Annotated in this window: 57 protein-coding genes and 4 pseudogenes; 26 read left to right on the forward strand and 35 right to left on the reverse strand. The window is 62.7% G+C overall.

Features of this window, described 5'->3' with window-relative positions; genetic code table 11:
• A partial coding sequence (locus GCN75_RS29680) for a hypothetical protein (RefSeq protein WP_226941555.1) occupies positions 1-216 on the forward strand: 216 nt, incomplete at its 5' end.
• On the opposite strand, the gene GCN75_RS24765 is transcribed toward GCN75_RS29680, so the two are convergent.
• Positions 182-1,297 carry a RelA/SpoT domain-containing protein gene (locus GCN75_RS24765; RefSeq protein ID WP_152284756.1) on the reverse strand — a complete coding sequence of 372 codons (1,116 nt, stop codon included), beginning with the start codon at positions 1,295-1,297 and terminating at the stop codon, positions 182-184. The two genes, GCN75_RS29680 and GCN75_RS24765, sit on opposite strands and share 35 nt — an antisense overlap.
• A 225-nt stretch (positions 1,298-1,522) precedes the next feature.
• Here GCN75_RS24765 and GCN75_RS24770 point away from each other — a divergent pair, with 225 nt between their 5' ends.
• Both GCN75_RS24770 and GCN75_RS24775 read left to right on the forward strand, forming a co-directional pair.
• A complete protein-coding gene (locus tag GCN75_RS24770; RefSeq protein WP_152284757.1) occupies positions 1,523-1,984 on the forward strand; it encodes a hypothetical protein in 462 nt (153 codons plus the stop codon).
• A 320-nt stretch (positions 1,985-2,304) separates the two neighbouring features.
• Entirely contained in the window at positions 2,305-2,664 is a 360-nt protein-coding gene (locus GCN75_RS24775) for a helix-turn-helix domain-containing protein (protein WP_152284758.1), read from the forward strand.
• 461 nt (positions 2,665-3,125) lie between these two features.
• Here the strand turns inward: GCN75_RS24775 and GCN75_RS24780 are convergent, their stop codons facing one another.
• From GCN75_RS24780 to GCN75_RS24790, 3 genes are read right to left on the reverse strand one after another with little or no spacing between them, the layout of a single operon-like run.
• Positions 3,126-3,341: a hypothetical protein gene (locus tag GCN75_RS24780; protein WP_152284759.1), complete on the reverse strand. Its 216-nt coding sequence runs from the start codon at positions 3,339-3,341 to the stop codon at positions 3,126-3,128.
• Entirely contained in the window at positions 3,338-4,393 is a 1,056-nt protein-coding gene (locus GCN75_RS24785; RefSeq protein WP_226941556.1) for a phage portal protein, read from the reverse strand. The genes GCN75_RS24780 and GCN75_RS24785 overlap by 4 nt, the downstream gene beginning before the upstream one ends.
• The gene (locus tag GCN75_RS24790; protein WP_152284761.1) at positions 4,390-6,201 is read right to left on the reverse strand and encodes a terminase ATPase subunit family protein; all 1,812 of its coding nucleotides are present in this window, start codon (positions 6,199-6,201) and stop codon (positions 4,390-4,392) included. Before GCN75_RS24790 ends, GCN75_RS24785 begins: the two co-directional genes overlap by 4 nt.
• Before the next feature lie 136 nt (positions 6,202-6,337).
• Here GCN75_RS24790 and GCN75_RS29685 point away from each other — a divergent pair.
• Positions 6,338-6,559: pseudogene (locus tag GCN75_RS29685) on the forward strand (GPO family capsid scaffolding protein); the annotation flags it as partial.
• 27 nt (positions 6,560-6,586) lie between these two features.
• Here the strand turns inward: GCN75_RS29685 and GCN75_RS29935 are convergent.
• From GCN75_RS29935 to GCN75_RS30020, 5 genes and pseudogenes are all read right to left on the reverse strand, one after another.
• A pseudogene (locus GCN75_RS29935) lies at positions 6,587-7,255 on the reverse strand (phage baseplate assembly protein V); the annotation flags it as partial.
• A gap of 162 nt (positions 7,256-7,417) precedes the next feature.
• Complete coding sequence (locus GCN75_RS24800; RefSeq protein WP_152284763.1) at positions 7,418-7,993, reverse strand: hypothetical protein; 576 nt, start codon at positions 7,991-7,993, stop codon at positions 7,418-7,420.
• A gap of 170 nt (positions 7,994-8,163) precedes the next feature.
• Complete coding sequence (locus tag GCN75_RS24805) at positions 8,164-8,619, reverse strand: phage virion morphogenesis protein (protein ID WP_152284764.1); 456 nt, start codon at positions 8,617-8,619, stop codon at positions 8,164-8,166.
• Positions 8,616-9,104: a phage tail protein gene (locus GCN75_RS24810; protein WP_152284765.1), complete on the reverse strand. Its 489-nt coding sequence runs from the start codon at positions 9,102-9,104 to the stop codon at positions 8,616-8,618. Before GCN75_RS24810 ends, GCN75_RS24805 begins: the two co-directional genes overlap by 4 nt.
• On the reverse strand, positions 9,088-10,134 hold the full coding sequence (locus GCN75_RS30020) for a lysis system i-spanin subunit Rz (protein WP_264372566.1): 1,047 nt from the start codon (positions 10,132-10,134) through the stop codon (positions 9,088-9,090). The genes GCN75_RS24810 and GCN75_RS30020 overlap by 17 nt, the downstream gene beginning before the upstream one ends.
• A gap of 39 nt (positions 10,135-10,173) precedes the next feature.
• On the opposite strand from GCN75_RS30020, the pseudogene GCN75_RS30025 reads away from it, so the two are divergent.
• The 5 genes and pseudogenes from GCN75_RS30025 to GCN75_RS24840 form a co-directional block, all read left to right on the forward strand.
• Positions 10,174-10,383, forward strand: a pseudogene (locus GCN75_RS30025) (site-specific integrase); the annotation flags it as partial.
• Positions 10,384-10,688: 305 nt separating this feature from the next.
• Positions 10,689-11,291, forward strand: a complete 603-nt coding sequence (locus GCN75_RS24830) for a hypothetical protein (RefSeq protein WP_152284767.1) — start codon at positions 10,689-10,691, stop codon at positions 11,289-11,291.
• Entirely contained in the window at positions 11,288-11,422 is a 135-nt protein-coding gene (locus GCN75_RS29875; protein ID WP_264372567.1) for a hypothetical protein, read from the forward strand. The genes GCN75_RS24830 and GCN75_RS29875 overlap by 4 nt, the downstream gene beginning before the upstream one ends.
• Positions 11,423-11,534: 112 nt before the next feature.
• Entirely contained in the window at positions 11,535-11,747 is a 213-nt protein-coding gene (locus GCN75_RS24835; RefSeq protein WP_152284768.1) for a hypothetical protein, read from the forward strand.
• A 286-nt stretch (positions 11,748-12,033) separates the two neighbouring features.
• Positions 12,034-12,336, forward strand: coding sequence for an HNH endonuclease (locus tag GCN75_RS24840; protein ID WP_152284769.1), 303 nt, complete (start codon positions 12,034-12,036; stop codon positions 12,334-12,336).
• A 263-nt stretch (positions 12,337-12,599) separates the two neighbouring features.
• Here the strand turns inward: GCN75_RS24840 and GCN75_RS24845 are convergent, their stop codons facing one another.
• Positions 12,600-12,842 (reverse strand): hypothetical protein, encoded by a 243-nt coding sequence (locus GCN75_RS24845; protein WP_152284770.1) that lies wholly within the window; start codon positions 12,840-12,842, stop codon positions 12,600-12,602.
• A gap of 305 nt (positions 12,843-13,147) precedes the next feature.
• Here GCN75_RS24845 and GCN75_RS24850 point away from each other — a divergent pair, with 305 nt between their 5' ends.
• Both GCN75_RS24850 and GCN75_RS24855 read left to right on the forward strand, forming a co-directional pair.
• Positions 13,148-13,906, forward strand: coding sequence for a hypothetical protein (locus GCN75_RS24850; protein WP_152284771.1), 759 nt, complete (start codon positions 13,148-13,150; stop codon positions 13,904-13,906).
• Complete coding sequence (locus GCN75_RS24855; protein ID WP_152284772.1) at positions 13,903-14,145, forward strand: Imm32 family immunity protein; 243 nt, start codon at positions 13,903-13,905, stop codon at positions 14,143-14,145. The genes GCN75_RS24850 and GCN75_RS24855 overlap by 4 nt, the downstream gene beginning before the upstream one ends.
• Before the next feature lie 6 nt (positions 14,146-14,151).
• On the opposite strand, the gene GCN75_RS24860 is transcribed toward GCN75_RS24855, so the two are convergent.
• On the reverse strand, positions 14,152-14,610 hold the full coding sequence (locus tag GCN75_RS24860; protein WP_152284773.1) for a GNAT family N-acetyltransferase: 459 nt from the start codon (positions 14,608-14,610) through the stop codon (positions 14,152-14,154).
• Positions 14,611-14,707: 97 nt separating this feature from the next.
• Here GCN75_RS24860 and GCN75_RS24865 point away from each other — a divergent pair, with 97 nt between their 5' ends.
• Positions 14,708-15,703, forward strand: a complete 996-nt coding sequence (locus GCN75_RS24865; protein ID WP_226941558.1) for an SMP-30/gluconolactonase/LRE family protein — start codon at positions 14,708-14,710, stop codon at positions 15,701-15,703.
• Here the strand turns inward: GCN75_RS24865 and GCN75_RS24870 are convergent.
• Positions 15,690-16,757: an SDR family oxidoreductase gene (locus GCN75_RS24870; RefSeq protein WP_152284774.1), complete on the reverse strand. Its 1,068-nt coding sequence runs from the start codon at positions 16,755-16,757 to the stop codon at positions 15,690-15,692. The genes GCN75_RS24865 and GCN75_RS24870 overlap by 14 nt on opposite strands.
• Before the next feature lie 98 nt (positions 16,758-16,855).
• Between GCN75_RS24870 and GCN75_RS24875 the strand changes: the two genes are divergently transcribed.
• The 3 genes from GCN75_RS24875 (at position 16,856) to GCN75_RS24885 (ending at position 20,030) form a co-directional block, all read left to right on the forward strand.
• A complete protein-coding gene (locus GCN75_RS24875; protein ID WP_152284775.1) occupies positions 16,856-17,770 on the forward strand; it encodes a LysR family transcriptional regulator in 915 nt (304 codons plus the stop codon).
• Between the two features lie 78 nt (positions 17,771-17,848).
• Positions 17,849-18,883 carry a MerR family transcriptional regulator gene (locus GCN75_RS24880; RefSeq protein WP_152284776.1) on the forward strand — a complete coding sequence of 345 codons (1,035 nt, stop codon included), beginning with the start codon at positions 17,849-17,851 and terminating at the stop codon, positions 18,881-18,883.
• Positions 18,884-18,950: 67 nt separating this feature from the next.
• Positions 18,951-20,030, forward strand: a complete 1,080-nt coding sequence (locus GCN75_RS24885) for a hypothetical protein (RefSeq protein ID WP_152284777.1) — start codon at positions 18,951-18,953, stop codon at positions 20,028-20,030.
• A gap of 8 nt (positions 20,031-20,038) precedes the next feature.
• Here GCN75_RS24885 and GCN75_RS24890 read toward each other — a convergent pair whose 3' ends face one another.
• The 4 genes from GCN75_RS24890 to GCN75_RS24905 all read right to left on the reverse strand — a co-directional run bounded on the left by GCN75_RS24890 (position 20,039) and on the right by GCN75_RS24905 (position 23,503).
• Positions 20,039-20,728: a M24 family metallopeptidase gene (locus GCN75_RS24890; protein ID WP_152284778.1), complete on the reverse strand. Its 690-nt coding sequence runs from the start codon at positions 20,726-20,728 to the stop codon at positions 20,039-20,041.
• Positions 20,729-20,861: 133 nt separating this feature from the next.
• Positions 20,862-21,839 carry a GlxA family transcriptional regulator gene (locus GCN75_RS24895; protein ID WP_152284779.1) on the reverse strand — a complete coding sequence of 326 codons (978 nt, stop codon included), beginning with the start codon at positions 21,837-21,839 and terminating at the stop codon, positions 20,862-20,864.
• Positions 21,840-21,842: 3 nt separating this feature from the next.
• Positions 21,843-23,054, reverse strand: a complete 1,212-nt coding sequence (locus GCN75_RS24900; RefSeq protein WP_152284780.1) for a D-amino acid dehydrogenase — start codon at positions 23,052-23,054, stop codon at positions 21,843-21,845.
• A complete protein-coding gene (locus GCN75_RS24905) occupies positions 23,051-23,503 on the reverse strand; it encodes a winged helix-turn-helix transcriptional regulator (RefSeq protein WP_152284781.1) in 453 nt (150 codons plus the stop codon). The genes GCN75_RS24900 and GCN75_RS24905 overlap by 4 nt, the downstream gene beginning before the upstream one ends.
• Positions 23,504-23,590: 87 nt before the next feature.
• On the opposite strand from GCN75_RS24905, the gene GCN75_RS24910 reads away from it, so the two are divergent.
• Positions 23,591-24,784 carry an MFS transporter gene (locus GCN75_RS24910; RefSeq protein WP_152284782.1) on the forward strand — a complete coding sequence of 398 codons (1,194 nt, stop codon included), beginning with the start codon at positions 23,591-23,593 and terminating at the stop codon, positions 24,782-24,784.
• Here the strand turns inward: GCN75_RS24910 and GCN75_RS24915 are convergent.
• The 4 genes from GCN75_RS24915 to GCN75_RS24930 form a co-directional block, all read right to left on the reverse strand.
• On the reverse strand, positions 24,781-25,476 hold the full coding sequence (locus GCN75_RS24915; RefSeq protein ID WP_034759676.1) for a Crp/Fnr family transcriptional regulator: 696 nt from the start codon (positions 25,474-25,476) through the stop codon (positions 24,781-24,783). The genes GCN75_RS24910 and GCN75_RS24915 overlap by 4 nt on opposite strands.
• Before the next feature lie 166 nt (positions 25,477-25,642).
• Positions 25,643-26,290, reverse strand: a complete 648-nt coding sequence (locus GCN75_RS24920; protein WP_152258090.1) for a response regulator — start codon at positions 26,288-26,290, stop codon at positions 25,643-25,645.
• 37 nt (positions 26,291-26,327) lie between these two features.
• On the reverse strand, positions 26,328-27,560 hold the full coding sequence (locus tag GCN75_RS24925; protein ID WP_152284783.1) for a GAF domain-containing sensor histidine kinase: 1,233 nt from the start codon (positions 27,558-27,560) through the stop codon (positions 26,328-26,330).
• 64 nt (positions 27,561-27,624) lie between these two features.
• Positions 27,625-28,206, reverse strand: coding sequence for a DJ-1/PfpI family protein (locus GCN75_RS24930; RefSeq protein ID WP_071324937.1), 582 nt, complete (start codon positions 28,204-28,206; stop codon positions 27,625-27,627).
• A 195-nt stretch (positions 28,207-28,401) separates the two neighbouring features.
• On the opposite strand from GCN75_RS24930, the gene GCN75_RS24935 reads away from it, so the two are divergent.
• On the forward strand, positions 28,402-28,731 hold the full coding sequence (locus GCN75_RS24935) for a hypothetical protein (protein ID WP_152284784.1): 330 nt from the start codon (positions 28,402-28,404) through the stop codon (positions 28,729-28,731).
• Positions 28,732-28,799: 68 nt separating this feature from the next.
• Positions 28,800-29,099 (forward strand): antibiotic biosynthesis monooxygenase family protein, encoded by a 300-nt coding sequence (locus GCN75_RS24940; RefSeq protein WP_152284785.1) that lies wholly within the window; start codon positions 28,800-28,802, stop codon positions 29,097-29,099.
• 136 nt (positions 29,100-29,235) lie between these two features.
• Here the strand turns inward: GCN75_RS24940 and pncB are convergent, their stop codons facing one another.
• The 3 genes from pncB to GCN75_RS24955 form a co-directional block, all read right to left on the reverse strand.
• Positions 29,236-30,438, reverse strand: a complete 1,203-nt coding sequence (gene pncB, locus GCN75_RS24945; RefSeq protein WP_152284786.1) for a nicotinate phosphoribosyltransferase — start codon at positions 30,436-30,438, stop codon at positions 29,236-29,238.
• A gap of 77 nt (positions 30,439-30,515) precedes the next feature.
• Positions 30,516-31,379 carry a cysteine hydrolase family protein gene (locus GCN75_RS24950; protein ID WP_152284787.1) on the reverse strand — a complete coding sequence of 288 codons (864 nt, stop codon included), beginning with the start codon at positions 31,377-31,379 and terminating at the stop codon, positions 30,516-30,518.
• Positions 31,380-31,502: 123 nt separating this feature from the next.
• Entirely contained in the window at positions 31,503-31,757 is a 255-nt protein-coding gene (locus GCN75_RS24955) for a hypothetical protein (protein WP_152284788.1), read from the reverse strand.
• 141 nt (positions 31,758-31,898) lie between these two features.
• Here GCN75_RS24955 and GCN75_RS24960 point away from each other — a divergent pair, with 141 nt between their 5' ends.
• A complete protein-coding gene (locus tag GCN75_RS24960) occupies positions 31,899-32,198 on the forward strand; it encodes a YciI family protein (protein WP_152284789.1) in 300 nt (99 codons plus the stop codon).
• 17 nt (positions 32,199-32,215) lie between these two features.
• Here the strand turns inward: GCN75_RS24960 and GCN75_RS24965 are convergent, their stop codons facing one another.
• Positions 32,216-32,761: a nuclear transport factor 2 family protein gene (locus tag GCN75_RS24965; RefSeq protein ID WP_152284790.1), complete on the reverse strand. Its 546-nt coding sequence runs from the start codon at positions 32,759-32,761 to the stop codon at positions 32,216-32,218.
• A 114-nt stretch (positions 32,762-32,875) separates the two neighbouring features.
• Positions 32,876-33,481, reverse strand: a complete 606-nt coding sequence (locus tag GCN75_RS24970; RefSeq protein ID WP_152284791.1) for an FMN-dependent NADH-azoreductase — start codon at positions 33,479-33,481, stop codon at positions 32,876-32,878.
• 134 nt (positions 33,482-33,615) lie between these two features.
• Between GCN75_RS24970 and GCN75_RS24975 the strand changes: the two genes are divergently transcribed.
• Entirely contained in the window at positions 33,616-34,530 is a 915-nt protein-coding gene (locus tag GCN75_RS24975; RefSeq protein ID WP_152284792.1) for a LysR family transcriptional regulator, read from the forward strand.
• Between the two features lie 148 nt (positions 34,531-34,678).
• The gene (locus tag GCN75_RS24980; protein ID WP_086146325.1) at positions 34,679-34,906 is read left to right on the forward strand and encodes a hypothetical protein; all 228 of its coding nucleotides are present in this window, start codon (positions 34,679-34,681) and stop codon (positions 34,904-34,906) included.
• 3 nt (positions 34,907-34,909) lie between these two features.
• Here the strand turns inward: GCN75_RS24980 and GCN75_RS24985 are convergent, their stop codons facing one another.
• The 6 genes from GCN75_RS24985 to GCN75_RS25010 form a co-directional block, all read right to left on the reverse strand.
• A complete protein-coding gene (locus GCN75_RS24985; protein ID WP_099665182.1) occupies positions 34,910-35,221 on the reverse strand; it encodes a MerR family transcriptional regulator in 312 nt (103 codons plus the stop codon).
• 3 nt (positions 35,222-35,224) lie between these two features.
• Positions 35,225-36,145 (reverse strand): DnaJ C-terminal domain-containing protein, encoded by a 921-nt coding sequence (locus GCN75_RS24990; protein ID WP_152284793.1) that lies wholly within the window; start codon positions 36,143-36,145, stop codon positions 35,225-35,227.
• Between the two features lie 132 nt (positions 36,146-36,277).
• Positions 36,278-36,958, reverse strand: a complete 681-nt coding sequence (locus GCN75_RS24995; RefSeq protein ID WP_152258076.1) for a beta/gamma crystallin-related protein — start codon at positions 36,956-36,958, stop codon at positions 36,278-36,280.
• Positions 36,959-37,118: 160 nt separating this feature from the next.
• Positions 37,119-38,084, reverse strand: a complete 966-nt coding sequence (locus tag GCN75_RS25000; RefSeq protein WP_193317648.1) for a beta/gamma crystallin-related protein — start codon at positions 38,082-38,084, stop codon at positions 37,119-37,121.
• A gap of 102 nt (positions 38,085-38,186) precedes the next feature.
• Entirely contained in the window at positions 38,187-39,053 is an 867-nt protein-coding gene (locus GCN75_RS25005; protein WP_152284795.1) for a beta/gamma crystallin-related protein, read from the reverse strand.
• Positions 39,054-39,232: 179 nt separating this feature from the next.
• The gene (locus tag GCN75_RS25010) at positions 39,233-39,922 is read right to left on the reverse strand and encodes a beta/gamma crystallin-related protein (protein ID WP_152284796.1); all 690 of its coding nucleotides are present in this window, start codon (positions 39,920-39,922) and stop codon (positions 39,233-39,235) included.
• A gap of 189 nt (positions 39,923-40,111) precedes the next feature.
• Between GCN75_RS25010 and GCN75_RS25015 the strand changes: the two genes are divergently transcribed.
• The 3 genes from GCN75_RS25015 (at position 40,112) to GCN75_RS25025 (ending at position 44,774) form a co-directional block, all read left to right on the forward strand.
• Positions 40,112-41,503 (forward strand): MATE family efflux transporter, encoded by a 1,392-nt coding sequence (locus GCN75_RS25015; protein WP_152284797.1) that lies wholly within the window; start codon positions 40,112-40,114, stop codon positions 41,501-41,503.
• A gap of 32 nt (positions 41,504-41,535) precedes the next feature.
• On the forward strand, positions 41,536-42,375 hold the full coding sequence (locus tag GCN75_RS25020) for a PhzF family phenazine biosynthesis protein (RefSeq protein WP_152284798.1): 840 nt from the start codon (positions 41,536-41,538) through the stop codon (positions 42,373-42,375).
• 191 nt (positions 42,376-42,566) lie between these two features.
• On the forward strand, positions 42,567-44,774 hold the full coding sequence (locus tag GCN75_RS25025) for a S9 family peptidase (RefSeq protein ID WP_152284799.1): 2,208 nt from the start codon (positions 42,567-42,569) through the stop codon (positions 44,772-44,774).
• 69 nt (positions 44,775-44,843) lie between these two features.
• On the opposite strand, the gene GCN75_RS25030 is transcribed toward GCN75_RS25025, so the two are convergent.
• The 3 genes from GCN75_RS25030 to GCN75_RS25040 form a co-directional block, all read right to left on the reverse strand.
• Complete coding sequence (locus GCN75_RS25030) at positions 44,844-45,029, reverse strand: CsbD family protein (RefSeq protein WP_035825486.1); 186 nt, start codon at positions 45,027-45,029, stop codon at positions 44,844-44,846.
• Positions 45,030-45,203: 174 nt separating this feature from the next.
• Entirely contained in the window at positions 45,204-45,839 is a 636-nt protein-coding gene (locus GCN75_RS25035; protein WP_152284800.1) for a class I SAM-dependent methyltransferase, read from the reverse strand.
• A 67-nt stretch (positions 45,840-45,906) separates the two neighbouring features.
• A complete protein-coding gene (locus tag GCN75_RS25040; RefSeq protein WP_226941559.1) occupies positions 45,907-47,970 on the reverse strand; it encodes a M13 family metallopeptidase in 2,064 nt (687 codons plus the stop codon).
• 172 nt (positions 47,971-48,142) lie between these two features.
• On the opposite strand from GCN75_RS25040, the gene GCN75_RS25045 reads away from it, so the two are divergent.
• Positions 48,143-48,970, forward strand: a complete 828-nt coding sequence (locus GCN75_RS25045) for an HDOD domain-containing protein (RefSeq protein WP_152284802.1) — start codon at positions 48,143-48,145, stop codon at positions 48,968-48,970.
• 179 nt (positions 48,971-49,149) lie between these two features.
• Complete coding sequence (locus tag GCN75_RS25050) at positions 49,150-49,446, forward strand: flagellar protein FliT (protein ID WP_152284803.1); 297 nt, start codon at positions 49,150-49,152, stop codon at positions 49,444-49,446.
• Between the two features lie 423 nt (positions 49,447-49,869).
• Here GCN75_RS25050 and GCN75_RS29350 read toward each other — a convergent pair.
• Positions 49,870-50,407 (reverse strand): annotated as a pseudogene (locus tag GCN75_RS29350) (hypothetical protein); the annotation flags it as partial.

Raw genomic sequence — 50,407 nt, forward strand, 5'->3', positions numbered from 1 at the left:
CAGCACCAGGCATGCTGCCTGCTGTTTGAACTCAGGGGAAAACGTGCGTCTTTGCTTGCTCATCAAACACCTCTCCATGGCGAGCATTCTCGCCTAAATCAGTGTCCGGGTACATTAAACCACTACAGAGGGCAGGTCGATCTGGCCCAGTCAATCCTGCCAGCAAACGAACAAACCAAGTCTAATCACCAAACAGCGAAAATTGCTGAAGCTTAACATCAGCGACTTTGATACCGCGCGTCTTTCCGCTAAGTGACTGCCTAAGTAGCGACAGGAACACACGGGTGTCGGCAAAGTAGTTCGGATACGCCTTCGCCAGAGACCCCACAGACTCAACCGAGACAAGCACAGCGTCGTTTCCAGGCTTAGTTTTGCCTCGCTCCTCAGCTTCCATATAAGCCACGGACGCAGCATCTTTCTGCTTCTCAGCGTAACCAGTGACCATCAAGGTCCCACGCTCTGGATCGAGCTGAAGTAAATAATAAAAGGCATTAATATCATCACCGTTCGACATTGCATGCACCGCTCGATTGAACTCAGTAAGGCGACTTTCCACCTGCAAATGACCAGCAAGGTAAGATAACTCAGCAATCAACTCAGTCCGGTCAGCGGGTGTACCTGGAACAATTTGCCCACCCTCACGAAGTGCAATCGCGGACCCCATCAGCGAAAAAAAACGCTGCCACTCGGCACTTCCAAGACTTGACTTCAGCGCCTGCCCCGAGAACATTCCGACAGTCTCAACAGCGGTTGCCCAAGCATGCTGATAACGAGAACGAACCTGTAGTTCGATCTTCATCCCGTTGTAGTCCTCATTCTTATCGGAATAGTAACGATAGATCAAATGAATACCACGGTAACCCGATGCCTTTGGGCACAAAATATAGTCATCGTGCGACGCCAGAGAGTGCTTAATGCCACTTGTGCTCAAGTAGTAATCCTCAATGCGCTTAACAGTTGCTATGTTATGAACAATCGCCCTACAGCCACCGAGGTCCTGCATCTGCGACAGCTTCATCGTCGACCTGACGACAAGCTTTTGACTGATGGAAGCCATACGCTTGATCCGCTGTGCTATTAGCGCATCCCCACCAAACCGGCGGGCCACCGAACGGAGATTGATCTGCAACGTATTGAGCGGAAAAGCATGTGACGCCCTAAAGTTATTAATAGCCTCCAACGCCTCCAAATACTCGTCAATATGATTGTGAAAGTAGTCATCTTCTTCACATAGAACCAGCATTTTGCCAGCCGCATTGACCTGCTGGACAGTGTATTTTGGAGTTATCCAGGCCATATTCACTTTCTAGCAAAAAACACAACTATACACCACTAAGATGCTTACTTGGTCAGAAGGAGGGAGATTGCGAAAGCTTTCTTGCGAGGCGCGAGGGTCAGGTCTGCCATTCGGACACGGGCTGATGCATTGGGAACCCGCTGATCGATTCCGGCAGAAGGAGGTGTGTGATAATCCCAATATTGCAAGAAACCCATTTCTAACTGAAATACTTTACGATCACATATGTCAAAAACACCGCTGAAACGCATCGCATACGTCCGACTCTCCCAAAACGGAAAACCGTATCCAATGCTTTGCCCAAGAGAGGACCTCGGCGCGAACGACCAGGTCGAAGTGCTGCTGCACGCCGATAGCCTTAATGCCACCTACATAGACGGCGTTATCACTGAAGTGACATGGCAGCGCTGGAAATGCCGCTCGAAGGTTCTAAATTGTCTGAGCGAGGTCACCTACACCATCGATGACACTGACGGTCTTAAATGGGTCCGTCATGTCGATCTAACGCGGCGCGCAGGCAAGACCGCAGAGCTGTCGGAGCCGAAAATAGCACCATATTTGAAGCAGTCGAAACGCGATGAGATGCTCCATATATACGAAGCAACTGCTGGTGAGGACGGCGAGGACGCCTATCTCTGCGACGGAGTGTGGATCAGCCGTGATGGTTTGGTGAAGAGCAGCAACTGAGGTCCGACGCTCAATTGCTCCTCAGCCATACGGCTGCCCGGCCAATGCTGGACCGTGTCGTGAAGGACGAGGCATCCTTAACTGCACACAAACCATTAACTGCACTTCGCCCCCCTCAGGGCTGGCTATCCACTTATTCTTTCCAGTGTGCCCAAGGCTGGATAAGGTATAGGGCGACTACCTGCTTCCCATGCAGCCAAAAGTGCGCGGCGATATGGGGATGCCGCCGTTCGCATGGTTTAGTAGAAAATTTTTTTTGCGCGGCAACCAATTTACATAGAAAACGATGTAAACTGAGTTTTCACATCAAAGGAAAACTCATGCCAAACGATAATGTTGTTCAAAAGACTCCTTCACCAATTCAGGCGCTGTTCATGAACCTTGGTGTCCAAAAGGTTAAGCGTTACGATAAATTTAGCATCGAATACGCGGAAGGTTTTTTGATCGTGACGATCAATCGCGGGAACGGTAGTGGTACCGTGGAAGTCATTAGAAAGCGACTAGACGGCGGATTCATTGAGATGACCGCATTCGATCCGAACACGATGGATAGGGCTGAACGGGACACCCTGATAAAAAAATTGAAGCAGGATGGATTTTCTCAGTCCGAGATTGCTCGCAGAATTGGATTTACACAAGCAACAGTTAGCAATGCTTTACGAAAAATTTCAAGGGAATGACCGGCTGGTGTAAAGCGGAAGCAGACCCTCAGAAACTTAAAGTCTGTTGAAAACTTAGTGACGAACCGCAATCACTTAATCGCTGATCGCGAGCCAGGAAAAGCCAGTAGCAGCGCTTTAAACTCCCCTTCCTAGCCTAGGAAGACATTGATAAGAAAACGACTCAAAAGTGCGTCAAAACGCGTCAAAATTGATACGGCTTTTTTACCACATAGCATCAGTCCTTATGCAACTGCGGCCATGATGCAAATTTGAGTCAAAAGACCCCTATATAGCGGGCAGGTGTGGAGGGGGGACAACTGCGCGCGCCGGGCCGAAATGGGCTTTTTCCTTGCTTCTAGAGCAACATCAATCGTCGGGACGTGAAAAAGCCGCCTCGTGGGCGGCCTGTGGGGGGCCTGGGGCGCGTTGGCGCGGCTGGGCCGTCACGGCCCGGCTCTGCCGGCTAGCGCGGCGTCCGGTCATCCTGGGCGGCCGGCGCGAGCCTTCGCCGCTTGCTCCTTCTCGTAATCGTCGCGGCAGTCCACGTTGCAGAACGGCAGGCCGGGCGCCAGCGGCTCGTCACAGTAGTGGCAGGCGCCGTGCGCCACCAGGGCGGGCCGTCCGCGGACAGCGGCCAGGCCGCGCGCCACTTCGGCGAAGATGATTTTGTCCGTGTTGTCGACGTGATCGCTCATTGCGCGCCCTCCGCCTTGGCCAGCTCATACGGGGCGAACTTCACCACTTCCACGCCCGCCCACTCGTTGATCGCCATGAACTGCGACTGCAGCGGCACCAGCTCGTTGCGGGCGAAGACGCGCGCGGCCGGTTCCACGGCGCCGAAGCCGCCGGCATTATTCGGCAGGATGCCCATCAACTGGGGCGGCACGCGGTGGGCAGCCAGCTGGTCGTCGCGCGTCACGCTCTTGATGTTGAAAAACTCGTCCTTGGCGGCCACGTCCGACACGGGCAGAATCTGGATGCCGTCCTTCTTGCCGTTCGGCGCATACATGAACAGGTTGCGGAAGTTGCCTGGCCCCTTGCTATCGCGCATGGCCTGACGCAGGTTGTCCACGTCCTGGGTGTTGGCGGCCGCATCCGTCATGTAGAAGACGAAACCGGCATGACTGCCGTTCTTGTAGTACTTGCGGCGGAACAAGGTGGCCGCCTCGTTGAGCCAGGCCGACTGCAGCGCGCTCAGGTATTGCGGCACGCCGTACAGCTCCTGGTTGACGTCTGGTTCCATCAGGTGGAACACGCCCCCCTTTTCGAACTGATGCGCCGTGCCGTGATTGGTGACGAAGAAATACGTGTCCCAGTCGATGCCGCGCCGCATGTACTTGGCCAGCGCATGCGCGTACGTCAACGGGCGCCCGCTACGGCTGGGCCGGTCTTCCAGATAGCAGTTGCCAAACGTCAGGAAGTCGAGCGCCAGGCGTTTGAAGGCGTCGCGCGACAGGTATTTACTGGGCATCAGCGTGGATGCCAGCACGTTGGCCTTGAAGTGGATGGCGCTGGAATGGTGCACGCCGGCATTGAAGGACTTGGCCAGGCCGGCCAGGTTGATGGGCGGCTCGTACCACTCGCCGTTCTTCCAGCATTCGAAGCAGTCGAGAATATCGCCGTGCTCGAGCACGGGCGTGGGGTCGCCGAAGGAAAACGCCTGGATGCCGGCGGCCTCCGGCGGCGGCGCCGTGGTAGGGCCTGGTGCGGAGCGCGCGCGGGCGCGCTGATGTCGTGCTTTGCTCAAGAGTAAATCTCCATGATGGATTGGTTGTTGTCGGTACTGCCTTCGAATGGTTCGTGATCGAGCGCGTGCATGCAGGCCCATGCCAGGTCGGCGTGGCCCGTCTCATCGCTACGCCCGGCCACGTAGGTGACGTGCCGCCCGCTGGGCGTGAGGGTCTTGCGGATTGCCATGAACGATTGCGCGATGTCGATCCAGCCGGCGTCAAATTCCAGCCGGCCCTTGCTGATAATGTTTTTGGCTTTCAGCACCATGCGCGTCTTGACTTCCGGCGAATAGTTGATGGCCGTGACGGCCGGGAAGAAGCCGCGCACGATAGGCAGCACGCCGATGCCCATGCCAGTCGTGTCGATGCCGATGTATTCGACGTTGTAGCGCTGGGTCATCTGGCGGATGGCCTCGGCATGGTCCTTGAAATCCTGGCCTCGCCACTGGTGGCGCTCGAGGATGCGGAACTTGCCGCCGGCCGTCATGGGCGGCGCCAGCACAACGCAGCCGGCGCTGTCGCCGTTCAAGGCCGGGTCGTAGCCAATCCACACGGGCCGGTTGCCGAAGGGGCGCAAGCCCAGCAGTGGCTTGTAGTCTTCCCATTCCACCCAGGAATCGACCATGCAGCGCTGCAGCTCGTTCAAGGGAAAGACGCTGGCCGAGTCGTCGATAAAGTTGCACATCAACAGGTTTTCAAACTGGTCGGGGCTGTATTCGAAGTTGCGCAGCTCGTCGATGTCGAACAGGTTGCAGCCGCCGCGCTCGGCGTCGAGGATGGTGACGATCTGGCGCCATATCTTGTCTTCGCCCGTGTAGCCGGACGCCAGGCGCTGGTGGCTGACATCGATGTTGAATTGCTCGGCCTTGGCGCGGCGCTTGTTGAACAGCTCGCCTGTCCAGAATGGGTAGGCTTGGTGCGTGGTCGATGATGGCGTGGAGAAATACGTCTTGCGCCATTTTTTGTGGATGGCCATGCCCGAGGCCACCTTGTTCAACTCCTGGAAATTCTGCGTCCAGAAAAATTCATCGAAATAAAAATTGCCGTGGTAGCCCTGCGCCGTGCGCGCATTGGTGCCCAGGAAATACAGGTGGGCGCCGTTCGGCAGCACGATAGGGTCGCCCGTCAGGTCGATGCCGGCCGCCTCGCGGGCGAATTGCACGATGTATTGCTTGAAGACGTGGGCTTGCGACTTCGACGCGGACAGGAAAATCTGGTTGCGGCCCGTTTCCATGGCGTCGGCCAGCGCCTCGCGCGCGAAGTACCACGTGGCGCCGATCTGGCGCGACTTGAGGATGGCGCGCGTGCGCTGGTCGCCGTTGCGATACCAGACCTTTTGATAATCGAAGAGCGAGTCCTGGAAGGCGTCGAGCAGCTGGATTTTCTGTTCTTCGCTGAAATCGTTGCGCGTCGGCTTCTTCTTTGGGCCGGCATTGCGGTTCGCCAGCTTCGGGTTGAGATCCACTTCGTTGCCGCCCGGCTGCTCGTAGCGGCGCACGCGCGCCGCCTGCACGATTGCGCGCATCAGCAGATCGATTTCCTTGTAGTCGCTGCCGCTCTTGACCTCTTTTTCGATCAGCTTCACCAGGCGCAGTTCGGCCGCCGCTTCCACGTGCTCGATGGCCTGCGCCTTGTCCCATTCGTCGCGTGCCTTCCAGCTATTGATCGTGCTGCGCTTGATCCCCAAGTGGCGGGCGATGGACGAAATGCGCCAGCCCTTCCAGTACAAGGCGCGCGCGGCGCGTCGTGGCTCGGATTCGGGCACGGCCAGTTCGGCGATTTTTTCGTCCGCCGTTTGTTCGCTTGTTTTCTCGATTGTCAGCATGCCGCCAGCGTAGGCCGCGCGCGCGCGGAACGGGGAAAGGCAAAAGTCGCTATAGCCCATAGCAACCCGCCCCGCATTGAATCGCCGGGCCAAGACGTTGACCATGGCGTTATCCGATCAACCGAGACCCACCACCATGGCTAAATCCCAATTCTTCCGCGTCGCCACCGAAGGCGCCACCACGGACGGCCGCAACATCGACCGCGCCACCATCGAGCAGCTGGCCGCCAGCTACAACCCGAAAACCTACGGCGCGCGCATCTGGCTCGAGCACATCCGCGGCATCCTGCCCGACAGCCAATTCAAGGCCTACGGCGACGTGATTGGCCGTGTAGTCAAAGCTGTTGGTGGCGATGGCATGCAGGATCGCCGCCCGGTGGTTCTCGGCCCGTTTCAGATTAGCGGAGGTGGGCTTGAGCGCGATCCTTTCCCTGCACCTGGTGCCGCGATACATGAAGGTGATTTCGATGCTGCTTTCCGATGCAGCTTTAACACCTCGCCCGTCGGCATTCACGCCAACGTATTTCACCATGCTCCCTTGTGCCTGCTGCACAAACTCGGTGTTGGCCAGCTGGCGCGACTCGTTGAACTTCGGCAGTGTTGCCACTTCTTTTTTACTGTATTGCGAATGCGGATCGGCAGCAGCCAAGTGCTTGGCCAGTTGCTGGTCGCCATAGGCGCGTGCGCTGGTGGCCGTCAGGGCGTGGGCCGCATGGTCGTACTGCAGCACGGCGCCATCAGGGTAATGCGTGGTGTGGATGGTCGGGCTGGACTCGGGTGCGTCAAACGCCTGCGAGTACAGAGCGGGCAGGATGATGCCGCGCGTCAGGTCGCCGCCAGGGGAAAAGACGATCACTTGTTCGCCGACGGTGGGTGCCGACCAGGTGCGCGTGCCACCGGCGCGCCGGGTGGCCCATTTCAGCCATTCGGTGGTGAGTGTCGGCCCGAGCCGCACGCGCGCCTTGGCCCCTTTGACCTCGGCGATGGTGCCCAGGCGGATCAGGTTTTGCAGCAAGCGGAGCAGGTCGGACTGGTCGGCGTTCATGCAGTGCATGTTGCCGAAGTCCGCGTGCGGATGCACGCGGGGGCGGGTTGATATGCGGTTTATTGACTATGAAAAATATAAGTCACTCCACATTAGACTTCCTTTTGGAGACTAAGTCAGAGTTTAACTGTTGCCACAGATCGAAATTTAGAATAACAGGCTGACAAGGATCTATTTCCCAGCCGCCTTCGCTTTTGAAATGACTGATTTTGCTTCGCTTAGAAAAGTACGAATCTTTTCAGCATCGGCAAGCTTGAGGTATGCCGAGGCCTTCCCAATTCGACCACTCGATACTGCAAGACTTATCTCTCCACCACTTCCGGAAAAAACGGTCATAGACAAGTCACCTTTCGTTTTGTATTGGGCTTCAAAGTTACCTAGTGTGGTGACGTTGCGTTCAATCTTACTGATGTAATCCAAGCCGCGAATAAGTGAGTCGATTTCATCCTCGTCGATGAATGAAGTGTTTTCACGCTCAAGTCTCCCAGACTCCTTGACTTCGAATGAAACACCGTACTGGGCTGATTTAGGATTGCTTGCGTCCCGGAACTCTCGAACATCGATCGACACACGCCCCAGACCATTGACGACGCCTATAGTCGAGTAGCCTTTTACGATGACAATACCAGTCCGCGCTGAAAATGACTCTAGCTTCGTTGCTGGCTGTGCCTTGGTTGCATCAGCTGGGTCTTGTGCATTGACTAAGAGCGGAAAGACAAGAAGAGTGGCAGAAAGAAGATGACGCATTGTTGCTCCAAGTATGAATGGATTTAATGACGAATGGGAAAAGTAGAAAAATCTTGTTTAACTGAGCGCCGACTTGTATTCTGGCCCGTTATGGATACTAATCAGTGTATCTCGCACTCTAACTCATTTGGCAACTAATATCATTAAGAGTTGAATCACGATTCATTATTTTACGAACCGAGCAAGGATTCGCGGATCGATGTCCGATCCGCGTTTCTCATTCCCAACAGCGGCCGCTCCGGGTACTTGTATATGTGCCCATTCTTTGACACGCGGTCTTGTTGGCCAAACTGATGCACCCGCGCCACGCGCGCCACCCACCCAAAGAACCCGACCTCGATCTGGTCGCCGGTCGCCTTCACCTTCAAATGTTTGGCCGTACGAATCTTGGCGAACATCGCCGCCTTCTGCCGTTTAATGCGGCCATTCTTTTCCTTGAATTCCTTGCGCCGCTTGCGCGCGGGGTAGGCCGTGCCATCCGGTCCCTGCTGTGCCTTGATGCGCTGTGCCTGGCTGCGGCGCAGGTCGATGGCCACCTTGTGATTGATGGCGCGGCGCTGGGCCGGCTGCAGCTTGGCCAGCAGGGCGCCGGCCCAGGTTTCCAGCGCATGCAGGTCGTCGCTCATGGCGTGGCCTCTGGTGTGCGCCATTCGGCCAATAGGGTCTCGCCGGCATATAGCTTCCAGAACTCGTCCGCATAGGCTGGCATATGCTGTATCTCGGCCAGGTGCTTGATGTCGAGGCGGCCCGCCTCGCCGGTCTTGACGGCCACGCGTTCGGTCAGGTCCAGCTTGATGGAAATATCCACCGTTTCATGGTTGTTGAAGTCCACCTCGAAGGCGATGCCGTGCTTGCGGGTTTCTTCGTTGGCCATCAGGTCGAGCTGGTGGACTTTCAGCCAGGCGATCAGGGCCACCATGATGGCGTCGGCGTCGCCCGCGTAGTCGGTCACGATCAGGTTGAGCTTGAAGCGGTATTCGAAGGAGAGGGAGGCGGTGGCCGACGCCGCCACGTTGCCCTCGTCGGCGAAGACCAGCAGGCGGTCGGGGTCGCGCTGCAGGTCGGGGATGGCGGCGGCCAGGTGCTGGCGCAGGCTATTCGGTTTGTACATGGTAGGTGTCTCGCACGGTATTGTAGGCGTTGATGCAGGCGTTCAGTTTCCGGATGGCGTCGTCGCCGTCGCCGGCAATGGCGTCAAGAGCTGCCGCAGTCGCTGGGTCAAGTTCGGCGCGCGCTTCAATCCGATGGCCTGCGGTAGTGGTGGGATCTGTAATTGCGGCGCACTGGCCGCTGGCGACGGGGATTGACAGGCGCACAGCGCCGCTGCGCACGTCATCGTTAAAACGATCACGCTCTGTTTTCGCATGGGTTTGCTCCTGGGTGAAGTGGTCGGCGCGATGCGCCAGGGCAGCGCCGGCGGCGCGCTCCAGGGTGAGCACGCGTGTGGTGGCCCGGGCCAGCTCGGTGGCGGCGGTGGCTGTTTGGATAGTCGCCGCCCGCTGCAGCACGGCGATGCTGGCGTCCTTGCGCCAGCCCTGCGCCGTCCAGCCCGCCAGGGCGCCGCACAGGAGAATGGCGACCAGCGGGCGCCAGGTGGTCGCGGTCACATGGCCACCCGTTCCTTGATCCAGCCGCACAGAAAATGGCGCTGGCTCTTGTTGGCCTCGGTGATGTCCAGGTAGCGCGCCGCCTGCAGGCCATTCAAGGCGCGCAGCAGCACGGCGGCACCATGTCAGGAAGGTACTAAGGGCGCCCAGCGACTGCGCGCCCAGGCGGCCGTCGACGAACAGGGCGGGGTAGCGCGCGCCCGTGTCGTTGAAACCGTTCAGCCAGCGCTGCAGGAACTCGGCCGCGCGGTGTGGCCCCATGTTCACGCCCGTGTCGATCACTTCGGCGCCGATGCCGGCATGGATGGCCAGCACTTGGTCGAACTTCGGTTCCGTGATGTAGCGCACCGTGTAGATGGCGCGTGCCAAGGCCTCGGGCAGGTCGCGCATCGGCCCCGTGTAGCCGTTAGCGCGCGCCACGGCCACAGTGATGCCGAAGTTGGTTTCGCCGCCTTTGTCGGCCGGGTCGTTCACGTAGCCGCCTTCGGCACGCAGGATGGCGTCGATGGTGCGCACGATCAGGGGATTTTCCATGGTGGCCAGCCAATCCGTAAGACACTATGGACTGGCGTCCTGCAAAACGCTGGGGTGCGGTATCGCAACCCATATCAGACGCGGCATACCTATGCCAGCATGATGCTTTCAGCCGGTGAGCACCCTATGTGGGTTGCAAAACAGATGGGGCATGCGGACTGAACGATGATTGCAAGGGTGTATGGAAGATGGATGCCGGATGCAGATCAGACTGCGGGTTCAAAAGCAGAAAGTGTTTTCGGCATTTAACCAATTAGCCCTGTAGATAGAGCTTCACTCATCATTGCCTATCTCGACTGATGTGTCGAAAACGCCCCACAGCACACCTGGCAATCATCCACTTCTCGGATACAGACGGCGCTCTGTTATGTACGACCAGTCAGTGATGGCGCCAGGGACGCCGCATCCGTTCAGACGATGCGCCTGCTTGGTCATAGTATTTATCACAACTATGGCCTCTTCGGCGTAATCTTAAGTTGGACAAATGCGCATTTGACAATGCGTAAGGTGCCACGCATGATATGGGTTTCACATCATAGTTGCCGAAAGTTATCTTGGAATTTACGAATATTAAATGGTTGCCAACCTTTGGCTGGTGGGCGATCAATATCCTTATCCCTGTGGCCAGTCCAGTATTCTTTCTTTGGGCTTTTGGATTTCCCCGCTCGACGGCGCCGCTAGCATCTAACAATGTAATCAAATCAATTGGTAAGGGAGAGCTCTTATGGGCTGTGATGGGCATGGCTGCTGCTACGTGCTCTGACCTCATCGCTCTTCTGGGCGTCTCAACTGTCGCAGTTGGGAAAGACTTTATATGGATCGCCTTCGGCCTTCACATCTTTTTGATTGTGATATCGGTGGTTGCCGTCGGTCTCAACTCCCTCGACCTTCCGGCAGGGTACACTCCTCCGAATCCCCATATTCCTGACAAACGCATTTTTGTTATGTCACTCGCAGCATTGATACTTGTGAGCGTGACCTACTCCGCTACTCACGCAACGCTGACTGACCAAGAGGCAGCAAACGAAAAAATCAAAGTAGAAGCACAGAAGAAGACGGTAGCGGACAAACAGGCTATAATTGATCGCATTGAAAAGTGTCTCGCTAACACTAACGCCAAAAGTGGCGGGAAAAATTGCTTAAAGGAAACAAAATGAGCAGCTTAATCGCAAAGTTAGAAACGGATGTAGCTATGCGCGTGCGCGCTGGAAAGATCCTTTCGGGCATGATGGGCGTCGTTTCTGTGGCCGCAGCATTGGTGGTTGCCTACCTTTCATGGGTTCTCTGACACGCTATACATCGTGGTTCAACTAAAGCCGGGATTTCCCGGCTTTTTTACGTCCGTAGCGACGAACACAAATAGATGCAATACAGGCAACTTATTTTTCACTGAAAATGTCATGTATCGCGAGCTGCGCATAGCCGCACACCGGGCAATCTTAAAATTTTGGCATGATCTCTCAGCGTTACGGGCGCGTGATCGACGTATGGCCGAAACCGGCTACCGCAATTGGCAGGTTGATTGTCTGCATTTTGCCAGCAAAACCTTCAAGATGCCTAAAAATTCTCAGTTTACGGTAGGTTCGATTCCCGCCGTCTCCACCACCGAATAAATAAAAAGGGCTTCCCTGTTTTGGCGGGGAGGCCCTTTTTAATTTATTCCATGTATGCAGAACGCGGGCAGCGCACCCACATCCGGTACGGACGCGAGGATTTTGCTTGCAAGCGCAACCCTCTCCGATTCCTCTGACTAGGTTTTGCGCCGCAGGCGGTTTTTCCAAACGACAACATCAGCCGTTCAGGCCGTGTCCGAATGGCAGACCTGACCCTCGCTAGGCTGACTGCAACATTAGGACCCAATGATATAGTGGCGGAATGTATACACTGAAGAAAACCGCCATGAAAAACGACACAACCGCTCGCCCGCAAACCACCCAGGCACCTGCAAGACTCAGCAAAGGGGACTTCGTCACCGCACTGCGCAAGCTGCTGCAAGAAGAAGAAAAGGCGGGCAAGACCAGCGTGGACGTACGCGCTGCGGCCCTGCACACTGACGTAGGCATTTATCCCGCGCGCGGCCACTCGATGCCGACCTGTTGCACGGTGATGTATGAGGAGATGAAGCCGGGTGACGAGATACTGCTGACTCCCCCAGGCGGCAAAGGACCTTCGCTGCTGGTACGGTATAAATTCCCGCGCTGAGAATCGCGGTCTCAAGCTACAGGAGGCGATTCAGAGCGCTAATTGGCTCCGCCCAATCCCCCGAAGCAGCCCTTCATGGCTCCCGGCTGCAGCCTGGATAAAGGCTATCGTGAGCGAAACAAGGAGAATATCTCCTGCAGCCTCGATCGAGACGGGTACGTGTGCCACTTCGGTTTTAACCTGCGCAGCGGCAAAAGCATTGCGGGAGCGATTTGTCAGGTCGCCGCTCTCTGGCGCCGTCAAACAGCGCCAGCCTCTGCCTCCTACCGCCTGCTCAACGGCACATACTCGCCCGGCTGCCCCGCCGCTTCCAGCGCATCGGCAAATGCCAGCAAGAACTTGGCCGGGCCATGGTCGGACACCAGCAGGGAGGCGCCCTTGTGGCGCAGCAGTTTCAGGACTTCCTGCTGGTGTGCCTGGTATTCGCTGGAGTTACCGTAAAACGTTTGATACATCTCAAGGGTTTCCATGGCCTTGGCGGCCAGGATGAATTCGGGTTTGTCCATGATGTCTCCTCGTCGTTGGTGCTGCCAAAGTGCTGCCAAAACCACGAAAAATCCGGCAAGACATCCCGCCGGCACGGCGTTCCCATGCCGGTCGCACTGCCTTGCGGCAACCACATCCGTGCTTCCATCATACGCTTCAACCCGGCCATTGCGCCGTCCTGTCGTGCTTTTTTCCTGCCCTGCCGTCCCGCATTGCTTGCCGCACGTCCACCTCACATCGTGGCCAGCACGATTCCCCGCGTGCGCGCTAGCCACAGGATTTCACGCATGGCATCATGCGCGCTCCCCATTCACCCTGGCGACACATGGACCAATATCACTTTCTGGTAGGCGAACTCAAGAAAAATACCCCCTTCATTGCCGCCGCGGCCAGCGCCCAGCTGTTCGCCTGGTTCGCACACATCGGCGAACCCGTCGAGCGCTACGGCAACAAGCGCGGCAAGATCGTCAAGTACTCACAGCGAAATTACGAGAAGATGCTGTTCGCGCCAGAGACCGACGGCATCGGACTGCTTTCGCCGCGTCTCGTGCCGCCCGACGAAGCTGACGAGGCCGTCAACTGCGACGCGCAGGCCATGTATTCATCGGGCTCGGAGCTGGTTCTGTCCATACGCGCCAGCAAGCTTGCGCTGATGCCGTTGTTCGACGGTGCCCGGGCCATACCCGGCCTGTTTGAGCATTGCGAATATGTGTACTGCTACGCTGAAACGCAGGGCTATGGCACCGGCTACGCACTCGGCTACCGGCAGATCGATGAGGCCCATCCGATGACCTTTGGCACTCCTTGCCCCGCAAATAACTGGGCTGCCATCAAGCGGCGCGGGCTGCTAGATTCGCACCTGCGCGATGTATATCCCATCAACGGTTTCACGCAAACCAGACTCGATGCGCTGCCGCCCGAGCGCCGGCAAGCGCTGCGCGACGCGATGCACGCGTATGGCCACTGCGAAGACCATGCCGGCTTGACCTTCTGGTACCTGCCTGCCGAAGAACTGGACGCCGCCCGCGCGGCACTGAACACCCACGCCATGCTGGGCGCCTATATCAACAACCGACATCCATGAGCACACATTTATCGTTGCACTGCTATCTGCAGGACGAGGCCGCCGAACGTCCCCTGCCCTGCTCCGACGTGACGATACAGGCCGACCCGGCCACCCTGCGCGCCATCGCCCATTTTCTGCTGGCCAGCGCGGACACGTTTGAGCAGGCGCAAGACCGGGCCGGCATGCACGCGCACCTGCAGGATGCGTGGCCAGGCTGGCAAGACGACTTTCCCGACCTGGTGCTCGTGTCCACCTGAAACGTTTTACAGCGCCAGCTTGTAGCCTTCATGGCTGGCGACAAAGCCCAGCTTTTCATAGAAACGGTGCGCGTCGGGACGGCCCTTGTCCGTCGTCAGCTGCAGCAGCTGGCAGCCGCGCGCGCGGCAGGCTGCCATGGCCCACTCGAACAGGCGCTGGCCCACGCCCGCGCTGCGGTGCGAGGCGGCGATGCGCACGGCTTCGATCTGGCCGCGCCAGGCGCCGCGGCGGGCAATGCCGGGGATAAATGACAGTTGCAGCGTACCCACGATGACGTCGCCATCGGCGGCCACCACCAGGCGCTGGTTGGCATCGGCGGCGATCGCCTGGAAGGCGCTGACATAGCAGGCGGCGGGGGGCGAGGCGACGGTTTCGCGCAGGGCGCCCAGCGCATCGTCGGCCAGCAGGCTGACGATGGCTTCCAGGTCGGCCAGGGTGGCGGTACGAAAAATGATGGTATCCATGGTGGCTCCAGTGAATCGGCAGCACGATTGTACGGGCGTGCGGTCCGCCCGGCCAGTCAGGTAACATACGCCACCGCCGCTTTACAGAGAACACCCGATGCCCGATTCCCGAACCACCCTGCCCTGGCTGCGCACTGCCGTGCTGGCCGCCGCGCTGGCCAGCCTGTCCGCCTGCGCCAGCCCGCCCGCGCACGAAGCGCTGTTCCTCGCCACCACGCTCACGCCCGCGCACTCGTTCACCAAGGGCATCGAAGGCCCGGCCGTCGATGCGGATGGCAATATCTATGCCGTCAACTTTGCGCGCCAGCAAACCATCGGCAAGGTCAGCCCTGGCGGCATGGGCGAGGTGTACCTGACCCTGCCAGGCACCAGCATCGCCAACGGCATCCGTTTCGGCAGCCGCGGCCAGATGTATTTGGCCGACTACATGGAACACACGATTTACCTGGTGGACCCGGCCACGCGCGCACTCACCATCCACGCGCGCGAGCCGCGCATGACGCAGCCGAACGATATCGCCATCACGGCCGATGACGTGCTGTATGCGAGCGACCCGAACTGGAAGGAAAACACGGGCCGCGTGTGGCGCATCGCGCAGGATGGCACGGTGACCCTGGCGCTCGACACCATGGGCACGGCCAACGGCATCGAGGTCAGTCCCGACGGCAAGATTTTGTACGTGAATGAAAGCGTGCAGCGCAATATCTGGATGTATGACATCGCGGCCGACGGCAACCTGAGCGGCAAGCGCCTGCTGATCAGGTTCGACGATTTCGGCATGGACGGCATGCGCGTGGACGTCGACGGCAACCTGTACGTGACGCGCTACGGCAAGGGCAGCGTCGTCAAACTGTCGCCGCAGGGACGCATCCTGCGCGAAATCAGCGTGCCCGGCGCCAAGCCCAGCAACATCACCTTCGGCGGCCCCGATGGCCGCACGGCGTACGTGACGGAAGTGGTGCAGGGCCGGCTGCTGCAGTTCCGCGTCGACCGCCCGGGCCTGGAATGGCAGCGCGCGCGGCAGCACAGGGCGAATGCAGCAGCGGCGGCAGCAGCAGCGCCTGCCGCCGCCGAACACGTCAGCGCGGAATGATGCGTTGCGCCTTCAACTGCTCGAACAGATGGAAGAAGGCGTCCGGCGTATCCTGGTAGTCGAGGAAGCCGGCCTTGCGGCTCTTGCCCATGTCCGTCATCACTTCCATCGGCCGCCCCAGGTCGGCATCCGTATGCCACCAGGAAGCGAGGCGGCCGATGTCAGGCTCCGCCAGGCCATGCTGCTGCGCGATGGCGCGCCATTGGGCGGGCGCATCCTGCATGCGGCCGGCCAGCGGCGCCATCGTCTCGGGCAGGTCCGCCGCCTCGATACCGAAATACGCGGCCAGGCGGGGCCACAGCCACTTCCAGCGGAACACGTCGCCATTGACGATATTGAAGTCCTCGTTGCGCGCGGCGGGGCTGTCCGCCGCCCACGCCAGGTGGCGCGCGATCTGGCCCGCGTCCGTCATGTCGGACAGGCCGTGCCATTGCGCGGGCGAACCCGGAAACACGAAGGGCTGGCCACTGGCCTTGCACAGGTGCGCATACACGGCCAAAGTTAATCCCATATTCATGGCATTGCCCAGCGCATAGCCGATGATGGTGTGCGGGCGGTGCACGCTCCACGTAAAGCCGTATTGCGCGGCCGCTTCAAACAACCGGTCTTCCTGTTCATAGTAGAAATTGTCCACGTCCTGGCGGCCCTGCTCTTCGCGGAACGGCGTGACGGGCACGGCGCCCTGGCCATACGCGTCGAACGGTCCCAGATAATGCTTGAGGCCCGTCACCAGCGCCGCGTGGCGCAAGTGGCCAGCAGGTCCCAGCGCGGCCAGCACATTGGCCACCATGGCGCCATTGACGCGGATGTTGTCCTGCTCGCTTTCCTGCCGCGCCCAGGCTGTAAAAAAGACGTGGCTGGCATCGAGGCCGGCCAGGCCGGCGGCGACGGCCGCGCCATCGGTCGCATCGAGCTGCAGGGAAGCGCAGCCGGCGGGCACGGGCGTGCGGCCCCGCGAGACGCCCGTGACCTGCCAGCCGTGCGCCAGCAAATGGCTGGCCAGCTTGCTGCCGATGACGCCGCTGGCGCCGATGATGAGGGCGTGTTTTTGCATGGGATACAAGCTCCAAAAGAAAAAAACCATCATATCCGCGACATCAATTCTTATCCGCGATACTATTTCACTCTATTCATGAATAAAATTCGCGGATCATGTTTTCATCGGAACATTTAAAGGGCCTCACGCCCTTCCTCGCCACGGCCGACGCGGGCAGTTTTACCAAAGCGGCCGAGCGCCTGCACCTGAGCAGCTCGGCCGTCAGCAAGAGCGTGGCGCGGCTGGAAGAACGGCTGGGCGTGCTGCTGTTCGAGCGCAGCACGCGCCGCTTGAAACTGAGCGACGCGGGCCGCGCCTACTACGCCACCTGCAAGCGCGTGCTGCAGGAACTGGCGGACGCGGAAGACGTGCTGGGCGAGCACGCGACGGCACTGGCGGGCAAGGTGCGCATCGGCGTGCCCGCCTCGTATGGCCGCCTGCGCGTGATGCCGGCGCTGCTGGAACTGTGCGCGCAGTATCCGCGCCTGCAGCCGTCGATCGCCTTCAGCGACCGCTTCGTCGACCTGTTCGAAGAGCGCATCGACATCGCCGTGCGCATCGGCGCGCCCTCGCACTGGCCCGCCGCGCTGGGGCAGATGCACCTGGGCGACGAACAGCTGATCCTGTGCGCGGCGCCCGCCTACCTGGCGCGGCGCGGCACGCCCGCGTCCATCGCGCAGCTCGATGAGCACGACTGCATCGCCTACGGACGCGGCGACGGTTCGCCCATGCCGTGGCTGTTCCACGACGAAGACAACGGCGGACAGGTCGAGTACCGCCTGGCCTCTCCCCGCATGACGGTGGGCGATGCGGAAGCGCGCACGGCCGCCGTGCTGGCCGGCCTGGGCGTGGCGCAGCTGGCCACCTGGCTGGTGCACGAGCACCTGGCCACGGGCGCCATCGTGGCGGTGCTGCCGGCACTGGCCACGCAAGGCTTGCCCCTGTACCTGGCCTGGCCGCTGGCGCGCCAGTTGACGCCGAAAACAGGCACCCTGCTGCAGGAATTGCGGCAGCGGCTGACGATCAGTTGATGCAGTTGAAAATTCCGCTTGACCCTGACGCTACGTCAGGCGCGATTCTGCTTGCACGCACCCGGAAAGGAGTACCCCATGCTGTTGAAAATCGGTGAACTGGCCAGGCTCACGGGCCTGACCATCCGCACCCTGCACCACTACGACAGCATCGGTCTGCTCTCGCCCTCGGCGCGCACGCAAGCTGGCTACCGCCTGTACCAGCACAGCGACATGGACCGGCTGCACCGGATCATGGCGCTGCGCAAGTTCGGGTTGTCGCTGGCCGATATCGCCAACGCACTCGCCGGCCCGGATCTGCCCTTGAGCGCCATCGTGGCGCAGCAGATCGCCATGCTGGAACGCCAGATCGCGCAGGCTTCCACCCTGCGCGAACGCCTGCGCAGCTTGCAGGCACAACTGGCGCAAGGGCAGGCACCGGAACTGGCCGAGTGGCTCACCACGATGGAGTTGATGACCATGTACGACAAATACTTTACCCCCGAAGAACTGCAACAGATACCGCTGCTGTCCGATGCGGCCGTGGAACAGGAATGGAAAGCACTGGTAGCGAGAGTGCGCGCCGTCAAGGACGCCGGCGCCGGCCCCGGCGATGCACGCGCGCAAGCCCTGGCCACGGAATGGATGGTCAAGCTGGTGCGCGACACGGGCGCCCACCCGGGCCTGTTTGCACGCCTGAACAGCATGCATGCGCAGGAACCATCGATGCAGGCCACGACCAGCATCGATGCAGACTTGATGCAGTTCATCATCGCCGCCTTCAATGCCTCGCGCATCGCGCTGTACCAGCCTTTCCTCGATGAACAGGAATACGCGTACCTGGTGGCCAACTACGGCAAGCGCTCGGGCGAATGGCCAGCCCTGATCGCGGCCGTGCGCGCCGCCATCGATGCGCGCACGCCGCCCACCGACCCGGCCGTGCTGCAGCTGGCGCGGCAGTGGCTGGACCTGTTCCGCTCGTATGCCGGCACGGACCCGGGCACGCAGCTGAAATTCCGCCAGGCGCACCAGCAGGAACCGCGCTTGATGGAGGGCAGCTTTGTCGATGCCGCCATGCTGCAGTACCTGAGCGCGGCGATGGCTGTGGTGGCGCAGGAGCGCCCCGGCGCATAAGTTGACGTGTGGCATCTCGTGGGCGGGGCCATGTAGAATCGGCCTTCGCCCACGAGAGGAAAAACCGATGCGCCGCTTTCTGTTTGCTTGCCTGACCCTGCCCGCCCTGCATGCCGCCATGGCGGCCGAGCCGCCCGTGCAAGGGGTGTGGCAGGGCACTCTGGGCAAGGCCAATGTCGTGGCCTGCTTCAACCAGCCCAGCCCCACGCAAGGCGCGGACCGCAGCGGCAACTATTACTACACGCGCTACAAGACGCCCATCATGCTGGCCAAGCCGAACGGCAAGGCCCTGTGGCAAGAGCAGGATGCCAAGGGCAACACGACGGGCACCTGGTCCTTGAATGCGCCGCAAGATGGCAAAGTCACCGGCACCTGGACGGACCCGAAAAGCGGCAAGACCGTGCCCCTGGCCTTGACCCTGCTGGAAGCGGCGGGCGACCGCGAGCATCCATCGTGCGCCAGCGATGCCTACAACCTGGCGCTGGAAGACTTTCCCAGCACCAAAGTGAGCAAACCCATCGCCTTCGAAGGCAAGCAATACCGCAATCTGCAAGTGGGCGACACCATCACGGTAGAGCTGATCGCTCCCGGCGATGGCGTGGCGAAAATCAACGCGCAGCTGCGCGCCGTGCTGGCGAAGAACAAGAAAGACCTGGCCGACTTCTATGCCACGCGCCGCGAATACCTGGGCCGCAACGGTTTCACGACGGAAGACGAAGTGTATGCGGAGCCAACCTACTGGTCGCCGCGCTGGGTGACGATCAAGTTCTACCGCTGGCCGGCCGGTTATGGCGCCAACGGCATCTCCATCAAGTTCCGCACCTGGGACGTGAAGACGGGCCAGGAGACGGACGTGTGGAACTGGTTTGGCGCCAGCGCCAGCGATGGCGACGACAAGGCCGAATTGCCGGACCGCCTGCGCCAGGCCCTGTTCAAGGGCGTCACCATCGACGCCGAGTGCAAGGGCACGGATTACGACGGCCGTGGCCGCTTCCACCTGTCCCTGAAGCCGGAGGGCGTGTCGTTCTGGGAAGACTCCAACGGCAGCGGCTGCGAAAACGACTTCCTGCTGCCCTACAACAAGGTCGGCCCCTTCCTCACCGTCAAGGGCCGCGCCGCGCTCAGCGATCTATTGCCGAAGAACTAGGCGCTGCGTCAAACATAGTAGCTGTCGTCGAGCAGCATGTCCTCGAAAAACGCGCCATACGGCAAGGTCGGATGGCGCAGATGGATTTCCAGGATCCAGCGCATGGGCGATGGCGAAAAATCCGCGTCGGCCAGCGCGCCCGCGTAAATCGTGGCGTGCGGGAAATCGGACACGCGATGCCCGCCCAGGTCAAAGTTCAATTCCCAGCCCAGCTTGCGCGCTTCCTGCTCTGCGTAGGCGTACAGGGCCTGGCCCGTCAGCCGCTCGCGCAGCCACACGGCCCGTACCTGGTGAAACAGGCATTCCACATCGCGCGCGCAGCGCGCATAGTCCGCCTGTTGCGCGCTGTCGCCCACCGTGAACGTGGCGCCGCCATCGCCTTCCCATGCCTGCACGCGGGGCGCGATATCGAGGAAGAAAATATCGTGCTCTTGCAAGGCCACGCCCGGCTCGGATGCGCGCTTCATCGGTTTGAGCGTATTGCGGCCAAAGCGTACGCGCGTGGGGTGCCAGCTCAGCGCCAGCCCCATGTCCAGCAGCACTTGTTTCGCCATCGCCACGGCGTCTTCTTCCAGCATGCCGGGCCGGATGCGCGCGGCAATGGCGGCAAGTGCTTCGCGCGTCTTGCGGCGCGCCAGCAGCATGCCGTCTTCAGTATAGGCGGGGCCGACCCGCTCGGCGTCCAGTGTGGTGTGCATGTTTGACTTTCCTCAAGGGCGCGGCCGAAGTGGCGCGCCTGCAGCAAAGTATAGATTTGCGGATGCGGCGGCAGGGGCCCTGGCTGCCGCGTATTCCGGACAGCGTGGCAGGCATTCCTGCCATGCGCGCCCGTCAGGCGCCGGGGTGGCTGGAAAAATGCTGCCGGTACTGCCTGGCCGACACGCCCAGCCGCCGCAAAAACACGGCGCGCAGCTGATCGGCCGTGCCGAAGCCGCAGCGCCAGGCGATGGTTTTCAGCGGTGCATCGCCGGCGGCCAGCAAGGCGCGCGCCGCATCGAGCCGGGCGCTTTCGATGAAGCGGGCCGGCGTCACGCCCAGCTCGCGCGCGAAGACGCGGGCAAAGTTGCGCGGGCTCATGGCGACCAGCTGCGCCAGGGTCTCCACGTCCAGCGCCTCGCCCAAGTGCGCGAGCACGTATTGCTGCGCCTGCGCCACGGGCGAGGCCACGTCCAGCACGGGCGTCAGGTGCGGGCTGAACTGCGACTGCCCACCCTGGCGCTGCGTGTACACCACCACGCGGCGCGCCACCTGCAGCGCCAGCTGCGCGCCGCCCACGCCACCCGCCTCGGCCAGCAACGATAGGGCCAGGTCGATGCCGGCCGTCACGCCGGCCGAGCTGACCAGCTTGCCGTCGTGCACATAAATGCTGTCCGCATCCACCTGGGCCAGCGGAAAACGGGCAGCCAGCGCCGCCGCATCGTTCCAGTGCGTGGCGACTTTTTTACCGTCAAGCAAGCCCGCGTGCCCCAGCAAGAACGCACCATTGCAGATGGAACCGTAGCGCCCCGCCCTGCCCGCCGCCTGCGCCAGCCAGGCGCTCAGCGCGGCATCGCGGGGCTGCGCCGGCAAGCCGGGACCGCCCGCCACCAGCAGCAGGTCGTAGGCGTCGCTGGCCTGCGCGTAATGGCGGTGGGCGGCCAGGCATAGACCGTTCGAGCAGCGCAGCAAGCCCTCCTGCGTGCCCAGCACCTCGATCGCGTATTGCCGCTCCGGCGGCAAGAAACCGTTCGCTTCGGCAAACACGTCCAGGGGTCCGCTGACGTCGAGCGCCTGCACGCCGGGAAAGATGAGGATGGCGATGCTGGGCATGGTTCAGTCCCGCGCCACGGCCGCAACCTGCTGCGCCACCAGCTCGGCCGTGGCGGCCGCCAGGGTCCAGCCCAGGTGGCCATGGCCCGTGTTGTAGTACACGCCGGGTGCCTTGCCCGGCCCCACTTTCGGCAGCATGGCCGGCAGCATGGGACGCAAGCCCGCCCACGGGATCGCCTGGCGCGTATTAATGCCAGGAAAGCACTGCTCCACCCAGCGCACTAGCGGACGGATGCGGTCGGCGCGGATGTCGTAATCGATGCCGTTGAATTCCGCCGTGCCCGCCACCCGCAGCCTGTCCTCGCCCAGGCGGCTGCTGACCAGCTTGGTCGCATCGTCGAGCAGGCTGACGGACGGGGCAGCCGCGCGGCTGGCTGCATCATCGAGCTGCACGGTAATCGAATACCCTTTCACGGGATACACATTCACATGGTCACCCAGGGATGCGGCCAGGGCGCGGCTGGCCGTGCCCGCGCACACGACGATGGCGTCGAACACCGTGCTGTCCTCGTCCGTGGCGACGCGCACCTTGCCGTGTTCGCGCGCCAGCGCCGTCACCTGCGCGCCATAGCGGCACGCCACGCCCAGGCGCACACAGGCATCGGCCAGGCCGCTGGTGAATTTGTGGATGTCGCCCGTGGAATCGCTGTCCGTGTAGTAGCCACCGTAAAAGTCGCCCTGCAGGGCCGGCTCGATGGCGCGCATTTCCGCAAGCGTCACGGGGCGCCGCTGCAAGCCGCCCTGCGCCAGCAGGCGCGACACGCGGGCCGCCCGCTCGAAGCCGGCGCGCTCGCGATACACGTGCAGGATGCCGGCGCGGCGGTGATCGAACGCTATGTTTTCTGCTTGCGCCCACGCAAACAGGTGTTCGCGCGCGGCAATCGCCATGCGCGCCGTGGCGATGGTGTTGCGCTCGTAGTCGGGCATGGCGGCGAGAAATTCCGCAAACCAGCTCAGCTTGTGCCAGCTGGGCCAGGGATGGAGCAGCAGGGGCGCGTCGCGCCGCGTCATCCATTTCAGCGCGTTCAATATCGTCGCCTTGTGGTTCCACACTTCCGCATGCGAGGCCGACAATTGCCCGCCATTCGCATACGACGTTTCCATGGCGGCATAACGGTGCCGCTCGATCAGGGTCACGGCCACGCCCCGTTTGGCCAGCGCATACGCCGTCGTCACGCCCGTGATGCCGGCACCCAGCACGGCCACGCGCTTCATTGCGGCGATACCTTGTGCACGACGGTATCGCCCGCCTGCAGCACGCGGCCATCGGGCGCCAGCACCTCCATGCGGCGCACGGGCAAGCCGGAACCGCGCTGCCGCAGGGTGGAATGGGCCTCGCCTGGCGCGAACAGCTGCGCCTCGCTCCACTGGCGCAAGCCCACCACGACGGGAAACAGCGCCAGCCCCTTGGCCGTCAGCACGTATTCCTGGTAAGCCGTGCCGTCCGAGGCGGGCGCGACCTCGAAAATGCCCTCCTCCACCAGGGAGTGCAGGCGGTCGGCCAGGATGTTCTTCGCCACGCCCAGGCTTTTCTGGAACTCGCCGAACCGGCGCATGCCGTCGAAGGCGTCGCGCACGATCAGCAGCGACCAGCGCTCGCCGATCGCGTCGAGCGCGCGCGCCACGGGGCAGGGGTCGGTCTTCAGGCTCTTGCGTTTGGCCACGGGCATTCTCCAGGATTGACTGGTTGCATTTTAAAACTTCTCCGCGTAGACTCCAACTAGTTTTAATTTGAAACCACATAAACCACCATGCGCGACACGACTCCCCTCCCCAGCCAAGCGACGCTTGCCCCCTCCCTCGTCTGGCTGTTCGCCACGGCGGCCGGCCTCAGCGTGGCCAATGTGTATTACGCCCAGCCTTTGCTCGCCACCCTGGCGCACGAATTCGGCATGACGGAGGCGGCCAGCGGCATGGTCGTCACGGCCACGCAGATCGGCTGCGCGCTGGCCCTGCTGCTGCTGGTTCCCCTGGGCGACATGCTGAACCGGCGCCGCCTGACCTTGATCCAGCTGGGCTTGCTGGCCCTCACCCTGGCGGCGCTGGGATGCGCCCGCTCCACGGCCGCCTTGCTGGGCGGCATGCTCCTGGTCGGCTTGCTGGGCACGGCCATGACGCAGGGCTTGATCGCCTACGCGGCCAGCGCGGCAGCCAGCCACGAGCGGGGAAGAGTCGTCGGCATGGCGCAGGGTGGCGTGGTGATCGGCTTGCTGCTGGCGCGCACCCTGTCGGGCGTGGTGGCCGATGTGGCCGACTGGCGCGCCGTGTATTTTGTCTCGGCGGCCATGGCGTGCGCCCTGCTGTTGCTGCTGTGGCGCAAGCTGCCGCCCGCGCAAGCGGCCAGCCGGCAGCTGGCGTATGGCGCCCTGCTCGCTTCGATGCTGGCCATGCTGAGGCACAACAAGGTGCTGCGCGTGCGCGGCATGCTGGCCCTGCTGATGTTTGCCGTGTTCAATATTTTCTGGAGCGCCCTCGTGCTGCCCCTGACGGCGCAAGGCTATAGCCATGCGGCCATCGGCGCGTTCGGCCTCGTGGGCGTGGTGGGAGCGCTGGGCGCGGCACGGGCCGGGGCGCTGGCCGACGGTGGACGCGCGCAATGGACGACGGGCGCGGCCCTGCTGTTGCTGCTGGCCGCGTGGCTGCCGCTCAGCTTTGCCGGTGCGGCCCTGTGGCCCTTGATCGTCGGCATCATCGCGCTGGACCTGGCGGGCCAAGCCATCCACGTGACCAACCAGAGCCTGATATTCAAACAGGACAGCGATGCGCACAGCCGCCTGGTGGCGTGCTATATGCTGTTCTATGCGGTGGGTAGCGGTGCGGGAGCGATTGCCGCCACCAGCGTGTATGCGCTGGCGGGCTGGCATGGGGTATGCGCGCTGGGCGCGGCGGTCAGCTTGCTCGCCCTGCTGTTCTGGCGACTGACCTTGCCTGCTGAAAAACCTTAGTTCAGCATGGCCGTGGCGGAACCATGGCGATACGTTTTCAGGGCATCGGGCTGGATCTGGATCAGCGAACCGCTGACTTTAATCAGGTGCAAGTCCGTCAGCTGGTGCAGCACGCGCGACAGGGTGGCGGGCGCCAGGTTCAGGAACGAGGCCAGCAGGCTTTTCTTCAGGTCCAGCTTGACTTCGTTCGAACGCTGCTGGTCCGAAGCTTGCAGCAGATACTCGACCACGCGCTGGGTGGCGTTCTGCACGGAGCAGCGCTCCACGTTGCGGATAAAACCCATCAGGTGATGCGACAGGCTGTTCATCATCTGGCGCGCGATACGGGGCGACTGGTCCAGCAGGCGCAGCAGCGCGTGCGGCGGGATGCGAAGCAGCAGGCAGTGCTCGAGCGCTTCGGCGCAGAACGGATACGGTTCATCGAGGAAAATCATGGCTTCGCCGAAGCTCTGGCCCGGACGGATCAATTCCAGTACCTTGTCCGTGCCTTCCATGGAAAACACGCTCAGCTTGACGAGGCCGAAGACCACCACGTAGGCGCCTTCCGCCACTTCGCCCTTGCGGAACAGCACTTTGCCTTTTTCCACTTCAACACGCACGACATCCTGGCGCAATTGCTCTAATTGCGAAGGGGAAATATGGCGGAACAGAGCCTGGCTCGATAGCAAGCCATCGACGTTGACCTTATGCATGACACTCTCTTATTAGATTAGCGAATGACTAAGAGTGTAATGCGCAGGCACGGTCAAGGCCATACGTCAAAGGAACTAGGGTTGTCTAGGCCGGAACGCCATGCAGATCAAACAATCGCGCATTCCTTGTGGCTTTTTAACTGGGTATTTGCGCTTTGCTTGATCTTTATTTGCCTAACTCACGCTCGACGGCATACACGGCAATCTGCACGCGGCTGCTGAGCTTAAGCTTTTTGAGGATGTTTTGCACGTGGATTTTCACCGTGCTTTCCGCCACGTCCAGCTGGCGCGCGATTTCCTTGTTGCTCTGGCCCCGCGCCAGGCAAGCCATCGCTTCGCGCTCGCGCGGCGTCAGTTTGTCGTAGTCGGCCTGCGGTGCGTTCTGCCCCGCGCGGAACTGCGACACCAGCTTGGCCGTCATGGCGTCGGCGATCACGGATTCGCCGGCGGCAGCGCGACAAATGGCCTGGCCCAGCTGTTCGGCTTCGATATTTTTCAGCAGATAGCCGCGCGCGCCCGCGCGCAGAGCCGCGCCCAGGTCGGCTGCGTTTTCCGACACGGTCAGCATCAGCACCACCATCTGCGGCATGTCCTGCAAGATCAGCTGCAGCGCCTCGACGCCGGATACGCCGGGCATGTTCAAGTCCATCAGCACCACATCGGGCCGCAGTTCGGCCGTCAGGCGCACGCCGTCGAGGCCGTTCGATGCCTCGCCCACCACCTGGAACAGAGGATTGCGCTGCAACAGCAGCTTGACGCCGCTGCGCAGCAAGGTGTGGTCGTCGACCAGCAGGATTTTGATTGGAGCGTTCACGTGTTTGTTTCTTCTGCCTGATAGGAATAATTCACTGTTACGCGGCCTGGCGCCGCGCTGCCGGCAAGGCCAGCGAGATCGTCGTGCCGCCGCCGGGCGTGCTGTCGATGGCAAATTGCGCACCGAGCCGCTCGGCTCTTTCTTGCATGATACGCAAGCCGATCTGCAATTCCGTTTTCTTGTCGCGCAGGTTGGCGGCAAAGCCTTCGCCATCGTCGCGCACCTGCAGCGCGAAATCGCGCCCGTTTTCCACGCGCAGCGCCACGTTGCTCGCTTGCGCATGCTTGCGGATATTCGACAGCGCTTCCTGCACGATGAACAGGATCTGCAACTGCTGCTCGGGCGCCAGCGGCGCGCCATTGCCGCTCATGTCCAGGGTGCCGACGACGCCCGTCTGCAGCTCGAACTTGGCCAGCACTTCGCTGAGTTTGCTTTCCAGATCGCTGCCATGCCAGCGCGTGCGGAAATTGACCAGCAATTCGCGCACGTCCTGGTAGCTTTGCTCGACGCCCATGCGCATCAGCGGCAGCACTTCGGCCGCTTCGTCGAGCTGGCCCCGGCGCACGGAATCGTCGAGCATCTGCACTTGCAGGCTGATGAAATTGAGGCTTTGCGCGATGCTGTCATGCAAGCCTTCCGCCAGCAGGCTGCGTTCGCGCGCCACGGCAAATTCCTTCTCGCGCGCGATCAGGCGCTGGTTTTCAATGGCGATGCCCAGGCTCTGGCCCAGGGTTTCCAGCCAGCCCTGCTGCTGCGCATGGGCCGCTTGGGGCCGCGCAAAGTGCAGCGAAAAACTGCCCACCACCTGTTCGCGCGCGAGGATGGGAAAGACGGCGATGGCGATGAACCCTTCGTCCTGGCAGCGGTAGCGCTGCAAGGCATCGGCCTGGCGGAAATCGCGGATCTGGATCACGCCTTGCGCCACGGCCGCGCCGCACAGGCAATCATTGTTGCGGATGCAGTGCTCCTCTTCCACCATGGCGTCGGAAATGCCTTCATGCACGATGATGTGCACGGTGTCCTGCTGCGGATCGAGGATGCGCACGGTGCCCCCTTCCGCCTGCGCGAACTGCATCACGTGGCGCAGGAAGCCGCGGCACAGCGCATCGATGGCGTGCTGTCCTGCCAGCAGGGTGGAAATGTCATGCAGGGTGGCCAGCTGGCGTTCCTGCGCGGCGCTCAGGCCCGATGCGGCTTGCGCCAGGCGGCGCTGGCGCCAGCGCGATGCTGGAAGTTGTTTGCGGGAAGGTTGACTGCGCGGCGCATGCATGAAGAACTCGAATCTGAAAAGTGGTGCGCCCGGCAAGCGCTGCGGCCTGCCGGGCTGGTAAAGGTTACAAATGGATCTCGGTGCCCAGCAGCTTGACGAACTGCGCCAGCCAGGCCGGATGCGCGGGCCAGGCGGGCGCCGTGACGAACTGGCCATCCGTGACGGCGTCCGTGACGGCGATGTCGGCATACGTGCCGCCCGCCAGCTTCACTTCCGGCGCGCAGGCGGGATAGGCGGAAATGCGCTTGCCGCGAATGACGTCGGCGGCGGCCAGCAATTGCGCGCCATGGCAGACGGCCGCGACGGGCTTGCCCGCGTCGGCAAAATGGCGCACGGCGGCAATGACTTTCTCGTTCAGGCGCAGGTATTCGGGTGCGCGGCCGCCGGCGATCATCACGGCGTCATAGTGGGCCGGGTCGATCTCGTCGAAGCTGGCGTTCAGGGTGAACAAATGGCCCGGCTTTTCCGTGTAGGTCTGGTCGCCCTCGAAATCGTGGATGGCCGTCTTGATCGTCTCGCCGCTTTTCTTGCCGGGGCACACGGCATGCACGGTATGGCCCAGCATCAGCAGGGCCTGGAACGGCACCATCGTTTCATAATCTTCTGCAAAATCGCCGGTCAAAAACAGAATTTTCTTCGCTGCCATTTGGTTCTCCTATGAAAGATTGATCCCGCGTCCCTGCCAGCAAGACGCACCGCAAGGCGTATCTTAGCGCGACTTGGCAGCCATACTGGATATTTATCAAACTTTTGCGCCTTGATCGAGGATTTTACAGGCTGAGGCAGAATTTTTTACAGGCTCACAGGTCCAACTCGAATACCCCTACCTGAAAGCCTGGCCATGAGCCCTTCCACCAGCCCCCTCGCTGCGCCTGCCCTGATCCGTATCTTCGACCATTTTGCCTATGCGCAGCAGGCCCGCAGCGCCCTGCTGGACGACGGTTTTTCCGCGCAGGCCGTGCAGCTCGACACGGTCGACGATGAAGCCGTCCCCGTGCAGGGCAAGGCCGCGTGGCGCGGCATGTTCCGCCTCGTCGTCGCCATCGGCAATGCGCAGGAACGGGAACGCGCGCATGCCATCGTGCAAGCATGTCACGGCTGCGATATCGAACAGCGCACGGCCAGCCACGCGGGCAGGCGGCGCGCCGGCGCCGCCGCGCTCGCCGGCTGAGGCGCCCTCCCCCGCGCGGCCGAATTATGGCAAGATCAGGCTTCCTTCATTCCACAGTGGAACTTGCCATGATTTTTGAAATTGCCCATATCCAGATCAAATCGGCCACGCATGCTGCCTTCGAAGCGGCCGTGACGAAGGCCGTGCCCCTGTTCCAGCGCGCGCGCGGCTGCGAGTCGATGCGCCTGGAACGTTCGATCGAAAACGGCGACGCCTACCGCCTCGTCGTGGGCTGGGCCACCCTGGAAGACCACACCGTGCATTTCCGCGGCAGCGACGACTTCCAGGCCTGGCGCGCCCTGGTGGGCGAATTCTTCGCTGCCCCGCCCCAGGTCGAGCACATGAACACGGTGGTGACGGGGTTTTAAGACGGCGGCTGCGGTGAACCCGGCACACATGGCGGGACGTGACGCCGTATTCCCGTCCGCCTTGCCGGCTACCAGGTGATGTGGTCCGCTCAGCTTGTCCGATTACGCGCGGCCTTGCCGCGCCAATCAGACCTGCCTAGACCGGTGCCTGGACGGCGGGATGGTGAAACACTTGCCGCAAATACGCGAGGAAGGTTTCATCCTTGCACAGGGTCTTGCCCGGCGAATCCGACAATTTCGCCACGGACTGGCCATTGCAGCGCACCAGTTTCATGACGATGTTGAGCGGCGTCAAACCGACGTCGTTGGTGAGATTGGTGCCGATGCCGAAGCCCGTCATGATGCGGTCGGCGAAGTGCTGGTACAGGGCAAACGCCTTGTCCAGGTCCAGCCCGTCCGAAAACACGAGGCGTTTGGTATTGGCGTCGATGCGCAGGGCCGCGTAGTGGGCCAGCGCCTTTTCGCCCCACTCGACGGGGTCGCCCGAATCGTGGCGCAAGCCGTCGAACAGCTTGGCGAAATACAGGTCGAAGTCGGCCAGGAATGCATCCATGCCCACCACGTCCGTCAGGGCGATGCCCAGGTCGCCCCGGTATTCCTGCACCCAGTCTTCCAGTGCCGCCTTCTGAAAGTCGCGCAAGCGCACGCCAAACGACTGGAACGACTGCATGTATTCATGCGCCATGGTGCCGATCGGCACGATGCCCAGCTTTTTCGCCAGGTACACATTCGACGTGCCCTTGAAATACTCGGGCACTTCGCGCGCCAGGCGCTGCACCACCTCGTCGTGCCAGGCGCCGGAAAAGCGCCGGCGCACGCCGAAATCGGAAAATTCAAATGGATGCTTGCGCCGCGGCAGCTTGCCGAATTCCTTGACGGCCGCCACTTTCAAGCCCAGGCGGTGGCGCCCTTCGCGCATGGCCGCATCGAGGTCGAAACGGCGGAAATACAGTTCATTGATGATGTACAACACGAAAATCTCAAAGCCCATCACATGCACCTGCGGCCCGGCCGCGTGCACGAGCAAGGTGTCGCCGTCCGTGCTGACTTCGATGAATTTGCGCTGGAAGCGGAACACCGTCAAAAAGTCGACGAAATCGCTCTTCATGAAGCGCAGGGTGCGCAAATAGGCCAGCTCGTCGTCGGCAAACGACATCGAGCATAAATGGTCGAGCTGCTCTTCCAGTTCGCCCTTCAGTTCGGCCAGGGGAAAGGCGGTTGCGTTGCGGCAGACAAATTCGTATTCGGTATGGGTGTTCGGATGACCGTGCAGCAATGCTTGCCACATTGTAAATTTATACAGATCGGTTTCCAGCAAACTGCGCACTATCGGGGTCATGTGTGTTTTCTCCAACTTCCTGAAGCCAGAATAGTACGCCACCGCAAGCATTTCAGCAGGACACAATCGACAATGGCTCAGGCAATCGCATTGGCCTGCAGTTCGGGCAAGACGTCGGCGGACGTGGCCAGCCGCGCGCCGCGCTCTTTCATGGCAGCAAGAAAGTCGCGTTGCTGCGCTTCAAAGCCCGTGACGGGACTCATGCAGTCCGTCAGCAGCACCAGCCGCGCCAGCGCCTGCCGTCCCTGCTGCGCTTTCAGGTAGTCGGCAATGTGCTCGGTGCTGGCTCTCACGCAATGGCTGCCCGCCTCGCCGGCCACATAAATCTGCTGCGCCGGCAGCAGGGTGGCAAGGAAGTCCAGGTTCAGCTGGGTGGCCCCGTCCTGCGGATCGGGCACTTCCGCCATGACGGCCGAGTAATGCTCGGTCCACGGATTCGACCCCTTGCTCAGCTTGGCGACCACTTGCAGCCGCTCCACTTCCCAGCCGTTGTAGGCGGCGCGCACGGCCGCATGGATATTCTGCCCCCAGCTGCCGATTTCGCAGTGCACGGGCCACACCATCAGCTGGTAGCGCCCTGCTTGCTGCAAGGCATCCAGATAGGCCAGCGCGCGCGGCAAGGCGCCGCTGGCGGCGGGCAGGAACAGGCCGTCGCGCACCTGCTGCGCAGCGATCTGCGTAAACGGTGCGACGGGGCCGCCATCGCCCGTGCGCCAGAAGGCGGGGTGGGCGATGTCGTAACGGTGGTGGGCGTCGAGCGTCACGCTGATCTGCGTCAAGCCGCTCCCCCCTTCACGGATCAGCTGCGCCACGCGCAGCATGTCGGCGTGGGCGCCGGGCACGGCCAGCGCCGGCGCGGCATCTGGCGGCAGCCAGACGGCAGGCAAGTCGCAAAAATCGTTTTGCGGGTCGATGACGAGCAGGTGCAACTGGCGTTTCATGGCGGTCCTCTGGCGTGGCGATATCGTGCATGATACGGGCAACTGCACCGGTGCGCCTGCACCGGCTACGTCCGGACCGTGCTCATTCGCAATAATTTACACCGAAACAAGTCACGCGGCGCTTCAGGGATGAAAGACGTAGCGGCGCCGGCGCCGCTCGACCAGCTTGACGGCCACCTCGCCCGCTTCCGCCACGGCGTCCGCTTCCGTTGTAAACTGGTGATCGGCCGATACCCTGCGCTTCTTCACCAGGTTCACCCGGTGCATGGGGTTGCGCGACGGGGCATAGATGGCGACGTAGGCGCCCCACAGCTTGCAGCCCCGCAAAGGTTCCGCCGTGTAATTCACCTCATAAAAATCAACATACTTTATCGGCACGATGTTCGCTCCAAAAATGACATGGCCGGACAGCTTGTCTCTACGGACTGACACGGTAAAAAGGTGAAACCATGCGCTCGCGCCTGCTCGGAATACTCGATGCGGCTCTCTGTTTTTATCACGCGGCACAGGAGAAAAAGGATGAATGACTACATCATCTTCATGCATGACGACACGCAAGTACCGATGGACATCGCCACGTCCGCCTGGGAAGACTACTTCGCCATGCTCAAGGCCAGTGGCCGCTTCTGCGGTGGCAGTTCCATCGGGCCCGGTATCTGCGTGCACCGGTCGGGCCAGGCCAGACCCGTCACGCCACACTTGTCAGGCTATATACGTGTGCAAGCTGAAAGTATAGACGATGCAAAAAAATTATTGGTGGGCAACCCCGTACTGAACGCAGGTGGCACGGTGGAAATCCGCGAGCTGCCGCGCGACTGACGCGGCGTGGCTGGCCCCTACTTTCCCGCCTCGGACGCGGGATGCATGGACCAGACGACGCTGAGAATTTTCCATTCGCCGTCGCGCTTGACCATCTGCCAGGCTTCCACGCCATAGTTGGACAGTTTGTTATCGACGAGGAATTCGTAGTCGAAGTTGACCCACGCCACATGGCGGTCCTGGGTGATCTTGACGTTGTAGAATTTTTCTTCCGTGCGCAGGGGTTCGCGCTTGATGAAGTTGGCGAAAGCAATGTAGCCGGCCTGCGCGACGCCGTCGAAATGGACGTCCGTCGTATCGCGCATTTTCTTGATGAAACCGTCGTCGGCAGGCGAGGCGAACAGGATGTTCGTGTGCAGCATCAGCGACGACAGCAGTTTGACATCCTTGGCGATCAGCGCCGCCTGGAAGTCGGCGACGACTTTTTCGATGGCGCGGATGTCTTCAGGCGTGGAGGCGTGGCGCCCCACGTGGGGCGGCGCCACGGGCGCAGTTTGCGCTTGCGCAATGCCTGCCGCCAACAGGGAACATCCGAACAATACTGCGCTTGCCAGCTTGTGCATGGGGGACTTTCATGGCGAACCGCTCGCCGGGCTGGCACGGGGCGCGCCGCCGGCAAGCTTATGTCAACCATGGTAGATTGGCAATCCTCCATCCGAACTAGGCTTGAAGCAAACTCAGGCGGCCAAGGCCTCGATCGAGGCACGGCCCTTGGCGATCGCGCTGGCGACGGCATCGTCGCCCATGGCCACGCCTTCGGCCTGCACGAACTCGATCTCGGTGATGCCGATGAAGCCCAGCGCCGTGCGCAGATAGGTGCTCAGGTAGTCATACGCGGCACCGGGGCCTTCGCTGTACACGCCGCCGCTGGCTGTGAAAATGACCGCTTTCTTGCCCGTGGCCAGGCCAACGGGGCCCGTCGCCGTGTACTGGAAGGTGCGGCCCACGCGTGCCACGTGGTCGATCCACGCCTTCAGGGTCGAAGGCACGGAAAAGTTGTACATGGGCGCGGCCAGCACCAGCACGTCGGCCGCCAGCAATTCATCGACCAGGGTATCGGACACCTGCACGGCCACAGCCGCCTGCGCGCTGCGCTGGTCGGCCGGCGTGAAGAAGGCGCCCATCATCTCTTCCGTCAGGTGCGGCACGGGCTGCGCGGCCAGGTCGCGCTCGATGACGCTGGCCCCTTGCGCCGCCAGTTTGGCGACGAATTCGCCGGACAATTGACGCGACAGGGAACCGCTGTTGCGCACGCTGCTATTAATGTATAAGACCTTGCTCATGAAGTGCTCCTGTGAAAACGGGGATGGGGATGGGCCGCATCGCAGCCCTTGCACACAGCATAGTTCGGGTCTACCATCGATGAAACCGTGTAAATATAAATGATTAGCATCGAATTTCTAGATATGGAGTCGCCATGAGAGAACCGGGCCAGCCTTCGCTCGACCAGTTGCGCGTGTTTGTCGCCGTCATCGACGCGGGCGGCTTCGCCCATGCGGCACGCCAGCTGCACCGCACGCAATCGGTGATCAGCTACACCATCGCCAACCTGGAGGAACAGCTGAACGTGGTGCTGCTCGACCGCGGCAAGCGCAAGCCCACCTTGACGGACGCGGGCAAGGCCCTGCTGGCCGATGCGCGCGCCGTGGCCCTGAAAGTCGACGGCATGCGCGCGCGCGCCAAGGCGCTGGCCGGCGGGCTGGAGGCGGAAGTGTCGGTGGTGGTCGACGTGATGTTCCCCACCTGCGTGCTGGTACGCGTGCTAGAAGCGTTCCAGGCGCAGTTTCCCACCGTCGCCCTGCGCCTGCGCATCGAAGCCATGGGCGCCGTGGCGCAGCTGGTGATGGATGGCAGCTGCCACATCGGCCTCGGTGGCTGGATGACGGCCACGGCCAGCGTCTTCGAGCGCCTGGCCGTGGGCCACGTGCGCCTGATTCCCGTGGCCGCCCCCAGCCACGCGCTGGCGCAGCTGGAAGGACCGATCGCATCGAACGTGGCGCGCGAACACGTGCAGCTGGTGCTCAGCGACCGCAGCGATCTGACGCAGGGCCAGGATTTCGGCGTGCTGGGATTGCGCAACTGGCGCCTGGGCGACCTCGGTTCCAAGCACGCGCTGCTGCGCGCGGGCCTGGGCTGGGGCAACATGCCCGAAGCGATGGTGCGCGACGACCTGCAGGCCGGACGCCTGGTGCACCTGCCGCTGGCCGTCGACAAGGGCGAGAATTACCCGATTTACCTGATCCAGCGCGCCGACACGCCGCCGGGCCAGGCGGGCAAGTGGCTGACGGAGCGTTTTGCGGAGCAGTTGCCGCTGCTGGTGCAAATCTTCTAGAATCGCGCGCGGGCGGGCGGGTATCATGCCTCAACAAACCCCAAACAAATGCTGGGGTCAGACCCTCAACACCGCCAACGCAAAGCTTAGTGCCAACGTGTCCGGGGGTCTGACCCCAATTTCAGACACAACCTTGAAGAGATTTCCCATGGCCGGCATCGACGACTTCGTCAACAAACAAAAACCTGGCGCGCGCTTCGTCATCACGGCCCAGATGCTGCGCATGACGCCGCAGCAGTTCGATTCGCTGGCGCAGGAATGGATGGAGGACGGCGGCCCCGGCTTCGACGTGGCCGGCATCCCGCACCGGGTGGTCGTCGACGGACAGTTCTATATTGCCCGGCTCACCGTGGCGCGCCACGGCGAGCCGGCATAAGGCCTAGTCGACGCCCAGCACGTGCAGGCGGCGGCGCAGGCGCGCCACTTCTTCCGATAAGTCGACCACCAGCGCGGCCAGTTCCGCATTCGCGTCAAACACGGATTCGATTTCGTGCAGGCGGCGCGCGCGCACCAGGTCCAGGCTGGTGAAGCGCCAGGCCGTCAGCTGTCCCGCCGGCGGACCATTCTGCAGCAGCACGCCCGTCTGCACATGCTGCACCACCCAGTCCGGCTCCACGGCGCAGGCGCGCGCCAGTTCTTCCAGGCTCAGGGCACGGTCTTCGAGCAATTCGCCAATTACCTTGTTTGTCATGATTTACCCTCCCAGCTTCTGGCGCGGATTGAAAGCCATCTCGCGCGCCATGGTTGCATACAGTTCGCGCGCCTTGTCGTCGTTCGCCGGCGGCAGCACCACTTCCAGCAGCAGGTACAGATCGCCCGGCTGGGCGGCGGGAATGCCGCGCCCCTTCAGGCGCAGCTTGCGCCCCGTCTGAGAATTGGGCGGCACGGTGACGGCCACCGTGCCCGATGGCGTGGGCACGTCGATCTCGCCGCCCAGCGCCGCCTCCCATGGCGTGACGGGCACCGTCTCGAACACGTCGCGCCCTTCCACCTTGTAGCGCGCATCGGGCTGGAAGCGGATTTCCAGATACAGATCGCCGGCCGGCGCGCCGCCGCTGCCCGGATGGCCCTGGCCCTTCATGCGCAGCTGCTGGCCTTCCGTGACGCCCTTCGGTATCGTCACTTCCAGCGTGCGCTCGCGCGTCACCACGTGGCCCTGGGCATCCGCCTCGGGCACGCGCATGACGATGTGGCGCTTGGCGCCCTGGTAGCTGTCGTGCAGGTCGATGGTGATGGCAGCGTGGCTGTCCTCGCCCTGCATCTGGAAACTGCTGTTGGCGCGACGGCGTCCGCCCACGTGGGCAAACAGGTCGGCAAAGAAATCGCTGTCGTCGGCGCCCGACGATTCGTAGCCCGAACCCCAGTCCGGCGGCGGCCGGAAGGGCTGGCCCTGCGCCCCCTGGTTGCGGCCCAGTTCATCGTAGGCGGCGCGCTTTTCCGCGTCGCCCAGCACGCCGTAGGCTTCGTTGAGGGCCTTGGTGCGCTTGTCGGCGTCCGGTTCCTTGCTCACGTCGGGATGGTATTTGCGTACCAGCTTGCGGTACGCCTTCTTGATCTCGGCCTCGGTCGCCGTCTTCTCGACGCCAAGTTCCTTGTAGTAGTCCTTGTATTCCACCGTGCTTGCTCCCCATGGTTGAACCGCCTGTGGGAAGAGTACACGAATTGGCCGTGACATAGCGTGCGCACAATACAACAGCGCCCGCGGAACATCGGTTACGCGGGCGCTGGAAAGGAAGCCTAAAAACGCCTAGCGCACGCGGCGCAGCGAGGAAATGCGGCGGTCGAAGCCGCCGTGCAGGCGGCCGTAGCTGCCTGGGCCCATCACCATGCAGCGGCCACGGAAGTTCGCGTCGACGCAGAATTCCCAGCGGCCGTAATTGACGACGATCGATTCGGCACGATCGTTGAAGCCATAGCGGCTCAAGTCGCGCACTTCGCGGTCCAGGCGCACGGGCCGGCCGCGCATGCCCGCATCGGGGAACATCAGCACGGCGCCGTTCATGTCGGGACGGTGGCCGCCGCCATGGCCTGGATAGCCGGGATAGGGACGATCGGGCTCCGGACGCGGAGGACGGGGCGGATACGGACGGTGATCGCCGCCGCCATGGCCCGGACGGCCCACTTCGCGCACGGAGGACACGGCGTCGTTCATGCCCGGCATGGTGTCGTAGCGGCCAGGCTGCAGCACGCGGCAGTTGCCACGGTAATTGGCGTCCTTGCACACTTCCCAGGTGCCCGAGCGCACGATGATGCTGGAGGTCTTGTCGTTAAAGCCCATGCGCGACAGGTCGCCAGTGTCGGAACGCAGGGTGACCGGGCGGCCGCGGAAACCGGCATCCTCGAACAGGGTGATTTCGCCCGCGGATGCGGCAAGGGGGGCGAGGAAGGTGGCGGCGCACAGCAGCGCGGGCCGGAAAGATCGAACCATGACAACTCCAATACTGATTACATTTTCGCCAGTGTAGTCCAGGCGGCAGGCGGCGAGTGTAACAAAGGGCAAGCAAATGTCAGCACACGGCAAGGAATGTAAAAACCGCCTGGCGGGATCAACCCGGCAGGCGGCCTGTCAGTACTGCGTCAAGGCGGCATCAGCGCACGCGGCGCAGCGAGGAAATCTGGTTCTCCATGCCGTTCAGGCGCCCGTATTCGCCCGGCCCGATCACTTCGCAGCGGCCGCGGAAGTTCGAATCGCTGCACACTTCCCACTGGCCCTCGTTGACGACGATGGACGAGGCGCGGTCATTGAAGTTGTAGCGCACCAGGTCTTCCGCATTGCGGTCCAGCGCCAGCGGTTCGCCGCGCATGCCCGCTTCGGGGAACAGCAGGACGGCGCCGCGCTGCTGGTACTGCGGATATTGCGGCTGCTCGTACTGCGGCCGGTCGTATTGCTGCTGGCGGCGCGCTTCGCGCTCGTCCACCATGCGCGCCGACGAGACGCGTCCATCGAGGCCGCGTCCCAGGTCGTCGTGGCGGCCGGGGCCAAAGATGCGGCACACGCCGTCGTAGTTCGCGTCGCTGCACAGCTGCCAGTAACCGTTGTAGATGACGATGCTGGTGGTGCGGTCGTTGAAACCGATGCTGACGAAATCGTTCGTGTCGCGGTTCAGGCGCGCCGAGCCGCCATTCTGGCCCGCGCCCGAATACACTTCCAGGACGCCGCCGCGGCCATAACCGCCGTTGCCCCGATCCGGGTCGCGCCCCGGGCGTCCCGGGTTGTAGCCGTCGCCGCGTCCCGATTCGCGCACCGAGCTGATGGCGTCGTTCATGCCCGGCATCGAGCGGTATTCGCCTGGTCCCAGGGTGCGGCAATTGCCGCGAAAGCCTGCATCCGTGCACACGTCCCAGGTACCCGAACGCACCATGATGCTCGATGTCTTGTCGTTGAAGCCCATGCGCGACAGGTCGTCCGTCGTCTCGCGCAGGGTCACGGCGCGGCCGCGGAAATTATCATCCTCGAACAGGGTGATTTCGCCCGCATGGGCACCGGCGTGGGCCGCCAGTGACAGCAGCAGGGTCGCGGCGCATGCCAGCACGTGTTTGAAAGGGCCCTTCATGATTAACTCCATTCTTCATTCTTTGGTGATGATACGCCTGGCGATTGCGCCAGGGTGTTATTGTAACAAATACAAGGCCTCGGCGAAGGCCCGATCGCGCGCTCAGTACAGGCGGCGCAGCGAGGAAATGCGCTTTTCCAGCGTCGTGCCCAGGGTTTCATACTTGCCCGGCCCCCTGCGCTCGCAGGTGCCGTTGAACTGCGAGTCCGTGCACACTTCCCAGGTGCCTTCGTTGATGACCATGGAGGCAGCCTGGTCGTTGAAGTTCAGGCGCACCAGGTCGTTGACGTCGCGGTTCACCTGCAGCCCGGGCCCATTCAGGAACGCGCGGCCGTACAGCACCACCAGTCCCTCGTTGTTTTGCGGACGGTTCTCTTCGCGCGGATCGACCATGCGCGCGGACGACACGCGCCCGCTCAGGCTGCCCAGGTCGTCGTGGGTGCCAGGCCCGAACACGCGGCAGCTGCCGCGGTAGTTGGAATCGCTGCACAGCTGCCAGTAGCCATATTCGATGCGCGCACTGCTGGCGCGGTCGTTGAAGCTGATGTCGACCAGGTCATCGCGGTCCGCGTTGATGCCGGCCGACGCGCCGCGCTGGCCGCCGTCCGCATACAGCTCCAGCGCCGCGCGCCGACCGCCGCCGCTGCCGCCGCTGCCGCCAATTTCGCGCACGGATGAAATCTTGTCGTTCATGCCCGGCATCGAGCGGTAGTCGCCGCGTTCCAGCGTCTTGCAATCGCCCTTGAAATCAGCATTCGTGCACACTTCCCAGCTGCCCGATTCGACCTGGATGCTCGACGCGGTGTCGTTGAAATTGACGCGCGACAGATCATCGGTCGTATCGCGCAAGACCACTACCCTGCCCTTGAAATTATCGTCGGTGTACAGGCGGATCTCGCCGGCCTGCGCCGCGAGGTGGACAAACAGCGAACTGGCGCACAGCAGGGCAAAAGCGAACGGGCGATTCATGGGGCGGTCTCCGGTGGCGGCAAAAGTAAGTGATCGACATGACAACTGATGCCAGTTTAGCCATCCGCAGAAAAAACGGTGTAACAAAGTATGAGAAAAGGACAACAAATTGTTACCAAAAGCAATAACCAGCCCTGCGGGAGCCGGTTATTGCCATTTGGCTGACGCGCTGCTGCGCGTCAGCGCACTTCGCGCACCGAAGAGATGCGGTTGCTCAGGCGCTCCAGGTTCGCGTATTCGCCGGGACCCAAGGTGCGGCAACGGCCGCGGAAGTCCACGTCCTCGCACACTTCCCAGTACCCGGCGCGCACGCGCACGCTCTGCGCCGTGTCGTTGAAGTCGCGTTCGCGCAGATCGGACGCGCCATTGCGCACGGTCAGGCTGCGGCCGACAAAGTCGTCGCGCGTGTACAGGGTCAGTTCGCCGCCCAGTGCGCGGCCCGGCAGGTGGCCGCGCTCGCGGTCACGTTCCCGGTGCCCGTCCCACTCGCGTTCGCGGTCGCGGTCGCGGTCGCGGCCCCAATCCCGGTCGCGTCCCGGGTAGCCGCCGCCCCAGCCGCGCACTTCGCGCAGCGACGTGATCTTGTTGGCGCGGCCATCGAGCGACGGGTAGTCGCCCGCCTCGAGCAGGAAGCATGCGCCGCGGAAATCAGCGTCCTCGCACGCCTCCCAGCGCCCCGAGCGCACGCGGATGCTTTGCGTCGTGTCGTTGAAGCGGAGGGCTTCGAGGTCGGGGACGGCATCGCGCACGGTCTGCGAGCGGCCCAGATAATCGTCGCGCGAATACAGGGTCAGTTCGCCGGCGCCGGCCAGTTCGGCCGTCATGGCGGCGCCCAGCAGCAGGGCGCAGTTCAAGGCTTTCTTCAACATGGTCTTACTCCATAGTCAGGATAGTACGGTGTGACTATTTGGTCATCTTGCCAAATAGAGCGCGCAGTCTATCCGCGACTGGCATTCTTAGCTGTAACAAATGATTACCGCGGCCAGCCCCCCGGGACCTGCGGCGGACAAGCACGGCGAATGCCGGTAGAATCTTGTGTTTAGTCAAGCTTTCCGCCCATGCCACACACTACCTCGTTCACCCTGCCCGCCATCCGCACTGAAGTGTCCTCGCTGTGGAAGCTGGCCTGGCCCATCCTGATCGGCCAGCTGGCCACCGTCGGCATGGGCGCAGCCGACGTGGCGATGACGGGCCACACGAATCCCGAGGAACTGGCGGCCGTGTCGCTGGGCGCGGCCATCTGGTCCATCGTGCTGGTCACCGTGAGCGGCATCATGATGGCGATCAATACGCTGGTGGCGCACGAAATCGGCGCCGCGCGCCACGACCGGGTGCCGCACATCGTGCGCCAGTCGCTGTGGAAGGCGCTGCTCGTCGGCCTGGTGGCCTGCCTGCTGACGAACATGGCGGCGCTGGTGTTCGACCACCTGATGCTGGAGCCCGCCGTGGCAGCCAAGGCCAAGCTGTTCGTGCACATCATCAGCTGCGCGCTGCCGCCGTTCGCCGCCTACCGCGCGCTGTACGGCTACAGCACCAGCATCAACCAGACCAAGCCCGTGATGGTCATCGCGCTGGCTGCGCTGGGCCTCAATATCCTCGTCAACTACCTGCTGATCTACGGCCACTGGGGCATGCCGAAGATGGGCGGCGTGGGCTGCGCCGTGGCCACCACCTGCTGCGTGTGGATGATGCTGCTGGCCATGCTGGCCTGGATCAAGATCGCCCCCGCCTACCGCGCCACGTATCCGTTCACGCACTGGGAATGGCCGCAGCTGTCGTCCATCGGCCCCATGCTGCGCCTGGGCCTGCCCATCGGCGTGACCTACTTTGCCGAAGTGAGCGCCTTTGGCGTCATCAGCCTGCTGGTGGCGCGCTTCGGCGTGATCCAGGTGTCGGCGCACCAGATCGCCCTCAATTTCTCGTCCGTCGTCTTCATGGTGCCCCTCACTTTCGGCATCGCGCTGGTCACGCGCGTGGGCCACGCGGTGGGCGAAGCCAACCTGCGCAAGGCCCGCTTCATTTCGTGGGTGGGCGTGGCCATGTCGCTGACGGCGGCCATCGTCTCGGCCACCGTCATCACCATCTTCCGCCACCAGATTGCGCAAGCCTACACGTCCGACCCGCAGGTGCAGGCGCTGTGCGCGCAGCTGCTGCTGTTTGCCGCCCTGTTCCAGCTGTCCGACGCCACGCAGGTGGCGACGTCGTGCGCGATCCGCGGCTACAAGGTGACGCGCCAGCCGATGCTGATCCAGCTGCTGGCCTTCTGGGGCTTCTCGCTGCCGATCGGCTATGTACTGGGACTGGCGCCGGCCGGCTTCCCCTGGTCGCCGGCCGAGCCCATGGCCGCCGCCGGTTTCTGGATCGGCCTCGTCACGGGCCTGACGGTGGCCGCCGTGCTGCTGACCTGGTACCTGAACCGCCTGTCGCTGCGCCGCATGCGCGAAGCCTGATGCCAGGCCTGACACCAGAACAAGGAGCCGCCATGCCGCAAGCACGCCCATTCAGGCAAGTCGATGTCTTCAGCAAGGTGCCATTCATGGGCAACCCGCTGGCCGTGGTGCTCGACGCGAATGGCCTGGACGACGCGCAGATGCAGGCCATCGCGCGCTGGACGGGCCTGTCGGAAACCACCTTCGTGCTGACGCCGCGCGACCCGGCGGCCGACTACCGCGTGCGGATCTTTTCGCCCGAGATGGAGTTCCCGTTTGCCGGCCACCCGACCCTGGGCACGGCGCACGCCCTGCTCGACGCGGGCATGCAGCCCAAGGGCGCGCGCATCGTGCAGGAATGCGGCGTCGGCCTGGTGCAGATCGAGCGCAGCGCTGACGGCGTGCTGGCGTTCCAGGCGCCGCCCTGCACCACGCGCGAGCTCGCCCCCGCGCTGCTGCCGCTGCTGCAAGCGGCGCTGGGCGGCGGCGCAGCCGCTTGCGGCACCGTCGTCGAGATGGGCATCCGCTGGCTGTGCGTGCCATTGGCAAGCGCGGCGGACTGCCTGGCCGTGCACGCCGACATCGCCGCGCTGACGGCCTTGCTGGCCGCCGCCCGGGCGGACGGCCTGGCGCTGTATGGTCCGCACGATGCGGGCGGTCCGGCCGACTACGAAGTACGCGCACTGCTCAGCGAACACGGCGCGCTCGTGGAAGACCCCGTCACGGGCAGCGCCAACGCCTGTATCGCGCAGCTGCTGGCGGGCGCCGGCTACCGCGCGCGCCAGGGCACCTGTTTGCAGCGCGACGGCCGCGTAGCCGTCAGTTTCCGCGCTGGCCACGCATGGATAGGCGGCGCATGCCTGACCGTGATCGCAGGTACGATATTGGCCTGATCACGGAAAAGCGCCATGGAATGGGCGGCTGTTGGATATTTTTGACGAAGGAAATACGGCCAGGACCGTCTTATTCCGTGGCCCGGGCTATCGCATAAACAGGCACGCTCTGGTATCGTCTTACGCTTAGGCAACGCTCAAGCTCGCCTCTACATGCAGTGCCATTCATTCCTCCAACTACCGAGACATCCATGCGTTTTATTCTTTGTTTTCTGGCCGCGATGGCCAGCGTTCCCGCATCGGCTGAAAAGCTGACCCTGGAACGCATCCACGCCGATCCGGCGCTGGCCGGCCCCGGCGTGCGCAACCTGAAGGTTTCGCCCGACGGCGAGCGCGTCACGTTCCTGCGCGGCCGCGCCGACAACCAGTTCCAGCTCGACCTGTGGGAATTCAAGCTGAAGGACAAGAGCACGCACCGCCTGGTCGACTCGAAGGCGCTGGTGCCGAATGAAACGATCTCGCCCGAAGAACAGGCGCGCCGCGAACGCGAACGCACGGCCAGCCTGAACGGCATTCTCAGCTACAGCTGGTCGCCGGACGGCAAGCAGCTGCTGGTGCCGCTGGCCGGCAATCTGTACCTGGTCGATGCGGCCCACCCGGACAAGGCGCGCCTGGTCGCCAAGGGCAATGTGCTGGACCCGAAAATCTCGCCGAAAGGCCGCTATGTGTCGTTTGTGCGCGATCAGAACATCTATGTGATCGACCTCAAGTCGGGCAAGGAACGCCAGCTGACCGCCGACGGCAAGGGCACCATCCGCAACGGCGAAGCCGAATTCGTGGCGCAGGAAGAAATGGGCCAGCGCACAGGCTACTACTGGGCCCCAGACGATTCCGCCATCGCGTATAAGCGCTATGACGAAGCGCCCGTGCCCGTCGTGCGCCGCTTTGAAATCTTCGCCGACCGCACCGACGTCGTGGAACAGCGCTACCCTGCCGCCGGCGACCCGAACGTGCTGGTGCAGCTGCTGATCGTCTCGCCGGAAACGGGCGCGCAGCGCCAGGTGGATTTGGGCACGAACCCGGACATCTACCTGGTGCGCGCCGACTGGAGCGCGGATGGCAAGTCGCTCGTGTACCAGCGCCAGTCGCGCGACCAGAAGACCTTGGACCTGGTGGCCGTCGATGCGGCGACGCTGGCGCAACGCACCCTGCTGACGGAAACGTCGAAGACCTGGGTCAGCATCCATGACGACCTGCACTTCCTGTCGAACGGCACCTTCCTCTGGTCGTCCGAGCGCACGGGCCGCAACCACCTGTACCTGTACGACATGGGCGGCAAGCTGCTGCGCCCGGTCACTTCGGGCGAATGGGGCATCGACAGCGTGCTGGCCGTGAATGAAAAAACCGGCAAGGTGTATGTGTCGTCGAACCGCGACGCGGTGATCGACAAGCAGACCTACGCGCTGGCCCTGGACGGCAGCACGGCCGACAAGCCGCAGCGCGTGACCAAGGCCGACGGCTGGCACGACACGAAGTTCTCGAGCAATGGCGAAGTCTTCGTCGACACGTATTCCGACCCGGCCACGCCGCCGCAAGTGAGCATCCGCCGCCCGGACGGCGCCATGGTGGGCTGGCTGGAAGAAAACGCGCTCAATGCCAGCCACCCGTACGCGAAATACAAGGCCGATCACCTGCCGACGGAATACGGCACCCTGAAAGCCAACGATGGCCAGACGCTGTACTACTCCATCGTCAAGCCGTCGAACTTCGACGCGGGCAAGCGCTATCCCGTCTACCTGTCGACGTATGGCGGCCCGCATTCGCAGCACGTGGCTCGCCGCTGGGGCAACAACTTCGACCAGTACATGGCGCAGCAGGGCTTTGTCGTCTTCCGCCTCGATAACCGCGGTTCGTCGCGCCGCGAGCGCGCGTTCACGGACGCCATCTATCACAACCTGGGCGCGGCGGAAGTGGCCGACCAGCTGGTGGGCATCGACTGGCTGGGCAAGCAAAGCTTCGTGGACGCGAAACGCATCGGCGTGTTCGGCTGGAGCTACGGCGGCTTCATGACCCTGCGCTTGCTGTCGGCCGCCTCCGACAAGATCGCCATGGGCGTCTCCGTGGCACCCGTCACCGACTGGTCGCTGTACGACACCCACTACACGGAGCAATTCCTCGGCATGCCGAAGGAAAACGTCGATGGCTACAAGGCCAGCACCGTGTTCGCCCACCTGGACGGCCTGAAGTCGCCGCTGCTGCTGGTGCACGGCATGGCCGACGATAACGTCCTGTTCAGCAACAGCACGCGCCTGATCGACGCGCTGGTGAACCGCGGCGTGCAGTTCGACCTGATGACGTATCCGGGCGCCAAGCATGGCATCTCGTCGCGCGCGGGCCAGCGCCACGTGTACAAGAAAATCGAGATGTTCTTCAAGCAAAACCTGGGCGTCGCAAAGTAAGGCGCGCCCCCAATAAAAAACCGCCGCCTGTCTCGCGACAGGCGGCGGTTTTTTTATGCGTGCGCCAGATTACGGTTTGCGCGTAACGGTTTCCACCGCATCTTTCACGTCGCCAACTTTCTTCTGCACTTTGCCTTCGACCTGGTTTGCCAGGCCCTTGGCTTGCTGTTCTTCGCTGCCGACCAGTTTGCCAGCTTGCTCCTGGATTTTACCGCCGACTTCCTTCAGTTTACCTTCGACTTGATCTTTGTTCATGATGGATCCTCACTGTAGTTGGTACATCTGTTGTCCCGCCCGCAAGGGCCGGTACTGCGGCTCACACGCTGTTGCAAACTGCTTGCTGCGTGTCGATGTGTCCATACTACGGGGCGGCGGATCAATGCTCTGTACGGTTCCTAACACATGGTCAATATGCGCGAATGTCGGCGATCACGCGGGCTTGCGCCACACGGTGGCCAGCCACGGCTGCTGGTCGCGCGGCAAGCCCGGCGGGCGGTAATACTGCTCGACCAGGCCGAAGCCGGCCGCCTGCACATATGCGGCCCACGTTTCCTCGTCGTGATAGCTGCCGTAGCGGGCGCCATTCCAGCCTTCCTGGTTCTGTCCGCGCGGGTTCGAGCTGAACAGCACGCCGCCCGGCTTCAAACAGGCGTACAGGGCGCGCAGCACGGAGGGCAGGACGGCGCTGGGCACGTGGAACAGCACGGCATTGGCGAACACGCCGTCGAAGTGCGCGGCCGGCAAATCGAGGTCGACGAAATCCTGCTGCCACACGGTGCAGCCGCTGTAGGCGCGCGCCATCTCGACGAAACTGGGGCAGCCATCGACGCCCGTGGCATGGTGGCCCATGGCCGTGAATGCCTTCAGATCGCGGCCAGGGCCACAACCCAGGTCGAGGATCGCCAGGGGCGCGGGCTTGCCGATGGCGTTCAGCAGCGCGGCGATATTCTGGCTGACATCGTGGTCGCGCGTGCCTTCGAAAAACTGCGCGGCGCTGGCGTCGTAATGGGCCAGGGTGCGGCCCGTGATGGCGTGGATGGGGTCTTGCGGTGGGGTTGGCTTCATGGCGGTCCTGTCGGTATATGCCGCCATTTTACGGTGCCGGCGCGCTGCGCGCCGGCACCCCTTATCACTACCAGACGCGCACGCGCTGTTCCGGCGCCAGGTACAGCTGCTGCCCCGGCTGGACGTCGAAGGCCGGGTACCAGGCGTCGAGGTTGCGCACGGTAGCGGCGCGGTATTGCGCCGGCGCATGCCCATCGGTGAGGATTTGCTGGCGCGCCGCCGCTTCGCGCGCCTTGCTGCGCCAGCTCACGCCATAGCCCGTGAAGAAATCGCGGTCCGCACCCGCCTGCGCCGGCTTGCCCTGCTGCGACAGGGTGAACGCGTCATGCGCGGCCGCCACGCCGGCCAGGTCGGCCAGGTTTTCGCTCAGGGTCAGCTGGCCATTCACGGCCAGGTCGGGAAACGGCTTGTAGGCCGCGAACTGCGCCACCAATTGCCTGGACGCGGCCTGGAAATGCGCCAGATCCGCTGGCGTCCACCAGTCGCGCAGCTTGCCCTGGGCGTCGAACTGCGCGCCCTGGTCATCGAAACTGTGGCTGATCTCGTGGCCGATGGTGGCGCCGATGCCGCCATAGTTGGCCGCATCGGATGCTTGCGGGTCGAAGAACGGCGGCTGCAGGATGGCGGCGGGGAAATTCAATGCATTTTGCAGCGGCAGGTTGACGGCGTTGACCAGCTGCGCCGGCATGGCCCAGGCCTTGCGGTCCGGAGACTGGCTCAGCTTGGCCAACTCCTGCCGGTAATGAAACTGCTCCGCCCGCTGCACATTGCCCAGCGCGTCGCCGCGCACCACGCGCAAGCCCGCATAGTCGTCCCAGCGTTCCGGGTAGCCCACGCCCACGTACAGGGTCTTGAGCTTTTCCTGCGCCTGCGCCTTGGTGGCCGGCGCCATCCAGTCCAGCTTGTCGATGCGGCGCGAGAAGGCGGCGACGATATTCGTCACCATGTCTTGCACGCGGGCTTTCGATTCCGGTGGGAAATAGCGCTCCACGTACAGCTTGCCGACGGCGTCGCTGAGGGCCGCATTTGTCGCGGCCAGCGCCCGCTTGCTGCGCAGCGACTGCTGCGGCGTACCGCTCAGGGCGCTGCCATAGAAGGCAAAGCGCTGGTCGGCGGCCGCCTTCGGCAAAATGGTGCTGAAATGGTTGATCGTATGGAAGGCCAGGAAATCCTTCCACGTGGCCAGCGGCACGCTTGCCACCAGCGCCGCGCTGCCCGTCACGGCCGTCGGGTGCCAGACGATGAAATCCGTCTGCGCGCCCAGGCCGGCCGCCTGGAAGAAAGCCTTCCAGTCCAGGCCCGGCGCCTTGCTGGCGAAGTCGGCGGCGCGCCACGCATTGTTGCCCTTGGCGACATCGGCCGAATCTTCGCGGCTGGCGTGGCTCGCGGCAATTTGCTGCTCCAGCGCAAACACGCGCGCAGCACGGGCCGGCGCATCGCTGTAGCCGCCCTGCTTGAGCATGGCGGCGATATGCGCCTGGTAGCCTGCGCGCAAGCCCTGCATGCGCGCGCTGTCGCCCTGGTAGAAGGCGCGGTCGGGCAAGCCCAGCCCGCCCTGCAGCAGGTAGGCCACGTTGCGCGTCGTGTCGTTCAAGTCTTGCGCCACCCACAGGCCGAACAGGTTTTCCGTATAAAAATTCGTGGCATTGAGGGGGTCCACGTCGGCGCGCAGGCTCTCGCCCAGCGCGCGGGCCAGTCCGGCCCGGTCATGCACGGCGTCGATCTTCTTCAGCAGCGGCTTGATCGGCGCCCAGCCTTTCGCTTCGATAGCCGATTCATCCATCCAGGAGCGGTAAAAATCGCTGACCTGGCGCGCCGCCGCGTCCGTCTGTGGCGCCGCCGCCAGGCCTTCGACGAGGCCGATGATGCGCTCGTTGGTCGAGTTGGCGAGCATGGCGAACGAGCCCCAGCTGCTGCGGTCGGCGGGGATCTGCGTGCTGCGCAGCCAGTCGCCGTTCACGTAGTCATAGAAGTCGTCGCCTGGCAAGACTTTCACGGGGGCGGCGGCCGTGTCGCCGGCGGCCTGGCCGTGCGCCTGGGCCGGCAAACCGGCCAGCGAGACGCCGGCCAGGGCGAGGACAATGGCAGCCTGGACTGGCGTCCGGGACCAGGAAAAACGCAAACCGTGCATGGCGATCCTTTCGATCAAATAGCTGAAAATGAGCTGACAATGAGCTGTAACCAGGGCTGAAATCATAGCGTGTTTCCCGCCCAAAAACCGCTGCTGAACTTTTTTGCCCGAGCATAAAAAATCGGCCTATAGTTTCACGACCCCGTGCCGCGTCTACGCCAAGGAGATTGCCATGCAACTGGAAGCGCTGTTCCAGCATCCCCACGCCCTGCCTGCCGCCCCGAAGATCGTCGATGAACTGGTGCGCAGTTTCGACAACCCCGCCATTGCCACGGAAGACATCGCGCGCCAGCTGGGAGCGGACCCCGTGCTGAGCGCCAAGCTGCTGCGGCTGGCCAACTCGGCGTATTACCACGTCTCGCGCAGCATCGGCACGGTGGAAGACGCCGTGCTGATGCTGGGCTTTGTAACCGTGCGCACGCTCGTCATCAGCTCGGGCCTCGTCAGCGGCTTCAAGACCGTGCCCGGCCTGAACCTGCAGCAATTCTGGCGCTACAGTCTGCACAGTGCCGTGTCGGCGCGCTGGATCGCGAGGCAGACGGGCGACAATCAGGACCTGGCGTTCACCATCGGCATGATGCATGCGATCGGCCAACTGGTGATCCATGCGGCCATGCCCGAGCAAGCCATGCAGCTCGACAAGATCGCGCCCCCGCTCGATGCGCGCCGGCTGGACGCGGAACGGGTGTCGCTGGGCTATGACTATGCGCAGGTGGGCGCCGAACTGACGCGCCGCTGGAAGTTCCCCGCCGCCTTTGCCGAAGCCATCGCCGCCTTCCCCGATCCGCTGGCCAAGCCGCCGTTGAACCGCCTGGCCGCCATCGTGCACCTGGCCGCCTGGCGCGCGCGCATCGATGAAAACCAGTTGAGCAATGAAGAAATCATCGCCTGCTACCCCAGCGACGTGGCTGAAGCGCTGGGCTTGCCGCCCTCTGTGCTGGTGGACAAGATGCCGCCGCCTGCCGAACTGAGCGCGGGACTGGAAGAACTCGTCAAATAAATCTGCCGCCGCCGTACTCGCTCCCCCAGCATCCATGCGGCTTGGCGGGCGATTCCGGCGCTCCGCCGGAAATCATGCAAATTATTTTCACTTTTTTTTCAAAAACACCCTCAAGTTCCCGATCAGCACGCCGTTAATCTAGACAAGCGGTAATCCATTCACTAGTTACGGGTGTGCTCATGACCTCCAACGACGTTCTCTCGATGTATGAAAATATTGCAGGAATGACCAATAAAATGGTCGTGGCCGCACGTTCGAGCGACTGGGATGGCCTCGACACCCTGGAAAACCAGTGCGCCAGCGCCGCCAGCACCACCATGACGGGCAAGGTGCCTGCCCTGGCCGGCGCCTCGCGCCTGCGCAAGATCGACTTGCTCAAGCAAATCCTGGCCAATGACCGCGAAATCCGCACCATCACGGAACCGTGGATGGCGCAGCTGTCAAACGCAATGCCGGGCTCGCGCGCCCGCATGTAAATAAGCAAGTAAATAAGCAAGCGCCAGAAACAGCAAAAGCACCCGCGGGTGCTTTTTTTACGTCTGCCGCCTTGCCGGGGAGCGCGGCGTCTGCGGCGCGCGGGAAACAAGGAGGGGGAATTTGGAAGGCGAGCCCCAGGTATCTCCTGGCGTCGCCTCGCTGCCGGTTGCATCCGGCGTTCGCGAGCACATCGTCGGCATCGCAAACCGCTTCCAGACCCAGGCGTTTATGCAACGCTACACCTGTTTGCCGCGCCACACTATCGTTGGTGACTGCGCCAGGCTGGGGCTGTTTTGTCGTAGAGCAAGTCCACTGAATTAATCATATCACCATATTTAAGAAACAGGCAACACGCGATACAAGCATTTTTCTGTCTTTTTTCAATATCTTTTTTTATATCAAATTCCAGCCCCGCCTTACCCTTAACGCGAGAACGGCTCCGCTTCCGGCTCGGCCGCCTCTTCCTCCACCGCTTCCGTCAGTACGGGCACATCCTTCTTCTTGCGGCCGAATGGCTTGCGCAGCAAGACCCAGTATTTCGATGGCGCAACCGGCCCCGCCGCCTGTTTGCGCTTGCGCACGACATACGCGACGAGCGCCGTCAACAGCAGGAAGACCAGGGTGCCGATACCGAGCCACAGCAAGCCATTGCCGCCGGCTTTCTTTTCCTTGTCCGCCGCGGGCGCCGCGTGCAAAGGCTTGGGCTTGGCATGGGGCGCTTCCGCCACGGCCGGCGCGGCAACGGGTGCAACGGCGCCAACGGTGGCGACGGGCAGCGCCAGCGCCTTTTGCAGGGCGCCGATCTTGCCCTCCAATTCACCGAGCTTCTCATTCAGGGCCGTATTTTTCTCATCCAGCGCCACGCACGCTTGCGCCTGCTCCATATTGGCCTGCGGCGCGCACGCGGCCGCAGGCGCCGTGGCGCGGCGCAACGGTGCCGGGCGCACTGCGGGGGAAGCC

It is taken from the genome of Janthinobacterium violaceinigrum (assembly GCF_009208555.1).
In the GTDB taxonomy this organism is placed as follows: domain Bacteria; phylum Pseudomonadota; class Gammaproteobacteria; order Burkholderiales; family Burkholderiaceae_D; genus Janthinobacterium; species Janthinobacterium violaceinigrum.

Bases quoted from the DNA above. Each gene is read 5' to 3' on its own strand.
- GCN75_RS25040 (WP_226941559.1), bottom strand. From the start codon at position 47,970: ATGCACGGTTTGCGTTTTTCCTGGTCCCGGACGCCAGTCCAGGCTGCC.
- GCN75_RS25030 (WP_035825486.1), bottom strand. From the start codon at position 45,029: ATGAACAAAGATCAAGTCGAAGGTAAACTGAAGGAAGTCGGCGGTAAA.
- GCN75_RS24925 (WP_152284783.1), bottom strand. From the start codon at position 27,560: ATGCATGCGCCGCGCAGTCAACCTTCCCGCAAACAACTTCCAGCATCG.
- GCN75_RS24970 (WP_152284791.1), bottom strand. From the start codon at position 33,481: ATGAGCAAGGTCTTATACATTAATAGCAGCGTGCGCAACAGCGGTTCC.
- GCN75_RS25025 (WP_152284799.1), top strand. From the start codon at position 42,567: ATGCGTTTTATTCTTTGTTTTCTGGCCGCGATGGCCAGCGTTCCCGCA.
- GCN75_RS24885 (WP_152284777.1), top strand. From the start codon at position 18,951: ATGCGCCGCTTTCTGTTTGCTTGCCTGACCCTGCCCGCCCTGCATGCC.
- GCN75_RS29875 (WP_264372567.1), top strand. From the start codon at position 11,288: ATGAGCAGCTTAATCGCAAAGTTAGAAACGGATGTAGCTATGCGCGTG.
- GCN75_RS24975 (WP_152284792.1), top strand. From the start codon at position 33,616: ATGAGAGAACCGGGCCAGCCTTCGCTCGACCAGTTGCGCGTGTTTGTC.
- GCN75_RS24805 (WP_152284764.1), bottom strand. From the start codon at position 8,619: ATGAGCGACGACCTGCATGCGCTGGAAACCTGGGCCGGCGCCCTGCTG.
- GCN75_RS25015 (WP_152284797.1), top strand. From the start codon at position 40,112: ATGCCACACACTACCTCGTTCACCCTGCCCGCCATCCGCACTGAAGTG.
- GCN75_RS24995 (WP_152258076.1), bottom strand. From the start codon at position 36,958: ATGGTTCGATCTTTCCGGCCCGCGCTGCTGTGCGCCGCCACCTTCCTC.
- GCN75_RS25050 (WP_152284803.1), top strand. From the start codon at position 49,150: ATGACCTCCAACGACGTTCTCTCGATGTATGAAAATATTGCAGGAATG.
- GCN75_RS24875 (WP_152284775.1), top strand. From the start codon at position 16,856: ATGTTTTCATCGGAACATTTAAAGGGCCTCACGCCCTTCCTCGCCACG.
- GCN75_RS25000 (WP_193317648.1), bottom strand. From the start codon at position 38,084: ATGAAGGGCCCTTTCAAACACGTGCTGGCATGCGCCGCGACCCTGCTG.
- GCN75_RS24835 (WP_152284768.1), top strand. From the start codon at position 11,535: ATGTATCGCGAGCTGCGCATAGCCGCACACCGGGCAATCTTAAAATTT.
- GCN75_RS24935 (WP_152284784.1), top strand. From the start codon at position 28,402: ATGAGCCCTTCCACCAGCCCCCTCGCTGCGCCTGCCCTGATCCGTATC.
- GCN75_RS24915 (WP_034759676.1), bottom strand. From the start codon at position 25,476: ATGCATAAGGTCAACGTCGATGGCTTGCTATCGAGCCAGGCTCTGTTC.
- GCN75_RS24930 (WP_071324937.1), bottom strand. From the start codon at position 28,206: ATGGCAGCGAAGAAAATTCTGTTTTTGACCGGCGATTTTGCAGAAGAT.
- GCN75_RS24770 (WP_152284757.1), top strand. From the start codon at position 1,523: ATGTCAAAAACACCGCTGAAACGCATCGCATACGTCCGACTCTCCCAA.
- GCN75_RS24950 (WP_152284787.1), bottom strand. From the start codon at position 31,379: ATGAAACGCCAGTTGCACCTGCTCGTCATCGACCCGCAAAACGATTTT.
- GCN75_RS24890 (WP_152284778.1), bottom strand. From the start codon at position 20,728: ATGCACACCACACTGGACGCCGAGCGGGTCGGCCCCGCCTATACTGAA.
- GCN75_RS24910 (WP_152284782.1), top strand. From the start codon at position 23,591: ATGCGCGACACGACTCCCCTCCCCAGCCAAGCGACGCTTGCCCCCTCC.
- GCN75_RS25010 (WP_152284796.1), bottom strand. From the start codon at position 39,922: ATGTTGAAGAAAGCCTTGAACTGCGCCCTGCTGCTGGGCGCCGCCATG.
- GCN75_RS24880 (WP_152284776.1), top strand. From the start codon at position 17,849: ATGCTGTTGAAAATCGGTGAACTGGCCAGGCTCACGGGCCTGACCATC.
- GCN75_RS24790 (WP_152284761.1), bottom strand. From the start codon at position 6,201: ATGCTGACAATCGAGAAAACAAGCGAACAAACGGCGGACGAAAAAATC.
- pncB (WP_152284786.1), bottom strand. From the start codon at position 30,438: ATGACCCCGATAGTGCGCAGTTTGCTGGAAACCGATCTGTATAAATTT.
- GCN75_RS25035 (WP_152284800.1), bottom strand. From the start codon at position 45,839: ATGAAGCCAACCCCACCGCAAGACCCCATCCACGCCATCACGGGCCGC.
- GCN75_RS24870 (WP_152284774.1), bottom strand. From the start codon at position 16,757: ATGCAAAAACACGCCCTCATCATCGGCGCCAGCGGCGTCATCGGCAGC.
- GCN75_RS24965 (WP_152284790.1), bottom strand. From the start codon at position 32,761: ATGCACAAGCTGGCAAGCGCAGTATTGTTCGGATGTTCCCTGTTGGCG.
- GCN75_RS24895 (WP_152284779.1), bottom strand. From the start codon at position 21,839: ATGCCCAGCATCGCCATCCTCATCTTTCCCGGCGTGCAGGCGCTCGAC.
- GCN75_RS24860 (WP_152284773.1), bottom strand. From the start codon at position 14,610: ATGGATACCATCATTTTTCGTACCGCCACCCTGGCCGACCTGGAAGCC.
- GCN75_RS24765 (WP_152284756.1), bottom strand. From the start codon at position 1,297: ATGGCCTGGATAACTCCAAAATACACTGTCCAGCAGGTCAATGCGGCT.
- GCN75_RS24940 (WP_152284785.1), top strand. From the start codon at position 28,800: ATGATTTTTGAAATTGCCCATATCCAGATCAAATCGGCCACGCATGCT.
- GCN75_RS24800 (WP_152284763.1), bottom strand. From the start codon at position 7,993: ATGCGTCATCTTCTTTCTGCCACTCTTCTTGTCTTTCCGCTCTTAGTC.
- GCN75_RS25005 (WP_152284795.1), bottom strand. From the start codon at position 39,053: ATGAATCGCCCGTTCGCTTTTGCCCTGCTGTGCGCCAGTTCGCTGTTT.
- GCN75_RS24810 (WP_152284765.1), bottom strand. From the start codon at position 9,104: ATGTACAAACCGAATAGCCTGCGCCAGCACCTGGCCGCCGCCATCCCC.
- GCN75_RS24845 (WP_152284770.1), bottom strand. From the start codon at position 12,842: ATGGACAAACCCGAATTCATCCTGGCCGCCAAGGCCATGGAAACCCTT.
- GCN75_RS24855 (WP_152284772.1), top strand. From the start codon at position 13,903: ATGAGCACACATTTATCGTTGCACTGCTATCTGCAGGACGAGGCCGCC.
- GCN75_RS24840 (WP_152284769.1), top strand. From the start codon at position 12,034: ATGAAAAACGACACAACCGCTCGCCCGCAAACCACCCAGGCACCTGCA.
- GCN75_RS24865 (WP_226941558.1), top strand. From the start codon at position 14,708: ATGCCCGATTCCCGAACCACCCTGCCCTGGCTGCGCACTGCCGTGCTG.
- GCN75_RS25045 (WP_152284802.1), top strand. From the start codon at position 48,143: ATGCAACTGGAAGCGCTGTTCCAGCATCCCCACGCCCTGCCTGCCGCC.
- GCN75_RS24980 (WP_086146325.1), top strand. From the start codon at position 34,679: ATGGCCGGCATCGACGACTTCGTCAACAAACAAAAACCTGGCGCGCGC.
- GCN75_RS25020 (WP_152284798.1), top strand. From the start codon at position 41,536: ATGCCGCAAGCACGCCCATTCAGGCAAGTCGATGTCTTCAGCAAGGTG.
- GCN75_RS24960 (WP_152284789.1), top strand. From the start codon at position 31,899: ATGAATGACTACATCATCTTCATGCATGACGACACGCAAGTACCGATG.
- GCN75_RS30020 (WP_264372566.1), bottom strand. From the start codon at position 10,134: ATGGAAAATCCCCTGATCGTGCGCACCATCGACGCCATCCTGCGTGCC.
- GCN75_RS24850 (WP_152284771.1), top strand. From the start codon at position 13,148: ATGGACCAATATCACTTTCTGGTAGGCGAACTCAAGAAAAATACCCCC.
- GCN75_RS24900 (WP_152284780.1), bottom strand. From the start codon at position 23,054: ATGAAGCGCGTGGCCGTGCTGGGTGCCGGCATCACGGGCGTGACGACG.
- GCN75_RS24775 (WP_152284758.1), top strand. From the start codon at position 2,305: ATGCCAAACGATAATGTTGTTCAAAAGACTCCTTCACCAATTCAGGCG.
- GCN75_RS24780 (WP_152284759.1), bottom strand. From the start codon at position 3,341: ATGAGCGATCACGTCGACAACACGGACAAAATCATCTTCGCCGAAGTG.
- GCN75_RS24985 (WP_099665182.1), bottom strand. From the start codon at position 35,221: ATGACAAACAAGGTAATTGGCGAATTGCTCGAAGACCGTGCCCTGAGC.